Here is a 56,060-nt window from a genome sequence, read left to right on the forward strand (position 1 = left end):
GTCGACGCTGGCGTGGCCACCGCCGCGCCTTCGACCGTAGCCTTGCCCAATGTCGCCAACTTTGCAGCGCTGTAATCCGGAATCAACGTCGACAGCGGCAGGTTCGCCGCCTTCACCGTGGCACTGCCCAGTGCGAGCGTATAAGGCCCCGCTCCGCGCGCCAGGAACACCAATTGAATGGAGCGCACGGCGAACCGCACAGTCGGCGCCTCGGCCCCCAGACCGCCGCCGCGCTCGTCCACCGTCAACTTCAACTGCTGCACGGTTTGCCCCGACAGCTGCAATTCGTTCTGCACCACGTCCTGGCCACTCTGGGTCAGGCGATAGAGCAAACCGCTGCCCAGCGGCTGCCACGGCAGGCTGCTTTCCCGACGACCGGACAAGGTCACGGGCGCCAAACTGTTGGGCTGACTCAACTCGACCTGCAAGCGCTCGACATTCAGCCCCATGGGTAATTGCCAGGTGTATTCACCGGCCTTTACGCTGCTGCCCGCCAGCGGTTGCGACCAGACAAGCGGTAGCGGCAAGCTGCGGGTCTTGGCGCTTTGCAGTTGCGCCGAGGTCAATGTCGGTGCCGATTGCGGCGTGTTCCATAGCAATCGCAGATAACGGGCCGACTGCCCCGGCAAGGCGACTTCATGTTGTTCGACCCGCTCGTCGGCAAACGTCAGGCGCGCCACCTGCCCTTCGCCCCACGACTGCCAATGCTGCAAGTCGTCGCTGGCCTCGATGGTGAAACGCTGGAAGCCATCGCGCTCGCTGGTCCAGTCGAGGACCAACTGCTGCAAGGGTGCTTTGATGCTGCTGGCGTCGAGCAACCAGCCGCGCAGCATTTCTTCGCCCGCCTCCAGCTGACTGGACGGCTGCACTTCGACCAGCGTGCCATTGGCGCTCGATTGCACCCGCACGCTCGGTGCGTGCTCGGTGGAATCCGCCGAGTTGTACAGCGGGAACCATTTCACGTCAGTCAGGGTGCGGTTTTCGCTGGTCTGCGCCGGCGCCCGAGCCAAGGAATACGCCTGAGCCTCACCGGCGGCGTTGAACACGCGCACATCGCTGAGATCGGTTTGCCGCGCATTCAGTTGCACGCTCAACGGCAATTCGAGGCGATACCACGGACCTTCGCCGCTGACCGACAACGGCACTTGCGTGGCAAAGTCCGCCAATTTTTCCTGAGCACTGGCCGACAGCGCCACACCCAGCGCAACAGCGCCCAACCAGACAAGGTTCAGCTTCTGACTCAAGACGACACTCCTTCGGTTTGCGGGGCCGGTTTTTCAGCCTCCGGCACAGCTTCGACGCGCTTGGGCGGTAAAGGGGCGAAATAGCCCACCACCAACAGCAATACGCCAACGCCGATAAACGAGACGATCCGGGCGAGTCCGCCGCGGTTACTCAATTCGACAAAGAACAGTTTGGCCACCACCACACCAATCAGCGCCGCACCGATCAGCCAGACTTCACGGCGATGACGCAGATGGCCACCGATCATCAGACTCAGGGCCATCAAGGTCCAGACGATGGACAGACCGGCCTGCACCAGCATCGATTCAAGCAACGCATCCAGCTCGAACGGCACACCGCCCCAATGATGGGCAGTGCGCATCACCAGGGCCGTGAAGAACACAAACAGCGAGGCGCCAGCGATCAGTTGCGTGGCGTGTTCGGCATAGTCCTTGCGAATCGCCAGTTGCGCCACAGCGCTGCGGGACCACACGTAGACCCCGAACAGCGCAAACAGCAGACCCAACTCCAGCGGGTTGATCAGCGGCACGTATGGCAACGGCTCGGCGGTGCCATCGCTGACGACGTTCGCCAGCCAGAACCAGCCGAGCATCAGCAACGCCAGCGGTGCCGCCGCGTACACACGGTATTCGCGCGAATACGTCGACACCGGCCATGGCCAGGCGCGGGGTGCCGCCATCAGCACCAGATACAGGCTCGGCAAAATAGCCCAACCCAACCAGCGCCAGGCGTTGTACTGCTCGGACAACAGCAACAGACCGTAACGCAGCTCCAGGGCCAACACACCGATCAACAGCCAGCAGCCGAGCACGTGCGCGGTACTGAGGGCGCGCGCCGGCAACATCGGCGCCAGACGCCGCAGGGAGATGAAATGCACAACAAACACGGCCGCCCATACCAGCCAACCAAAATTGGCCGCCGGGTGATAACGCGAGTGCCACGCAGCCAGCAACACCAAACCGGCCGCAGGCATCAGCAAGGTGCAGAGCAAGCCCAGCGACGACCATTTCAGGCGCAGCGCCAACACTGTCCACAGCGTCACGCTCACTGCCGCGACCGCCAGCAACAACGTCGCTTGCAGACTCGAGGGTGCAAAACGCAGGACTTCGCTAACCCACGCCAGCGCCCACCAAGCCGCGCCCCACACCAACAGCACTTCGGACAAACGCTGCAAGCTCAGCACATCGAAGGCCGAAGCATGATTGCCGAGCTGCAAGCGCCAGGCGCCAACCATCGCGGCCAGACCCAACACCAGCGGCGTCCAGAAACCGCTATGCGCCAGAGGTTTCAATCCTTCGCTCGCAAGCGGTCCGAGCAACTCAGGCCCGGCTATCAGGAACGCCGCGCCGCCAATCACCTGCAACAGCAAACCGAAGACAAAACTCACGCGCTGCTTCAGGTACAGACTCAGCCAGATGATGAACAACCCGCTGGCCGCCCAAACGGCACTCGCCGTTTGCCAAGGCAGGACGAACAGCACCGCCAGATTGATCAACACCAGACCGGCCAGCAGCACCACCGACAAGCCGCGCAGCAATCGCACGTCGCTGCGGACCATCTCATCGCGCGCCGCCAGCAACATCCCGGCGATCAGCGCCAGGCCGATCAACGACGCGCTCAGCAGACCACTCCAACCCGCGTTGAACACAGCGGCGGACTCACCGCTCGCCCCTTGCAGCCGCAGCAGGAACAACGCACCGCCGAGCAACTGCACGGCGAACGCGGTGAACAGGAACGTGCGCGATTGCAGACGCAAGCCAACAAACAAGGTCGCCAACCCCGCCAGCGCCCAACTGATCGCCGTGCCGTGAGTGAAGAAAAACAACGGCGCCAGCAGATAGAGAAAGGTCAGACCGAGGCAGGCCAGTACCGGCAGCCCTTTGCGTTCCCATTCCGACGTCTGCTCGGGCAAGGCTTTGCGCAACTGGTAGAAGCTGAACAACAACGCCACGCCGAGCATCAACGCGCCCAACGGAGCCCCTTCCAGCAGGCTGCTTTCGCCGATTCGCAGTTCACTGAGGAAGGCCAACGCCGAGCCCAGTTGCAGCAGCAAGGCAAAGGCTCGGGCCAGCGGTCGTTGCTGACGCAGGCCGAGCCAGAAGATGCCGGCGCCTTCGACAGCCCAAGCGGCGGCGGTCCAGCGCGCATCGAGCCCCAACGGAATCGCCAGGCTGGCGAAGATCACCCCCAGCGCCAGACAGGTTTCCGCCAGCAGCAACGCTCGTCCGCCCATCAACAGCCGCGCCAGGCCCATGTAAATCATGCCCAATGCCAATGCGCTGAAGGCTGCAGCGAACTCCAAGTGCTGGACCAATGCGAACTGTAAGCCGAAGCCCACCAATGGAGGACCGAACAGCATCGTGCCGTCGACGTAATCGCCCTTGCGCGCCGACCAGTGCAGCAGCGCTTCACGACTGCCGTCCTCGGGTGCGTCGCTCATTTCCAGCAACTTGCGCCGGGCGAACAGCAGACCGATGACCAGGTACATCAGGAAGAACACAATCAGGAACGGCTCGGTGCTCCACAGCAGTTCCGGGGTGTAGGAACGCAGGTCCCAGGCGAAACCGATGCCGAAGGTGCCGACGAAACCGATCAGGTTAAGCAGCCGCCAGGCCTTGAACCAGGCGATGGCGAGGATGCCGGCGTTGAGCAAGGCGAAGTAACTGAACAGCGCGACATGGTTGCCGGCACCGGTGGAGGTCAGGATTGGCGCAGCAAAACCACCGAGTGCCGCAGCGGCAGCCAGGCCCAACGCATCCTGGGTGATGGCGAGGATCGCCGAGAACACCGTCACCGCGACCAGCAGGCCTAACGCCGCCGTAGGATCGAGCAGCGGATGCAGGCGCATCGCAGCAAACACGGTCAGGTACAACACCGCGATCCCGGTGCCTTGCAGCATCAGCGCGTAATGGCTGTTGCGTGTTCTAAGCCACCAACCCAGCCCCAGAAGCCCCAATGCCGCCGCCGCAACACCGGCATAACGCAATTCGATCGGCACCACCATGCCTTCGGTGGCGTAACGCAGCAGGAAGGCCAAGCCGAGAAACAACAGCACCACACCGACCCGCAGCACGGTGTTGCCACCGAACAGCCAGTTGCGGGCGCCACTGATGGCGCGATCAATGAAGTTCGGGCCGCGAGGGATAGCGGGTTGTTGCGGCTCGCGGGCGACCGGTTCGGGTTTCCAGGCATCGACGGGCACTGGACGGCTGCTTTCGGCGGCGGCCGCGGTGATCGGTTCGAGTTCGAGAGGGAGTTCCCAGATCAGCTCCGGGGCTTCGACAGGGATTTCGTCGAGAGTGAATTCAGGAGACGGCTCGGGTTCGTGGGATTCCGGCGTCTTGACGCCTGACACTTCCAGCAATGACAGCCGTTGCTGCACCGCATTCAACGCGATCTGAGCCTGATCAAGTCGCTTACGTTGCTCGGCGGCCTGTGAATCCAGGCGGCCAATGCGAATGGCCTGGCCAATACCCAACCCGAGCAGCGCGCCCAACAGCGCATCGCTGAACGACTCGTCGAGTACCCAGCCCAGCACCAGCCCAATCAGCATGAACATCCATTGCATGGTCGATATCCCTAAGCGGCCCCGCTGCGGGGCGAATCCGGGTAAAGCAGCATCTGGCTGAGTTTAGTGTGAAACCACACAAACCTGTGGGAGCGAGCCTGCTCGCGATGAGGCCTTAACATTCAGCATTAATGTTGAATGTCAGACCGCTTTCGCGAGCAGGCTCGCTCCCACAATGGATCGCCCTGCATACCGCCCGGTGTAACCGGCGCTTAGTATATCGATCAGGCCCAACAACCGTCGGGCCTTGCTCGCAATTATTGCTAAAAGTTACTCCAAAGCTTTCCAGATATCCGTGGCGTACTCGCGAATGGTCCGGTCGGACGAGAACCAGCCCATCCGGGAAGTGCTCAACACCGCCGAACGCCACCATGCTTGAGAATCGTGCCAATGGGCTTCTACCCGCATCTGCGCGTCCCAGTAAGAGTCAAAATCGGCGCAGACCAGGAAGCGATCGTAATCGATCAGCGAATCGATCAATCCTGTGTAACGGGAAGGATCATCCGGCGAGAACACCCCGCCGCGTATCGCTTGCAGCACGTCATTCAGCCGATGGGATGCCGCAATATCAGGGGTCGCATTGAACTCATGGTTCTGCTTGCGCGCTTCAACCTGCTGAGCGCTGAGGCCGAAGATGAACATGTGTTCGGCACCGATGCGTTCGCACATTTCGACGTTGGCGCCATCGAGGGTGCCGATGGTCAGCGCGCCGTTGAGGCCGAACTTCATGTTGCTGGTGCCCGAGGCTTCGAAGCCTGCGGTGGAAATCTGCTCCGACAAATCCGCTGCCGGAATGATGCTCTCCGCCAGACTGACGTTGTAATTGGGCAAGAACACCACTTTCAGCAAACCGCGCACCGTCGGGTCGTTGTTCACCACCCGGGCGATGTCGTTGGTCAGTTTGATGATCAACTTGGCCTGGTGATAACTGGCCGCCGCCTTGCCGGCGAAGATCTTCACCCGCGGCACCCAGTCGATTTCCGGCTCGGCGCGAATCGCCTGATACAGCGCAACGGTGTGCAACAGGTTGAGCAACTGACGTTTGTATTCGTGGATCCGCTTGACCTGCACGTCGAACATCGCCGCCGGGTTGACCGCAATGCCAAGCCGCTCGTGAATGATGTACGCCAAGGCTTTCTTGCTATGCAGCCGCTGATCGGCGAACGCCTTGCGGAACGCGGCTTTCTCGGCGAACGGTTCCAGTTCGAGCAAACGCTCTTCGGCGTTGTCCAGCAGATCCGGGCCGAGGGCATCGACCATCATCGAGGTCAGTTCGGGGTTGGCCTGGTAGAGCCAGCGGCGGAAGGTAATGCCGTTGGTCTTGTTGTTGATCCGGTCCGGGTAGAGTTTGTGCAGTTCGGAGAACACCGTTTTGCGCATCAGCTGCGTGTGCAGCCCGGACACGCCGTTGACGCTGTGAGAGCCAAGGAACGCCAGGTTGCCCATGCGCACGCGGCGGCCGTTGTCTTCCTCGATCAGCGACACCGCACGCAGCACCTCGAAGTCATGGATACCCTTGGCCCGCAGCGAATCGATGTGCTGGGCGTTGATCAAGTAAATGATCTGCATGTGCCGCGGCAGCATCCGCTCCATCAAACCGACCGGCCAGGTTTCCAGCGCTTCCGGCAGCAGCGTGTGGTTGGTGTAGGACAGCGTGTCGACGGTGACTTGCCATGCCGCATCCCACGCGACGTCGTAAACGTCGACCAGCTGGCGCATCAGTTCGGCCACGGCAATCGAAGGGTGGGTGTCGTTGAGCTGGATCGCGGCATGATCGCCCAGGGTCAGGACCGAGGTGTGCATGTTGCGATGACGACGCAGCAAGTCCTGCAAGGACGCGGCGACGAAGAAATACTCCTGACGCAGGCGCAGTTCCTGGCCGGCTTCGGTGCTGTCCGCCGGGTAGAGCACCCGGGAAATACTTTCGGCCCGGGCGACTTCTGCCACGGCGCCCAAGTGGTCGCCGGCATTGAAGCGTTCCAGGTGCAAATCTTCCATGGCCCGGGCGCGCCACAGGCGCAGCGTATTGACGCTTGCCCCGCGCCAGCCGACGACTGGCGTGTCGTAAGCAATCGCGCGAACGGTTTCTGCCGGCGTCCAGACTTGCTTGGACTTGCCGGTTTCGTCGGTGACGGTTTCGACACTGCCACCGAAGCCGATCGGGTAAACAACCTCTGGTCGTTCGAACTCCCAAGGGTTACCGAAATCCAGCCAGTGTTCGGTCTGTTCCTGCTGCCAGCCGTCGACAATGGCTTGGCGGAACAAGCCGTGTTCGTAACGAATACCGTAACCGTGGCCGGCAATGCCGAGGGTCGACATGCTTTCCATGAAGCACGCGGCCAGACGACCGAGGCCGCCGTTGCCCAACGCTGCGTCGGGCTCCAGCAGGCGGATGCGTTCAATATCGACGCCGAGTTCTGTCATGGCTTCGCGGGCGACGTCCAGCAGGCCAAGGTTGCTCAGGCTGTCGTAGAGCAGACGGCCGATCAGAAATTCGAGGGAGAGGTAATAAACCCGCTTTTGACCTTTGCGGTAAATCTGCCGGGTGTGATCCATCCAGTGCTCGACCATGTGATCGCGCGCCGCCAGTGCAATGGCTTCGAACCAGTCGTGGTCGAAGGCGTGATCCGGGTCTTTGCCCACCGCGTAGGTGAGTTTGGTCAAGACGGCGTCGCGGAATGCGGCCACCTCTGCTTCGCGAACAAGTGGTTCTTGAGTCATTGATAGGACCTCGAGCGAGCGTGGAGTTGTTGAGCCTAGACGGTCTGACAGGTCGTTGGAACTCTGGTTCGGCAGTTTTTCCTGATAGTGCGAGATAGGTCGACATTACAACGTCATGTGCCGGAAAGAATGCAGGGCCCGTGCCGGAATACAGGTGTTATTGGGCGGAATACGAAAAAATCTGGCGAAAGGTTGTTCAAAAATCCACCAGTCCCGGTATGATCGCGCGCCCTGATGCACGCTGGTAACAACCGATGATGAAGTCCAACCTGATCGCCGCCGCGGAGATCGATCGCCTCGATACCTGGGCCAAGTACTCCGCCCCGATGTGTGGTTCGTGCGTTTCCAGCTGCTGCACCCTGCCGGTCGAGGTCAAGATCAAGGATCTGATCCGTATCGGCATCGTCGATGAATTCGAGCGCGGCGAGCCGCCGAAGAACATTGCCAAGCGTTTGCAGAAGGAAGGGATCGTCGAGCGTTACAACCAGAAGTCCGAGATCTTCACCCTTCAGCGCATGAGCAACAACGATTGCCTGTACCTGGATCGTAAGAGCCGTCTGTGCACTATTTATGAAAAGCGCCCGGATACTTGCCGCAACCACCCGAAAATCGGGCCGCGGCCGGGGTATTGCGCGTATAAGCCCAAAGAAGTGGCGCGCGAGACCAGCGAGAGCCGTCGGACCCTCGAGAAGTTCTGATCCAGAATCTCGCTGCCTGACCGGGCCTCATCGCGAGCAAGCTCGCTCCCACATTTGATGTGTGTACGCCATATCCCCCTGTGGGAGCGAGCCTGCTCGCGAAGGGGCAGGCACAAACACCGCACAAACCCCAGACAAACAAAAACGCCCCCGACCTTGCGGTCGGGGGCGTTTTTTTAACTGCTAACTAAGTCGAAACTCAGTTACCGGCTTTCTTGGCAGCGCGGGTACGCTCGCTTTCGCCCAGGATCTTCTTACGAAGACGGATGGACTTAGGAGTGACTTCGCACAGTTCGTCTTCTTGCACGAACTCAAGAGCTTGTTCCAGGGTGAAACGGATAGGCGGAACCAGAGCGATGGTTTCGTCTTTACCCGAGGCACGCATGTTGTCGAGCTTCTTGCCTTTGGTTGGGTTAACGCCCAGGTCGTTGTCGCGGCTGTTGATGCCGACGATTTGACCTTCGTACACGTCTTCACCGTGACCCAGGAACAGTTTGCCGCGAGCTTGCAGGGTTTCCAGCGAGTAAGTCAGAGCCTTACCGGTAGCAACCGAAACCAGCACGCCGTTCTGACGGCCGGACATGTCGCCGGACTTCATCACGTCGTAACGGTCGAAGATCGAGGTCAGGATGCCTGCACCGGAGGTCAGGGTCAGGAACTCGTTACGGAAACCGATCAAGCCACGAGCCGGGATGTTGTACTCAAGGCGCACACGGCCCTTGCCATCCGGAACCATGTTGGTCAGGTCGCCTTTACGGATACCGATCTGTTCCATGATCGAACCTTGCGATTCTTCTGGCAGGTCGATGGTCACGTTTTCGTACGGTTCGTGCTTGACGCCGTCAACCAGGCGGATAATCACTTCCGGACGACCAACACCCATTTCGAAGCCTTCGCGACGCATGGTTTCGATCAGTACCGAGAGGTGCAGCTCACCACGGCCGGAGACTTTGAACTTGTCGGCGGAGTCGCCTTCTTCAACGCGCAGGGCAACGTTGTAGAGCAGTTCTTTGTCCAGACGCTCTTTGATGTTACGGCTGGTGACGAACTTGCCTTCACGACCGCAGAACGGCGAGTCGTTAACCTGGAAGGTCATGGAAACGGTTGGTTCGTCAACGGTCAGCGGCTTCATCGCTTCGACGTTCAGTGGGTCGCACAGAGTGTCGGAGATGAACAGCTGGTCGAAGCCGCTGATGCAGACGATGTCGCCGGCAGCTGCTTCGTCAACGTCGATACGGTGCAGACCGTGGTGACCCATCAGCTTCAGGATACGACCGTTACGGCGCTTGCCGTCAGCGTCGATAGCCACAACTTGAGTGTTCGGCTTGACGCGACCACGGGCGATACGGCCAACGCCGATAACACCCAGGAAGCTGTTGTAGTCCAGTGCCGAGATTTGCATCTGGAACGGACCGTCACGGTCAACTTGTGGAGCCGGTACGTGGTCAATGATCGCCTGGTACAGCGGAGTCATGTCTTCAGCCATGTCGGTGTGTTCCAGACCGGCAATGCCGTTCAGGGCCGAGGCGTAGACGACTTTGAAGTCCAGCTGTTCTTCGGTAGCACCGAGGTTGTCGAACAGGTCGAAGATCTGGTCCAGAACCCAGTCCGGACGCGCGCCTGGACGGTCAACCTTGTTGATGACCACGATTGGACGCAGGCCGGCTTCGAAAGCCTTCTTGGTCACGAAACGGGTTTGCGGCATAGGGCCGTCTTGAGCGTCAACCAGCAGCAGAACGGAGTCAACCATCGACATTACGCGTTCAACTTCGCCGCCGAAGTCGGCGTGGCCCGGGGTGTCCACGATGTTGATGTGGTGGCCGTTCCAGTTGATGGCGGTGTTTTTCGCCAGAATGGTAATACCGCGTTCTTTCTCCTGGTCGTTGGAGTCCATCACGCGCTCGTCGTTGAGCTCGTTGCGCTCCAGGGTGCCGGATTGACGCAAGAGTTTGTCTACCAGGGTGGTTTTACCATGGTCAACGTGAGCAATGATGGCGATGTTGCGTAGATTTTCGATCACTTGTGTATCTCGATCAGAGGATTCGGTGTGCTGACAAGTCTTGGCAGCGATTTACAGTAGAGTCAGGCCTTGCCGTTACAGCTTGACGGCAGAGTCGGGGGGCCGGTGACGCAGGCCACAGGCATACAGCCCCGGGCTCTTAGCTCGGTCGATAAACGCGCACATTGGCATGCCCCTCACTGAGCAAATGGTGGGCATGCAGGCGACTCATCACGCCTTTGTCGCAATACAGCAGGTACTGGCGAGTAGGGTCCAGTTCCTTGAAACGAGCGTTCAATGCATAAAACGGCATCGTTTGTACCTCAATGCCAACGAGCCCCAGCGGGTCGTCTTCAGCGGCATCCGGATGACGGATATCGATGACGATCTGACCAGCCAGCGCTTCGCTGACTTCTTCGATCTGCAAGTCCTGGCCCAATTCGTCGATCACGCGATCGATCGGCACCAGTTTGGCGTTCTCGAGCGCACGCTCAAGTACTGCCATGTCGAACTGTTGTTCTTCGTACTCCACGCGTGGACGCTTGGCGTGGGTCTTGGGGTTCACCGAGATGACCCCGCAGTATTCCGGCATGTGCTTGGCGAAGTCGGCAGTACCGATTTCGTTGGCCAGGTCGATGATGTCCTGCTTGTGACTGGCGATCAGCGGACGCAAGACCAGCTTGTCGGTCACGCAGTCGATCACGGACAGGTTCGGCAACGTCTGGCTCGACACCTGGGAAATCGCTTCACCGGTGACCAGCGCATCGATCTCCAGCCGATCGGCAATACGGGAAGCAGCGCGCAACATCATACGCTTCAAAACTACGCCCATATGACTGTTATCGACTTTCCCGAGAATTTCTCCCAGTACTTCCTCGAAAGGCACACTCACAAATAACACGCGTTGGGAGCTGCCGTACTTCTTCCAGATGAAGTGCGCGACTTCCATAACGCCCAGTTCATGGGCTCGTCCGCCCAGATTGAAGAAGCAGAAATGGCTCATCAGCCCGCGGCGCATGATCTGGTAAGCAGCAACAGTGGAATCGAAGCCGCCGGACATCAGCACAAGTGTCTGTTCCAGGGCACCCAGCGGATAACCGCCGATGCTGTTGTGCTGGCTGTGGATCACGAACAACCGTTTGTCGCGAATTTCGAGGCGAACTTCGATTTCCGGCTCTTTCAGCGAGATTCCGGCGGCGCCGCACTGACGACGCAGTTGGCTGCCGACATATTTCTCGACGTCCATCGAACTGAATTCGTGCTTGCCGGCACGCTTGCAGCGCACCGAAAAAATCTTCCCGGCCAACGCGTCACCGAAGTGCTGTTTGCACTTGGCGACGATGTCGTCGAAGTCACCCAACGGGTATTCGTCGACTTGCAGGAAATGCGCGATGCCCGGCATGCAGCTCAGGCGCTCGGTCATCTCCTTCAGGGCTTTGGGCTCGCTGACGCGGGTTTCCAGCTCGAGATTGTCCCACACACCGTTCACCACCACAGCCGGGTCCAAGTCGCGGAGCACGGTACGGATGTTTTTGGCCAACTGGCGGATGAAACGCATCCGTACCGGGCGGCTCTTGATGGTGATCTCGGGAAAGACTTTTACGATTAGTTTCATGAAAACAGCGCGCGCTGGGCCAGCCGAAAAAGGGGGGCGCGGATTATAGCGGAAATTGCTCAAGGTTTAACCAGTTAATGTGCAGAAGGTTTTGCGCGCACCAAAACAGGTCATTTGTTGAATCTGACGCCACATTACAGGGCGCTATTTCCTGCTTTGCTCCGCTTTGCACCTTTATAAGCGTGAAATTGGGGCAAAAAACCCATGGTGGGGCACTGGCATGCAATTTGCTCCCTTGTGAGGCAGGTTGCCTTGGCAGAGTATTCGCGCCGGCATCACCCACATTCTAAGGGCATCCACTACTAAGCCCGAAGCCACCCGGAGGACACTATGTCGAAGTCGGTTCAACTCATCAAAGATCATGACGTCAAGTGGATTGATCTGCGCTTCACTGACACCAAAGGCACTCAGCACCACGTGACCATGCCGGCTCGCGACGCGCTGGATGAAGCTTTCTTCGAAGAAGGCAAAATGTTCGACGGTTCCTCCATCGCTGGCTGGAAAGGCATCGAAGCCTCCGACATGATCCTGATGCCGGACGACAGCACTGCCGTTCTCGACCCGTTCACCGAAGAGCCGACCCTGATCCTGGTTTGCGACGTGATCGAGCCTTCGACCATGCAAGGCTACGACCGTGACCCACGTGCGATCGCCAAGCGTGCCGAGGAATACCTGAAGTCGACCGGTATCGGCGACACCGTATTTGTTGGCCCAGAGCCAGAGTTCTTCATCTTCGACCAAGTGAAGTTCAAGTCCGACATCTCCGGCTCGATGTTCAAGATCTACTCCGAACAAGGTTCGTGGATGTCCGACCAGGACGTGGAAGGCGGCAACAAAGGCCACCGTCCAGGCGTCAAAGGCGGCTACTTCCCGGTTCCGCCGTTCGACCACGACCACGAAATCCGTACCTCCATGTGCAACGCCATGGAAGAAATGGGCCTGGTCATCGAAGTTCACCACCACGAAGTGGCAACTGCCGGCCAGAACGAAATCGGCGTGAAGTTCAACACCCTGGTTGCCAAGGCTGACGAAGTTCAAACCCTGAAGTACTGCGTACACAACGTTGCTGATGCATACGGCCGCACCGCGACCTTCATGCCTAAGCCTCTGTACGGCGACAACGGTTCGGGTATGCACGTTCACCTGTCCATCGCCAAAGATGGCAAGAACACCTTCGCTGGCGAAGGCTATGCCGGCCTGTCCGACACCGCTCTGTACTTCATCGGCGGCATCATCAAGCACGGTAAGGCGCTGAACGGCTTCACCAACCCGTCGACCAACTCCTACAAGCGTCTGGTCCCAGGTTTCGAAGCCCCAGTAATGCTGGCCTACTCGGCTCGTAACCGTTCCGCTTCGATCCGTATTCCTTACGTGTCCAGCCCTCGCGCTCGCCGTATCGAAGCTCGCTTCCCGGATCCGGCAGCCAACCCGTACCTGGCCTTCGCAGCCCTGGTAATGGCCGGCCTGGACGGTATCCAGAACAAGATCCACCCTGGCGACGCTGCTGACAAAAACCTGTACGACCTGCCGCCTGAAGAGGCGAAAGAGATCCCACAGGTTTGCGGCAGCCTGAAAGAAGCCCTGGAAGAGCTGGACAAAGGTCGTGCGTTCCTGACCAAAGGCGGCGTTTTCAGCGACGACTTCATCGACGCTTACATCGCCCTGAAAAGCGAAGAAGAAATCAAAGTACGTACCTTCGTACACCCACTGGAATACGAGCTGTACTACAGCTGCTGATCCGGTAGCGCCTGCGCAAGCGGCGTGACAAAAATGAGGCCTCCTTCGGGAGGCCTTTTTTGTGGGCGCTCGTTTCCCCCGGACACACATCCATGGATAATCCGCCGCTCTCGCGCCCTGCCCGGCGCCTTGACGAAAGGATTCGTATGAAGTGGTTGTGGTTACTCGCCCTGATGGCTGGCTTTGGCTGCACAGCCGTCAACGCGGCGCCGTTTTACGACGGCAAGTCATTGGCTCATCCGCTGATCCAGGGTCTTCAGGAAAGCTCGGCCACCCTCGCATTCATCAAGAAGGCGGGTGGCGTTAAAGGTTATTACTGCATTTGCGATAGCGACGATGAACAACCGCAACTGCTGGATGATTTCGGCGCAGCGTCGATCGAGTCGGTATTCCTGATGCCACTGGACAGCGAAGCCCCGACCCGGTTTGTGCTGTTCAGGCAACAGGCGCAGTACAAGGTCCACGCCTACAAGTACGACGCCAACGATCATCTCTACCGTCGAGTCAACGGCCTGCAAAAGGCCCTCGACCGCATGACTTCAGGACAGAAAAACCTCGATGCCCTGGCGATCAAGAAGGCACTGGCCAAGCTCACGCCACTTAATTACCGCTTCTACTATGAAGAATCAGGCATACCTGAGTTCGACCAACTCGACCTCACCCAGGGAACGCTGGTTGGCTACTTCGATGAGCGCACCAAGCCTCTGAGCACCGCTTCACCGGGTCCCGGGCAGCACTACTACAAAAAGACCTTTCAAGAAAAAGATGGGCGCTTTTTGACCGTCACCTTCTGGCGTGGCATCGACACCACAATCAACGATGGCAGCCGCACGCTGTACAACTATCAGGTCAGTCGCATGGCCTGGGAAACCGACCCGGCGACCTTCAGCGGCAGCGAGGACGGCCCTTCCGTCAGTTACAACTTCGGCACCATTGCTGGCCAGGGCACCTACAGTCAAGGCGCACGTACGGGCAACTGGTCGTTCACCAAAGGTCTTCAGTATTCGCTCAGCGGAGCTTATGTCGATGGCAAACGCCAAGGGCAATGGACCGAGACGTATGACGGGCAAACCCACACGGGCGAATTTCAGAACGACTTGCGCGAAGGTCGCTGGGTGCTGTCGAGCGAGGCCGGTGAATCGGATGTCAGCGGTTTTTCTACCTACCTCCATGGCCAACTCAATGGCCCGAGTGAGCAGCACATTGACGACGTCACTGAAAGTGGGGCTTACCGCGACGACAAACGAGAAGGCCCGTGGGTGACTGAAGCCGGCAGCGGCCACTTCGAGGATGACCTGAAAACCGGCCCATGGACGCTGAAGGCTGACAATGGGCATACCCAGCACGTGAATTTCGTTGCCGGAAAAATGCAGGGTGAACTGCGTGAAACAGACACCAACGGCACCCTGACGCTGATCGAACATTACGAAGCCGGCGTGCGCTCGGGTGCCCGGGAAGGTTATGCTAGCAACGGCAAGATGACCTTCCAGCAACACTACGAAAACGGCAAATTGAACGGGCGGGCGCAGGAACTCAGCGCCGACGGCAGCCGCCTTACAAAGGAGATGACCTTACGCGACGGCGTGTTCGACGGCCCTTATCGCGACTACCTCGACGACGGCACACTCGCCTCCAACGGCACCTACGTCGATGGGAAATTTGTCGGCACCTGGATAGATCGTGATCGCAAGGGAGCGGTGGCGCTGGAAACGACCTCGTGCAGCTTCGACGAGAACGGGCCGAAGGTCGGTCTTTGCGGGAAGTTCCGTGTTTTCAAAGAAGGGAAGCTGCAGAGCGAAAGCGAATACCTCTACGGGCACAAACAAAACTACGTCGAATACAACGTTGAAACCGGGAAAAAGACCCAGGAAATGATCATCGGCACTGACGATCAGGTCACGGTTAGTAGCTATGGCTCCGACGGCGGGTGGTGCACGCTGGCCAAAAAAGGCTTCAGGCTGATGACCATCAACCAGCAACCGGTCAAAGACTATGACGGTGCCGAACTGTACGGCGAACAGCTGTGTTTCCACCCAAACGGCGTAGTCAGCAGCCGTTATTTTTTCGACCGTGGCTTTCTGGGCTGCACGGTGAACTACGACGAAACAGGCAAGGAAATACCGGAACGCTGCGCCCCGCGGACACCAGAAATGGAACGACGCATGCAGAAATTCATTCACTGATTTTGCGACCAGCGACACCCCGATGTGGGAGCGAGCAAGCCCGCTCCCACAAGGGTTTTGGGGCGCCGGACAGGCCTCGATAAATCATGGCCAAATGTTAACGACTTGGGCTAACCGCTGCCTCTGACCTATGCTGCAACCCAACGCCTTCGCTTCCGGTCGATTTTATGGGTCGTGGTTTTCTACTGATGTTGCTGCTGATCGCCCTGCCCGCCGCCGCGCAGATCTATAAGTACACCGACGCCGACGGCAACACCGCCTACAGCAATCAACCGCCCGATGGCGTGAAGGCTCAGCCGGTCGAGTTGCCACCGCTTAACAGGGTTGACCCCCAAACCCCTTCTGCGCCACCTGTCGAAGCCACCCGCCGCGAACAGCCGCGCAGCGCTTACGAGGTGCTGGAGCTGACTAACTTACCCACCACCGAAGCGCTGCGTGCCAACAACGGCACCTTCACCGTCAACGTGCTGATCAAACCCCGCCTGCAAGGCCCTCATCTGTTCAGGCTGTTGCTGGACGATCAGCCCTACGGCCAACCGAGCAACGTGCCGATCCTGCAACTGGTCAATATTGATCGCGGCACACACAGCCTCGCGGTACAGGTTATCGATGGAGAGAACATCGTCCAGCAAAGCCCCACCGTGACATTCACCGTGCAACGGGTGCATAAGCCGTGAGGCTGTGGCTGCTGATCACCTGCTTGATCGCCCTGCCGGTGACGGCCGAGGTGTTCACCTACATCGACGCTCAGGGCAATCGGGTCTACACCGACCGGCCAGGCTCCGGCAACGCCAAGCGCGTGCCGCTGGCGCCGAGTAACCGCATGTCCGCCAACCCTGGCGGCGCAGCACCGGTGATGACTGGAAAGAAGACCGAAACAAAACCACTGTTCCACTACGACATGCTGAGAGTCCTGGTGCCGGAGCCAGACGCCACGGTGCGCAGCAGTGCTGGCGAGATTATCGTCAGCGTCACCAGCGAACCCGGCCTGCAACGCGGCCACCACTACCGATTGCTACTGGACGGCCAACCCACCGCAGCGCCCGGCCTGAGCCCGGTGTTCGCCCTGAGCAACATCGATCGCGGCAGTCATAACCTCTCCGTGGAAATCCTCGACGAGCAGGGCCGCACGGTCGAGCGCACCGCCAATCAGCCGTTCCACATGCTGCGCATCTCCCTCGCGCAGAAGCGTCAGGTCAAACCTTGCGCCCTCCCCGATTACGGCCAACGGCCGGAATGTCCGCTCAAAGACAAACCCGTAGAAGAAAAAAATCCCTTCCTGCGTTTCTTCTAACGCCGTTCAGCTTTGCGCACTATATTGGTGCAATATACTGCACCGTACCCACATCCCATCCCATTTTGGTTCGAAAGTACCCGTCAAAGCTGGCGGAACGCCACGCAAACGAGCGTCAAACGCCCGTTTCAGGCCTTAAACGCTTCTTTTCGGAGCCTTGGTTTGGTTTTTGCATTTTCCTCGTATCAGCGCTTTATTCATGCGCGCGCCCTGCTCCAAAAGAGGTCCTGATGACCATTAGCGACGCACTGCATCGATTGCTACTCGACAACCTGACCACCGCCACCATTCTGCTCGACGCCGAACTGCGCCTCGAGTACATGAACCCGGCAGCGGAGATGCTCCTGGCCATCAGCGGTCAGCGTAGCCATGGGCAGTTCATCAGCGAGTTGTTCACCGAATCCACCGAGGCGCTGAACTCCCTGCGTCAGGCGGTCCAGCAGGCGCACCCGTTCACCAAGCGTGAAGCGATGCTCACCGCCCTCACCGGCCAGACGCTGACCGTCGACTACGCAGTAACACCGATCCTCGCCAACGGCGCCACGATGCTGCTGCTGGAAGTCCACCCGCGTGACCGCTTGCTGCGGATCACCAAGGAAGAGGCGCAACTGTCGAAGCAGGAAACCAGCAAGATGCTGGTGCGCGGCCTCGCTCACGAAATCAAGAATCCACTCGGTGGGATTCGCGGCGCGGCACAATTGCTTGCCCGCGAGCTGCCGGAAGAAAGCCTGCGCGACTACACCAACGTGATCATTGAAGAGGCCGACCGCCTGCGCAATCTGGTCGATCGCATGCTCGGCTCCAATAAGCTGCCGTCATTGGCGATGTGCAACGTCCACGAAGTTCTGGAACGCGTTTGTCACCTGGTGGAGGCCGAAAGCCAGGGCTGCATCACTTTGGTGCGCGACTACGACCCAAGCATTCCCGACGTGTTGATCGACCGCGAACAGATGATTCAGGCCGTGCTGAACATCGTGCGCAATGCGATGCAGGCCATCAGCAGCCAGAACGAGCTGCGCCTTGGCCGCATCAGCCTGCGCACCCGCGCCATGCGCCAGTTCACCATCGGCCACGTGCGCCATCGTCTGGTGACCAAAATCGAAATCATCGACAACGGCCCGGGCATTCCCGCGGAGTTGCAGGAAACCATCTTCTTCCCCATGGTCAGCGGTCGCCCGGACGGTACCGGGCTGGGCCTGGCCATAACCCAGAACATCATCAGCCAGCACCAGGGCCTGATCGAATGTGACAGCCATCCAGGCCACACCACCTTCTCGATCTTTCTGCCACTGGAACAAGGAGCCACATCGACATGAGCCGTAGTGAAACCGTGTGGATCGTCGATGACGACCGTTCTATCCGTTGGGTCCTGGAAAAAGCCTTGCAGCAAGAAGGCATGACCACGCAAAGCTTCGACAGCGCCGATGGCGTGATGAGCCGCCTGGCGCGCCAGCAGCCGGACGTGATCATCTCCGACATTCGCATGCCGGGTGCCAGTGGCCTGGACCTTCTGGCGCGGATTCGCGAACAACACCCACGGCTGCCGGTCATCATCATGACCGCTCACTCCGATCTGGACAGCGCTGTCGCGTCCTACCAGGGCGGCGCGTTTGAATACCTGCCAAAACCGTTCGACGTCGACGAAGCGGTGTCGCTGGTCAAGCGCGCTAACCAGCACGCTCAGGAACAGCAAGGCCTGGAAGTCCCGGTCGCCTTGACCCGCACCCCGGAAATCATCGGTGAAGCACCGGCGATGCAGGAAGTGTTTCGCGCCATCGGGCGCTTGAGCCACTCCAACATCACTGTGCTGATCAACGGCGAATCCGGTACCGGTAAAGAGCTGGTGGCGCACGCGCTGCACCGTCACAGCCCTCGCGCGGCTTCGCCGTTCATTGCGCTGAACATGGCGGCGATCCCGAAAGACCTGATGGAATCCGAGCTGTTCGGCCATGAGAAAGGCGCGTTCACCGGCGCGGCCAACCTGCGTCGCGGGCGCTTTGAACAGGCGGACGGCGGCACGCTGTTCCTCGATGAAATCGGCGACATGCCGGCAGACACCCAGACTCGTTTGCTGCGGGTGTTGGCGGACGGCGAGTTCTACCGCGTCGGCGGCCATGTGCCGGTGAAGGTCGATGTGCGAATCATCGCCGCGACTCACCAGAATCTGGAAACCCTGGTGCACGCCGGGAAATTCCGTGAGGACTTGTTCCACCGCCTCAACGTGATTCGCATCCACATTCCACGGTTGTCGGACCGCCGCGAAGACATCCCGACCCTGGCCAAGCACTTCCTCAGCCGCGCCGCACAAGAACTGGCGGTGGAGCCGAAGCTGCTGAAAAGCGAAACCGAGGAATACCTGAAGAACCTGCCGTGGGGCGGCAACGTGCGTCAGCTGGAGAACACCTGCCGCTGGATCACGGTGATGGCTTCGGGTCGCGAAGTGCACATCAGCGACCTGCCGCCGGAGCTGCTGAACCTGCCGCAGGATTCGGCGCCGGTGACCAACTGGGAGCAAGCGCTGCGCCAGTGGGCTGATCAGGCGTTGGCTCGCGGCCAGTCGAGCCTGCTCGACAGCGCCGTCCCGGCCTTCGAGCGGATCATGATCGAAACCGCCCTCAAGCACACCGCCGGCCGCCGCCGCGATGCTGCGGTTTTGCTGGGTTGGGGGCGTAATACCCTGACGCGCAAGATCAAGGAATTGGGGATGAAGGTTGATGGTGGGGATGATGATGAAGGGGATGAGGGCTAAGCAGCCTTTAAATCGTCGCTGACCGTTAAATCCAATCGCGAGCAAGCTCGCTCCCACAGTGGATTTTGGGTGCTTCACAATTTTGTGATCACCACTGAACCCTGTGGGAGCGAGCTTGCTCGCGATGCTTTGGGGGCCATCGTGCACCGCAGCAATGCACCGTGAACCGCAATCGCGCACGGCAACAGATCCAAAACCCCGCCTGCGTTCGCAATCGAACCCCTATCAAAAAAACACGAAAGCCCCGGAATACGGGGCTTTCGACGTTTCAGCGCGACTTTCTGTTTCAACTTGTTAAAACCTGGCACGCCCCCTGCAATAGTCCATTCAGTGATTCAGTTCACTACCCGGTTTCGGGGACCTTGGTACAGGCAGGCCGGGGATTCCCCTCTTTACACCGGGCTCACACCGCACAAGCGACGAGCCCAAGCAGTTTTGGGGCCCTTGATACAGGCAGGTCAGGGGTTCCTTCTTTACACCGGGCTCACGTCGCAATGCGCGAGCCCTGCCGTTTTGGGGACCTTGGTACAGGCAGGCCGGGGATTCCCTCTTTTATTGCTCTCGGAGATGGATCTCCATCCGCCAGCGGTCATCGACCTCGCTACCGGCCCACTCGCCCTGCAGCGGCCGGGCCGCCACCACCGTCAGCAACAACCCACCATCACTCAAACGCACTCGCCAGTTCACGTTCTTGTCGTTGAGCTTGAGCTGGCCTTTCTGTGCCTTGCCTTCAGCCTCGAACAGCAGCGCGAGGCTACCGTCGACGAACTCGCCATGGGCCTTGGGTTCGTTGTTGAACCACACCACCAACCCATCGTTCGTCACCTCGACCTGCTGCAATTCGCTGGGGTCGGGAGTGGTCAGGCGACCGATCATCAGCCCCACCATCACCCCGACAATCGCCAGTGAAGCCATCACTCGCGGGAATAGTTTCGAACGGTTGTCCACGGGCGGCGTAGAATGCCGCTCATCTTTACCTTCGGAGCCGTGCATGTTTCACGTCATCCTTTTCCAACCAGAAATTCCGCCGAATACCGGCAACGTTATCAGGCTGTGCGCCAACAGTGGCTGCCACCTGCATTTGATCGAACCGCTGGGCTTCGAGATGGACGACAAGCGTCTGCGCCGGGCCGGCCTCGATTACCACGAGTATGCCACCCTGCAACGCCACGCAGACCTCGCCAGCTGTCTGGAAAGCCTCGGTCATCCTCGGCTGTTCGCCTTCACCACCAAGGGCTCGCGGCCGTTCCACGATGCCAGCTTCGCCGAGGGCGATGCGTTCCTGTTCGGCCCGGAAAGCCGTGGTTTGCCGGCGGAAGTACTCGATGCCCTGCCCGGCGAACAGCGCCTGCGCCTGCCGATGCGCGAAGGTTGCCGCAGCCTGAACCTGTCGAACACCGTAGCGGTCGCCGTGTACGAAGGCTGGCGCCAGCTCGGGTTCAAGTAACAGCACATAACAAATGTGGGAGCGGGCTTGCTCGCGAAGGGGTCATAACATTCAACATCATCGTTGTCTGTTACACCGCTTTCGCGAGCAAGCCCGCTCCCACATTGAAATTGCTTTGGCGCTTAAAACCGCTTACTGAACGGTCGGGGTTTCGCCCGCGGCCTGCATGCGTTGCAGCTCTTGTGCGTACAGCGCGTCGAAGTTCACCGGGGCCAGCATCAGCGCCGGGAACGAACCACGGGTGACCAGGCTGTCCAGGGTTTCGCGAGCATACGGGAACAGGATGTTCGGACAGAACGCGCCGAGGGTGTGGCTCATCGAAGCGTCATCGAGGTTCTTGATCAGGAAGATCCCGGCCTGTTGCACTTCAGCAATGAACGCCACTTCGTCGCCATTCTTCACGGTAACGGACAGGGTCAGTACGACTTCGTGGAAGTCGCCTTCCAGAGCCTTTTGACGGGTGTTCAGATCCAGACCGACGCTCGGTTCCCACTGCTGGCGGAAGATGGCCGGGCTTTTCGGGGCTTCGAAGGACAAGTCACGTACGTAGATGCGCTGCAAGGAGAATTGCGGTGCGGTTTCTTCTTCGCTAGCTGCAGTGTTCTGTTGGTCAGTCATCTCAGATCCTTTCTGATCTTGGGGTCTTATAGGGAAGGCATTCAGGCCTTGAGCATCGCGTCGAGCTTGCCGGCGCGCTCAAGGGCGAACAAATCATCACAACCACCCACGTGGGTGCTGCCGATCCAGATCTGCGGCACGGACGTACGTCCGGCCTTCTGAGCCATGGCGGCACGCACCTGCGGCTTGCCATCGACCTTGATCTCTTCGAAGGCCACGCCTTTGTTCTCGAGCAGGTACTTGGCTCGCGAACAGTAAGGGCAGTAATCGCTGGAATAGACGACGACGTTGCTCATCTCACTTCACCAGCGGCAGGTTGTCGCCTTTCCAGCTGGAAATACCGCCGGAGAGCTTGGCGGCGGTGAAGCCGGACTTCATCAGTTCGCGAGCATGCGTGCCGGCGGTCTGGCCCATGGCGTCGACCAGGATGATGGTCTTAGCCTTGTGCTTTTCCAGTTCGCCGACGCGAGCGGTCAGTTTGTCGTGAGGAATGTTCAGCGCGCCAACAATGTGACCGGCGGCGAAGTCCTTGTTCGAACGAATGTCGATCACAACGCCCGCGTCCTTGTTGACCAGCCCGGTCAGTTCACCGGTGCTCAGGCTGCGGCCGCCGCCTTGCATCTGATAAGCGATCAGCAACGCCAGCAGTACGACGAAGATACCGACGAGCAGATAGTGGTTAGTGGCAAATTCAATCAGGTGAGCAACCATCGAAGGAGGTTCCAGGGCGTTAAAATGTCGGCCAGTATACACAGCCACTATGGTGGGCCAAACCCCGTCCGGCGGTGACGCCGTCGGAACTTAGCTTTAAACTGCCACTCCCTTTTCCATCGCCCTCTTTTAACTCAGCCACGAGTGGAATCCATGACTACCACGCCTAAACCTTTGGTCCTGATTATTCTCGACGGCTTCGGTCACAGTGAGAGCCCTGAATCCAACGCCATCTTTGCGGCGAAGAAGCCCGTACTGGACCGCTTGTGGGCCACCGTGCCGAACGGCCTGATCTCGGGCAGCGGAATGGACGTTGGCCTGCCGGATGGCCAGATGGGCAACTCCGAAGTCGGCCACATGAACCTCGGCGCCGGCCGCGTGGTGTATCAGGACTTCACACGCGTGACCAAATCGATCCGCGACGGCGAGTTCTTCGAGAACCCGACCATCTGCGCTGCTGTCGATAAAGCCGTCGCTGCCGGCAAAGCCGTGCACTTCATGGGCCTGCTGTCCGACGGCGGCGTTCACAGCCACCAGGATCACCTGGTTGCCATGGCCGAACTGGCGTTCAAGCGCGGCGCTGAAAAAATCTATCTGCACGCCTTCCTCGACGGCCGCGACACGCCGCCGAAAAGCGCTCAGTCGTCCATCGAACTGCTGGATGCGGCCTTCCAGGCCCTCGGCAAAGGCCGGATCGCCAGCATTGTTGGCCGTTACTTCGCCATGGACCGCGACAACCGTTGGGACCGCGTGTCCCAGGCTTACAACCTGATTGTCGATGGCAACGGCGAATTCAACGCCGCCACCGCTCAGGAAGGCCTGCAAGCGGCGTACGAACGTGGCGAAAGCGACGAATTCGTCAAAGCCACCTCCATCGGCGAGCCGGTGAAAGTCGAAGACGGCGACGCTGTGGTGTTCATGAACTTCCGCGCCGACCGCGCCCGTGAACTGACCCGCGTATTCGTCGAAGACGACTTCAAGGAATTCGAACGTGCCCGCCAGCCGAAGCTGGCCGGCTTCGTCATGCTGACCCAGTACGCCGCCAGCATTCCCGCCCCATCGGCCTTCGCCGCCGGCAGCCTGGACAACGTGCTGGGCGACTACCTGGCGAAAAACGGCAAGACCCAGCTGCGCATCGCCGAAACCGAGAAGTATGCCCACGTGACCTTCTTCTTCTCCGGCGGCCGTGAAGAACCGTTCCCGGGCGAAGAACGCATCCTGATCCCGTCTCCAAAAGTCGCCACTTATGACTTGCAGCCCGAGATGAGCGCCCCGGAAGTCACCGACCGCATCGTCGATGCCATCGAAAACCAGCGTTACGACGTGATCGTGGTCAACTACGCCAACGGCGACATGGTCGGCCACAGCGGCGTGTTTGACGCAGCCGTCAAAGCCGTTGAATGCCTCGACCTGTGTGTCGGCCGCATCGTCGATGCCCTGGAAAAAGTCGGCGGTGAAGCCCTGATCACTGCCGACCACGGCAACGTCGAGCAGATGGCCGACGAATCCACCGGCCAGGCGCATACCGCGCACACCACCGAACCGGTGCCGTTCATCTATGTCGGCAAGCGCAACTTCAAGGTTCGCGACGGCGGCGTGCTGGCGGATGTGGCACCGACCATGCTGATGTTGATGGACCTGGAAAAACCTGCGGAAATGACCGGGACCTCGATTCTGGTGTAATCCGCCCCATCAAACACCGCCAAAACCCTGTGGGAGCGAGCAAGCCCGCTCCCACATTGGTTTTGGGGTGTTTTGAGAGGTAACTCTGCTCCAGTTATCACACAGCCCGAATTGGGCATTTTTTTTGCCACGCTTGGCGGGCATACTAGGACGTCCCTTTCCCTGGTGTCGCCCGCCTCTATGCTTCGCGTCCTGATAGCCCTTGCTCTGACATGCCTGCTCCAACCGGCCTTTGCTGACGAGCGCGCGCAAACCCAACAACAGTTGGACGCCACGCGTCAGGACATTGCCGAGCTGAAAAAACTGTTGGGCAAGCTCCAGGAAGAAAAATCCGGTGTGCAAAAAGACCTCAAGGGCACCGAGACCGAGATGGGCAAGCTCGAGAAGCAGGTCGACGCCCTGCAAAAAGAGCTGAAGAAAAGCGAATCCGAGCTGCAGCGACTCGATACCGAGAAAAAAAAACTCCAGAGCGCGCGGATTGAACAGCAACGACTGATCGCCATTCAGGCCCGCGCGGCCTATCAGAACGGCCGTCAGGAGTACTTGAAGCTGCTGCTCAACCAGCAGAACCCGGAAAAATTCGCCCGCACCCTCACCTATTACGACTACCTGAGCCAGGCCCGCCTGGAGCAGCTGAAGAATTTCAACGAAACCCTGCGCCAACTGGCCAATGTCGAAAAAGACATCGCCATGCAACAGGCGCAATTGCTGGTGCAGAAAAGCAGCCTCGACAGCCAGCGTGACGAACTCGACAAAGTCCGCAAGGAGCGCCAGCAAGTCCTGGCCAAGCTCAGCGACGACGTGAAGGCCCGCGATCAGAAACTGGCAGCCCGCGAGCAGGATCAGGCAGACCTGTCTAAAGTCCTTAAAACCATTGAAGAAACCCTGGCCCGTCAGGCCCGTGAGGCAGAAGAAGCGCGGCAAAAAGCGCTGATCGCCCAGCAGGAAGCCGAAAAAAAGCGTTTACGTGAGGCCCAGGCGGCTGCAGACGCAGAGACCACCGACGCCCCACGCAAACCGGTTAAATCGACACCCGGCGCTCTGGTTTCAAGTTCAGGCGAGACCTTTGGCGGCCCCTTTGCTTCAAGCCGGGGAAAACTTCCGTGGCCCGTTGATGGTCGACTGCTGGCACGCTTTGGCGAAACCCGTGGCGACGACGCCCGCACCAAGTGGGACGGCGTGATGATCAGCGCCTCCGCCGGCAGCCAGGTGCACGCCGTGCATGGCGGTCGCGTGGTGTTTGCCGACTGGTTGCGAGGCGCCGGACTGCTGGTGATTCTCGACCACGGCAACGGTTTTTTGAGTCTTTATGGTCACAACCAGACGCTGCTCAAGTCTGCGGGTGACGTGGTTAAAGCCGGTGAGTCCATCTCCACTGTCGGTAACAGTGGCGGGCAGGACACACCAGCGCTGTATTTCGCTATTCGTCAGCAGGGTCACCCGAGTGATCCGGCGCAATGGTGTCGTGCGCAAGGATAAGTACGCCATCTACTTCAGGAGTTCGTTCGACATGCTGCATTTGTCCCGCCTTACCTCGCTGGCCCTGACGATCGCCCTGGTGATTGGCGCGCCTCTGGCGTTCGCCGCTCAACCTGCTCCGGCAGTCGCGCCTGCGGGCACTGCTGCGACCACCAAGGCGCCATTGCCTCTGGAAGAGTTGCGCACCTTTGCCGAGGTCATGGATCGGATCAAGGCTGCTTATGTCGAACCGGTGGACGACAAGACCCTGCTGGAAAACGCGATCAAGGGCATGCTCAGCAACCTCGACCCGCACTCCGCCTACCTGGGCCCGGAAGACTTCGCTGAATTGCAGGAAAGCACCAGCGGCGAATTCGGCGGCCTGGGCATCGAAGTGGGCGCCGAAGACGGTTTCATCAAGGTGGTTTCACCGATCGATGACACCCCGGCTTCCAAGGCTGGCATTCAGGCCGGCGACTTCATCGTCAAGATCAACGGCCAGCCGACCCGCGGCCAGAGCATGACCGAAGCCGTGGACAAGATGCGCGGCAAGATCGGCCAGAAAATCACCCTGACCCTGGTGCGCGACGGCGGTACGCCGTTCGACGTGACCCTGTCCCGCGCCATCATTCAAGTGAAGAGCGTGAAGAGCCAGTTGCTGGAGTCCGGCTACGGCTACATCCGCATCACCCAGTTCCAGGTCAAGACCGGCGACGAAGTCTCCAAGGCTCTGGCCAAGCTGCGCAAGGACAACGGCAAGAAGCTCAAAGGCATCATCCTCGACCTGCGTAACAACCCGGGCGGCGTGCTGCAAGCGGCGGTGGAAGTGGTCGACCACTTCATCACCAAAGGCCTGATCGTTTACACCAAGGGCCGTATCGCCAACTCCGAGCTGCGCTTCTCCGCCACCGGCAAGGACGAGAGCGAAGCCGTGCCAATGGTCGCGCTGATCAACGGAGGCAGCGCCTCGGCATCGGAAATTGTCGCCGGCGCCTTGCAGGATCAGAAACGCGCAGTGGTCATGGGTACCACCAGTTTCGGCAAAGGCTCGGTACAAACCGTGCTGCCGTTGAACAACGAACGCGCACTGAAGATCACCACGGCGCTGTATTACACGCCGAACGGTCGCTCGATCCAGGCTCAGGGCATTGTTCCGGACATCGAAGTGCGCAAGGCCAAGATCACCAACGAGCAGGACGGCGAATACTTCAAGGAAGCCGATCTGCAAGGTCACCTGGGCAATGGCAACGGCGGCGCCGACAAACCGACCAGTTCCAGCGGCAAAGCCAAGGCGATGCCGCAGGATGACGACTACCAATTGGCCCAGGCCCTGAGCCTGCTCAAAGGGTTGAGCATCACCTCCGGCCGCTGAGATGCGCCTGCGGTTATTCCTCGGACTGCTGTGTTGTCTGGCGGGTGTTGCTCACGCAGCGCCCGCCCCTCAAAAGGCCTACATCACTCTGATCATCGATGACCTGGGGCAGAACCTGCCCCGGGATCGTCGCGTGCTCGCCCTGCCCGGCCCGGTCACCACGGCGATCATGCCTGACACACCCCACGCCACCGAATTCGCCCGCGAAGCCCATCGCGCCGGCAAGATCGTCATCCTGCACATGCCCATGGACCCGGCCACCGGTCCGTTTGCCTGGCATCCCGACTTGCCCATCGAAGAGCTTGAGAAACGGCTGAACGCAGCGTTCAAAAGGGTGCCGTACACCGCTGGCATCAATAACCACATGGGCAGCCGCATGACTTCTCAGCCGGTCGCCATGGCCTGGCTGATGGCGGACTTGCAGCGTCGGCACAAGTTCTTCGTCGACAGCCGCACCAGTGCGCAAACCGTTGCCGCTCAACAGGCGCAGAAAATCGATCTGGCGAGCGTTTCGCGGGATGTGTTCCTGGATGACGAGCCCACTGAGGCCGCGATCTTTACTCAGCTACAGACGGCTATCAGCCTGGCGCGCAAACAAGGTTCTGCGGTGATGATCGGGCATCCGTATCCGCAGACATTAGCGGTGCTTGAACGTGAACTGCCCAAGCTCAAGACTCAGGGCATTGAGTGGATCGATATCAAACAGATGATCAGCGTGCGCGGCAATCGTGCAACGGCAGCGCACGGCAAGGATGGCCAGTACCGCCTCCCGACCGCCCGATAATTCCTAGCAGCCCACTCCATTTTCGCGATAACTATTTATACCTGCCGGTACACCGACCCGTGCCACGATAGCGCTTACCCTGAATTTCATCACCAAGGAATGGACATGAAATACTTCAGTTTCTTTTGCTTCCCCGGCCTGATTGGCCTGCTGGCCATTTCCGCCGTGCAGGCCCGCGATCTGGGCGAAGGCGCCGTCAACGACTCACCGTCAAGGGCACTGCAAAACAGCGAACATTTTTATGAAATCTGGAGCGGCGTGGGACGACTCAGTCTCCAATCAGGCAAGACCTGCAGCGCCGTTCTACTGGATACGCGAAACAGGCAAGGCCGAGCCACCGGCCCTGCTTACCTGCTCACCAGCGGTCATTGCGTGTTGTTTCAGTACGGTTCGGCGCGGACCCATCGGCCTTTGAAAGCCAGCGTCACTTTCCACTACTTTCATGACATGCCACAGCGTAAGCGCCGATATGCCATCAGGACTGCCCGATGGAGCAGTCTGGTCGGGACCGATCTTGCAGTACTGGAGGTCGACGCAACATTAGCGTCGCTGATACAGGCCGGGGTCAACCCGCTCAAGCTGGCGTCCCATCAAACCAACGAGAGTCATGATGCGCTTAACATTGGCGCGCCGAGCGGCTTTACCGAACAAGGGCTTCGATTGAGTGCCTGCGCTGAACAAACCGCCGGAACGTTCATCGATCACCCCGGGGTGTTCCCGCTGGCCATGAAAAACAGCTGCGACCTTCACCCTGGCAGCTCCGGTAGCCCGATGCTGAACCGCCGCACCAATGAAATCACCGGCATCGTCAGTAAAGTCGTGAGCTCGCGCAATACACCAACGCCGCCTGGCTGTGAACACTCGACGTCCTGTACAGCTGCCCGTTTCAACTACAGCTACTCGGCCAACTTTCTGCACAAGTGCTTTATTGACGGTGTCTTCACCAGCGATGGGGTGGACTGTTCGTTGGAGCCGGTCGAGCTGACTGTCACGGAGCCCTGGAAGCTCAAGTCATACGTTCATAGAACGCAAAACGTGGATGAGCAGATTGTATTGCCTACGTGGGACTTCAGGTTCTCCCTCGAGGCGCCCTTCTATCGCTACAAAACGGTCCATAACGCCAGGGATTGCAAAGCTTCCGACAATTACAGCGCCGCCATCAGCGCTGAAGATGCTTACATCAATACTGAAATCGGGCCACAAAGCGGCGCACATGCACTGTGCATTATCGGCGTCGCCTCAGGGGAGCATCTGCTGACAAGGGCGATGTTGAACAACGTGTTTACAAGTGCCGTGTACTTGAGCGCAACGCCGGCCGCTCCGTCTCAGGTTGTATCGAGGTGATGGTTACAGATACTTCGCCATGATGTCGTCCACCACGCCTTCCTTGCGTAGCTGATCCAGCGCCGCTTGCAGCTTGGCCACGACGTCATCCGACACGTCCTTGTTCAACGCCAGGTATAACTCGGCGCTGTTGAAGCGCAGCACGGTCTTGAGCCCGGTTACCCCGTCCTGGCGCGCCAGATAGCGTCCGGCGGGGTCGCCGGTAGCCCACAGGTCGATCTGACCGCTGACCAGCTTCTTCGCGTTGTCCTGATCACGCAGCACAACAATCGGCTTCAGCCCTTGCTTGGCCAATGTCTCGGCAATCGCATCGCCCTTGTAGGCGCCGATCTTGTATTTGCGCGCCTGCTCCAGCGACTCAAGGCTGATCTTGCTATCGGCCTTGGCCAGCATGATCCAGTCATCCGGTCCGATCGGGCCAACCCACTTGAACAGGTTCTCGCGATCCGGCAACCGCGCCATCACAAATACGCCGTAACCGGGCTTCTCCAGGGCGAGCTTGTAGATTCGCTCCCAAGGGAAACGCAGCGTCAGGCTGTAGGTGACTTCGGCGCGTTTGAACATCTCGCGGACGATGTCCACGGCGATGCCATTGATGTTCTCGTCCTGAGCGAAGTTCTTGCCGTTCTTCGCCATGTTGTAAGGGGGGAAATTTTCAGTCAGCAACACTAGACCGGTGTCGGGATTTTCTGCGGCATGCGCTCCATTGACGAGCAATAGAGAAGCGCTGGCGAGGGCAAGAAGAAGGCGTCTAAGCATGTCTGGCTACCGAGATCCATGGCGTACCCAAGAGTGCCCTGAGCCCGCCATGATGTCCACTGGCCTGTACCGGATTGTTTAGCGCATCACGATGCCGCGATGTGCCATGTAGGCCTTGGCTTCCTGCACGGTGTATTCGCCGAAGTGGAAAATACTCGCCGCCAATACGGCGCTGGCGTGACCTTCGATAATGCCATCGGCCAAATGCTGCAGGTTGCCGACACCGCCGGAAGCGATCACCGGAATCCCCAGCGCATCGCTGATGGCGCGGGTAACGCCCAGGTCGAAGCCGTTTTTCATGCCGTCCTGGTCCATGCTGGTCAGCAGGATCTCACCGGCGCCCAAGCCTTCCATCTTCTTCGCCCATTCAACGGCGTCGAGACCGGTTGGCTTGCGACCGCCGTGGGTGAAGATTTCCCAGCGCGGGGTCTCGCCCGGGCCGGAGACCTTCTTGGCGTCGATGGCAACGACGATGCACTGCGAACCGAAATGCTGAGCCGCTTCACCAACAAACTCAGGATTGAATACCGCAGCCGTGTTGATCGAAACCTTGTCCGCCCCAGCATTCAGCAGGTTGCGAATGTCCTGCACGGTACGCACACCGCCGCCCACAGTCAGTGGGATGAACACCTGGCTGGCCATGCGTTCGACGGTATGCAGCGTGGTGTCGCGACCGTCAACGCTAGCGGTGATGTCGAGAAAGGTAATCTCATCGGCACCCTGCTCATCGTAACGACGGGCGATTTCCACCGGGTCGCCGGCGTCGCGGATGTTCTCGAACTTGACGCCCTTGACCACTCGGCCGTTATCCACGTCCAGGCAAGGGATGATGCGTTTGGCCAGCGCCATGGTCAGTCCTCAGCCTTTGTACGAATCGCAGAAAGCTTGCGCTTCAGCGACATCGAGAGTGCCTTCGTAGATCGCCCGGCCGGTGATCGCGCCAATGATGCCAGGCGCCTTGGCGTCGAGCAGCGACTTGATATCACCGAGGTTGTGGATGCCACCGGACGCGATGACCGGGATCTTCGTCGCGGCGGCCAGGGCGGCGGTGTACGAAACGTTGCAGCCCTGCATCATGCCGTCTTTGGCGATGTCGGTATAAACGATCGCGGACACGCCGTCGGCTTCGAACTGCTTGGCCAGGTCGATCACCTGAATGGTGCTGATTTCAGCCCAGCCGTCAGTGGCGACAAAACCGTCTTTGGCATCCAGACCGACAATCACTTTGCCCGGGAACGCGCGGCAGGCTTCGGCGACGAAGGCCGGATCTTTCACGGCTTTGGTGCCGATGATCACGTAGCTCACGCCAGCTTTGACGTAGTGTTCGATGGTTTCCAGGGAACGGATACCGCCGCCGATCTGGATCGGCAGGTTCGGGTAGCGCTTGGCGATGGCGGTGACCACTTCGCCGTTGACCGGCTGGCCTTCGAAGGCGCCGTTCAGGTCGACCAGATGCAGACGACGGCAACCGCCTTCCACCCACTTGGCAGCCATGCTCACCGGGTCATCGGAAAACACCGTGGAATCTTCCATGCGGCCCTGGCGCAGACGAACACAGGCACCGTCTTTAAGATCGATAGCGGGAATAATCAGCATCTGGCAAACCTTCAAATTCGATTGTTCAGCTTCGCTCGAAAATCAGTTTTTCTCGAGCGCCCACAAGTCGCTTTCGATGCTTTCGAACCTCTCTTTGAGGTGCGTCTGCACATCGAAAATCGCCCTGTTGTAATAGTGCGGCGCAATTTCACGGGTAAACAGCTCAAGGATTTCGGCCGCTTCGAACGAACCCAGGTCCAGTTCGAAGCGGTCCTCCATGAAACGCTTGATCTTGTGATTGGCCTCGTTCTCCTGTTCGGGAGTGAGGGTCAGGATCGGTGGCTTCTTCTTGACGGCCATTTACCAGCGACCATCCCACGCGGCGAAGTTCTGCAGCAATTGCAGGCCATGGGTATGGCTCTTCTCCGGGTGGAACTGAACGGCGAAACGCGAGCCATCGGCCAGCGCGGCGGCGAAATCGACACCGTAGTGACCGCCACCCACCACTTGCCGCGGGTTGCCGGCAGCGATGTAGTAGCTGTGCACGAAGTAGAAACGCGCCAGGTCAGGAATGTCGTGCCACAGCGGGTGACTCACCTTCTGCTGCACTTCGTTCCAGCCCATGTGCGGGACTTTCAGGTGTTCGCCATCTTCGTGCAGGTCTTTGCCGAAGAACTTCACCGCGCCCGGGAACAGGCCGATGCAGTCAACGCCGTCGTTCTCTTCACTGCTGTCGAGCAAGGCTTGCATGCCGACACAGATGCCGAGGAACGGGCGGTCCTGGCTGACTTCACGCACCAGCGAATCGAAGCCCAGGCGACGGATCTCCGCCATGCAGTCGCGAATCGCGCCGACGCCGGGGAAAACCACCCGGTCGGCTTCGCGAATCACATCGGCATCGCTGGTGATCAAGACCTTGCCGGCACCGACGTGCTCGAGGGCCTTGGCCACCGAGTGCAGGTTGCCCATGCCGTAATCGATAACCGCGACCGTCTGCATTACAGAACGCCTTTGGTCGATGGCATCTGACCGGCCATGCGGTCATCCAGCTCTACCGCCATGCGCAGGGCGCGGCCGAAAGCCTTGAACACGGTTTCGATCTGGTGGTGAGTGTTGGTGCCGCGCAGGTTGTCGATGTGCAGGCTGACGAGCGCGTGGTTGACGAAGCCCTGGAAGAATTCCTGGAACAGGTCAACGTCGAAGCCGCCAACGGTGGCACGGGTGTAGGGAACGTGCATCTGCAGGCCTGGGCGGCCGGAGAAGTCGATCACCACGCGCGACAGCGCTTCATCGAGCGGCACGTAGGCGTGGCCGTAGCGACGGATGCCTTTCTTGTCGCCGATGGCTTTGGCGAAGGCCTGACCCAGGGTGATACCGACGTCTTCCACCGTGTGGTGATCGTCGATATGCAGGTCGCCCTTGCTGACAATATCCAGGTCGATCAGCCCGTGACGGGCGATCTGGTCCAGCATGTGCTCAAGAAAAGGAACACCGATATCAAATCGGGCCTTTCCGGTGCCATCCAGGTTGATCGAGGCTTTGATCTGGGTTTCCAGAGTGTCGCGCTCGACTGACGCCTTACGTTCGGCCATCACCAGCTCCGCAAAATCATTGGGCGAAAAAGGCAACCATTATAGGGGCGCGGGCGCCAAACAGAAACACGGGAGGTGATATGACTGACGGAGTGAATTCCGTCTTGTCGGGGATAGACATGTCCATACAAGCCATTCGAATGGAACACAAAACAAATGTGGGAGCGGGGCTTGCTCGCGAAGAGGGAGTGTCAGTCGACATTAACGCCGCCTGACACACCGCCTTCGCGAACAAGCCCGCTCCCACAGGGGTGATGCGTTTACTTAACTTAGTGGAACAACACTGCGGTTTTTTGCAGGGTCACCCAAACACCCCACGCCAACGGAATCCCCACCACCAGCCACGCAGCAATCGCCAGCGGACGTGTGCCCGGTGCCGCTTTCCACTCCAGCGAAGTGCTGGCATCAGCGCCCTTGTCGTGGCCCAGCGCCTGTTCGGCGGCCAGTTCAGCGTCGGTCATGAAGTACTTGTCAGCCACCGGACGCACCAGCAGGTTGCAGATGAAACCCAGCACCAGCAGGCCTGCAAGGATGTACAGGGTGATGTCGTAAGCCGCGGCGCGTTCAACGCCGATGCTCAGCTGATACTCACGCAGGTAGTTCACCAACACCGGCCCCAACACGCCCGCCGCCGCCCACGCTGTCAGCAGACGACCGTGGATCGCGCCGACCATTTGCGTACCGAACAAGTCCGCAAGATACGCAGGGACAGTCGCAAAACCACCGCCGTACATCGACAGGATGATGCAGAACGCAGCCACGAACAGCGCAACATTGCCCAGGTGACCGAGGTTCGGGATCAACGCGTACAGCGCAAAACCGAGCGCGAAGAACACGAAATAAGTGTTTTTGCGGCCCAGGTAATCCGAGAACGAGGCCCAGAAGAACCGGCCACCGATGTTGAACAGGCTCAGCAAACCGGTGAAGCCGGCAGCAATTGCCGCGATCGAGGCCAGTTGCCCAGCGTCCAGTTGACCAAACGTCTGGTCAGTGCCCAGCAATTTACCGGCGAATACTTCCTGCAACAGCGGCGAAGCCATGCCGAGGATGCCGATACCCGCCGAAACGTTCAGGCACAGCACCAGCCACACCAGACGGAATTGCGGGGTTTTCCACGCCACGTTCACGTGGACGTGACGGTGGGTGATCATCGCGTTGGAAGCTTTCTTCGCCGGAGCGGTCCAGCCTTCAGGCTTCCAGCCGGTTGGCGGAACGCGGTAGGACAATGCGCCACCGATCATGAACACGAAGTAGATCGCGGCCATCACCAGGAAGCTCTGCCACACGCCGACGCTGGTTGGCGAAGCGAAGTGGCCCATCAAGGCTGCGGCCAGCGGAGCACCGACCATCGCGCCACCACCAAAACCCATGATCGCCATGCCTGTGGCCATGCCGCGCTTGTCCGGGAACCACTTGATCAGGGTCGAGACCGGCGAGATGTAACCCAAGCCCAGGCCGATACCGCCAATGACCCCGGAGCCGATCCACATCAACCATATCTGGTGGGTATAGACCCCCAGCGCTGAAATCAGCAGACCGCCACACCAGCACAGCGCCGATACAACGCCAGCCTTGCGTGGCCCGGCATGTTCCAGCCAGCCGCCCCAAATGGCGGCCGAGCAACCAAGGAAGATAAAGAACAGGGTGTAGATCCAGCCGAGCATCGAGATTGGCCAGTCACATTGGGACGAGAAGACTTGCGAGATGAAGCTCATGTCCGGGGCACAGGTCACTGCCTTGGTCACGCCCAACGCTTTGGACAGTGGCAACCAGAACACCGAAAAGCCGTAGGCCATGCCGATGCAAAGGTGAATGGCCAGGGCGGCCGGTGGTACCAGCCAGCGGTTGAAACCGGGCTTGGCGATGATGCGTTCCTTGGACAGGAACGCGGGCTGGTCGGCTTTTAGGCCGTCCGCCGTGATGCTCGTGGTCATGGTGTATCCCCCAATTATTAGAATGGTTCGTCAGCGCTCCTCACCCCCAGCCTTTATGCGCACGCATGACTGTTTTTGAGGTGAAGCTCCATTTTGGCGCGACATCACGTCGCAGAAGGACGGACGAACCGGCAGAGGTTACCATCTGTACGTGACAGAAAAATCAAAGTGATATCACCTTTTGTACGTCAACAGTTCTCGTACCACTGCAGGAGCCCTCATGCCGATCATTGTCGAGCCGCTGATCGAAGCCACTTATCAGGATCAGCAAGATCTGCAGAAGATCTACCGCGACGCTCCGCACGGGCTGTTTGCCCCGTTTTCCGGGGATTTGCAGCTGATCGAAGCCTGCCTGGGCGATGGTTCGCTGATCGCTGGACGCTTCAATGACCGGTTGCTTGGAGCGGCTCGTTTGCAGCGGCAGACTGATGTTTGGCACTTGTCCCAAATATGCGTACGAAAAATTACCCGTCGTCGTGGCGTAGCCGAGCGCCTGGTGAACGAAGCGCGGAAAATGGCGTCGCAAGCGGGTGTGACATTGCATCTGTTGGCGCCTGCCGGGCATCTGGAGGCGCAAGCGCTGGCGGCCAAACTGAAAATACCGCTGGATGGGTTGCCGACGTGATCGCTGACCGGTCGTCCGCTGCGGAGCGCTATACTCCCCGGCTAAATTTCGAATTCGACTAACTACAAGGACTCGCCCATGAAAGCGTTCGGCAAAATCCTGGGTCTGGTACTTCTCGGGCTGTTGCTGATCATTGTGGCGCTGGGCTTTGCCCTGACCCACCTCTTTGATCCCAACGACTATAAAGACGAGATTCGCCAGATAGCCCGCGACAAGGCCCACATCGAGCTGACGCTCAATGGCGATATCGGTTGGAGCCTGTTCCCGTGGCTGGGCCTGGAATTGCACGAAGCCAGCGTCGCAACCCTGGCCAAGCCCACCGAGCCGTTCGCTGACTTGCAGATGCTCGGCCTGTCGGTTCGCGTGTTGCCGCTGCTGCGCCGTGAAGTGCAGATGAGCGATGTACGCGTCGAAGGCTTGAACCTGCGCCTGACCCGCGACAAGGACGGCCACGGCAACTGGCAAGACATCGGCAAGGCACCGGCCCCGGCCACGCCGCCCGCGACCACTGGCGAACCAGCACCCGAGACCACCGCCCAAGCGGAAAAACCGGCCCAGCCGATTCGCCTGGACATCGACAGCCTGACCGTCAACAACGCCCGCGTTGAGTACAGCGACGAGAAAACCGGCAAGCAATTCAGCGCAGAAAGCATCCAGCTGAGTACCGGCCCGGTGCATGACTCCACGAACATCCCGGTCAAACTCACCGCGTTCCTGGGCACCAACCAGCCGGTTTTGCGTGTCCGCACCGAGCTCAACGGCGAGCTGCGTTTCGAGCGTGCCCTGCAGCGCTACAAATTCGAAGACATGAAACTCTCCGGCGAAGTGGCTGGCGATCCGCTGCAAGGCAAAACCATGACCTTCGCCGCCCAGGGCCAGTTACTGCTCGATAAAGCCGCGAACGTCGCCGAATGGACTGGCATCAAGATCTCCGCCAACCAACTGCGCGCATTGGGTGAACTGAAGGTCAACGACCTCGACAAAACCCCGCAAATCAGCGGCGGCCTGTCGATCGCCCAGTTCGATCTGGCGAAATTCGTCGACAGCATCGGCCAGAAGCTTCCGGCGATGGCTGAAGGCAGCCTGAGCAAAGTCGAGTTAGTCAGCCGTCTGGCTGGCACGCCGACCAGCGTGGTGCTCGACAACATCAACCTGAAAGTCGACGACAGCACCTTCAGTGGCCGCATCGCCGTCGAGGACTTCGCCAAACAATCGCTGCGGGCGAACCTCAAGGCCGACACCTTCAACGTCGACCGTTATCTGCCACCAAAATCCGCCGAAGCCAGTAGCGCGACGCAGGTGCGTAAGGCCGAAGTGGCCAACACCGAGGCCGAGGCCATGGCTGGCGCGGGCAGCACACCGCTGCCGCAAGCACCGACCAAAGACGCGTGGAGCAACGAGCGCCTGTTGCCGGTGGAGCGCCTGGCCAAACTCGACGTGGACGCTGACCTCACCTTCGGTCAGTTGACCCTCGATAAATTGCCGATCCAGAACGCTGCGCTCAAAGCCACAGGCCAGGGCGGCCTGCTGACACTGGAAAGCCTTCGCGGCGACCTGTACGACGGCAACTTCGACGCCAAAGGTACGCTCGACGTGCGCCAACAGGTGCCAGCGCTGAACATGCAGACGAGCATCAGTAGAGTACCGGTGGAAAAAATCCTCGAAAGCCAGGGTAAAAATCCACCGGTCAAAGGTCTGGTGACGCTCAACAGCAGCCTGACCGGCAGCGGCAACAGCCAGAAAGCGCTGATCGAAACCCTCAACGGCAACGCCAGTTTCATCATCAACAACGGCGTGCTGCTCAATGCCAACCTCGAACAGCAGCTGTGCAAAGGCATCGCCACCCTGAACCGTAAATCCCTCAGCGGCGAGCCAAGGGGCAAGGACACACCGTTCCAGGAGCTCAAGGGCAACCTGACCTTCCGTAACGGCGTGGCCAGCAACCCGGACCTGAAAGTGCGCATCCCGGGCATGACCGTCAACGGCGACGGCGATGTCGATCTTCGGGTGTTGGGCATGGATTATCGCGTGGGCGTTATCGTCGAAGGCGACAAGAGCGACATGCCAGACCCGGCTTGCCAGGTCGGCGAGAAGTTCGTCGGCATCGAGTGGCCGCTGCGCTGCCGTGGCCCGCTGGAACTGGGCGCCAAGGCTTGCCGCCTGGATAACGAACGCATGGGCCAGGTCGCAAGCAAACTGGCTGGCGAAAAAATCAGCGAAAAAATCGACGAGAAGCTTGGCGACAAAGTCAGCCCTGAACTGAAAAACGCGTTGAAGGGGCTGTTCAAGCGATGAGAGCCGAGCAGTTTTCATCGGCGGTGCTGGACTGGTACGACCGCCACGGCCGCCACGATTTGCCCTGGCAACAAGGCATCACCCCGTATCGGGTGTGGGTCTCGGAAATCATGCTGCAGCAGACCCAGGTCAGCACCGTGCTGAACTACTTCGACCGCTTCATGGCTTCGTTGCCGACGGTCGAGGCCCTGGCCGCCGCGCCGGAAGATGAAGTCCTGCACCTGTGGACCGGCCTTGGTTACTACACCCGTGCACGCAATCTGCAGAAGACCGCGAAGATCGTCGTCGAGCAGTACGGCGGCGAGTTTCCCCGCGATGTGGAAAAGCTGGTTGATCTACCGGGCATCGGCCTGTCCACAGCCGGCGCCATCGCCAGCCTGAGCATGGGCCTGCGGGCGCCGATCCTCGACGGCAACGTCAAACGGGTGCTGGCGCGCTTTACCGCGCAAGAGGGTTATCCGGGCGAGCCAAAGGTCGCCAAACAGCTGTGGGCGAACGCTGAGCGCTTTACGCCGCATGATCGGGTTAACGCCTACACCCAGGCGATGATGGATCTGGGCGCCACGCTTTGCACCCGTAGCAAGCCGAGTTGCCTGCTCTGCCCGCTCGAAAAAGGCTGCGAAGCGCACATGCTTGGCCTGGAGACGCGCTACCCGATCCCCAAACCGCGCAAAGCCGTGCCACAGAAGCGCACGCTGATGCCGATGCTCGCCAACGGCGAAGGCGCGATTCTGCTTTACCGTCGCCCTTCCACGGGCTTGTGGGGCGGTCTATGGAGCCTGCCGGAACTCGACGACCTCGACGACCTGCAACATCTGGCTTCGCAGCATTCGCTGGAACTTGGCAGCCAACAGGCGCTGCCGAGCCTGGTACACACCTTCAGTCATTTTCAGTTATCCATCGAACCCTGGCTGGTTCAGGTCCAGGAGGCCGGCCATCACGTGGCCGAGGCCGACTGGCTCTGGTATAACCTCGCCACCCCGCCGCGCCTGGGCCTTGCCGCCCCGGTCAAAACCTTGCTCGAACGCGCGGCCGCCGTATTGAACGCAGGAGAGTCGTCATGACCCGCACCATCATGTGCCGCAAGTACAAAGAAGAATTGCCCGCCCTGGAGCGCGCTCCATTTCCTGGCGCAAAAGGTCAGGACATTTTTGACCACGTCTCGGCCAAAGCCTGGGCAGACTGGCAAAAGCACCAGACCCTGCTGATCAACGAAAAACGCCTGAACATGATGAACGCCGAAGACCGCAAATATCTTCAGGGCGAGATGGACAAGTTCTTTTCCGGCGAGGAATACGCCAAGGCTGACGGCTACGTTCCGCCGGCTGAATAATCCCGCATTTTCGAGGGTCGGAACGTAAGCGACGGTAATAATTAAAATTTTTTTGAAAACTTTCTTGACGACCCCCCGAAAAACCAGTTTAATGCGCCCCGTTGCCCAGATAGCTCAGTCGGTAGAGCAGGGGATTGAAAATCCCCGTGTCGGCGGTTCGATTCCGTCTCTGGGCACCAAATACCGAAAACCCTGAATCGCAAGATTCAGGGTTTTTTTATGCCTGGGATTTGATCAGGCGCGGTTCGACTGATGAACCCACGGTTATGCCGTCATCCGCACATCGTTAACCCGACTGCCAGCCTGAGGCATCACAAGATGCTTCAGGCTGAAGCAAACGTCATAGCGTGTTGACGTAATCCACTGGCAACAACACGGTGTCCAGCGCTGCATCCACCGGCAGCGACACCACCGTGATCAGCGGGCAGACGATCATGAAGTAACACATGACAGCCGCCGGCATACCGCTACTGCCGCCACCCCTCGCGCCAAGCAAATGCAGGTCGCCATCAACACCCTTGTAGTAATTCTCTTCGGACGCGCCATTCAGTCGGCCGATCATTGTTCCGCAACCCGCGAGCATCAATACAAGGCTCACGACAGAACCCACACGCAAAATCCCTTTCAAGTTCAGCATCCCTTCCAACGCGTTTTATGAGGCGCGGGAGTGTAATGGCAAAGGAAGGCTGATCACCGTAAAAACCTCATCCATTTATTCTTCACCACTCCAGTGGAAAACCAGATTACGGGCCGTGCCGCTTCCTACATCCGCAGTGTCATGCTTCGCCTCGCCATTACGCGTCGCCACCACGGTGTACTTGCCGGGAGGTAGCTGAACGTACACCAGCGGGCCAGCCTGACTCAGCGTCAGTACCGGCTGCCCTGGTTCTTTCTGAATGATCACATCCACATCGGGAACATATTTGTTCTCCACCCCGATGGAGAAGGTCATGTGCAGGTTATAGCCGGTGGCTTGCTGGATAGCCTTCGACTCATCTTCTCCAATCCCCCCGGACAGATAAGTGATCCCGCTTTGCTGTTGCGGCTGGACCTGTACGCCTGAGTTGTCTATGGGCTCGAGGCTGGCAGCGCTCAGCATTACAGGGAACATCAACACGCCGACTGCGGCGATGGGCAACATGAGTGAATGGACGTACTTCATGATGGCGACTCCCGGGCTCCACAGAGCCCTACCGTTACTCCTTTTAGATTTCTCGCTGAATGCTCAAGTTTTAGATTGATTAGTACTTGGGTTCACTACGAATCGGACTACACGTTGTATTCCCCAAGCGCGGATTGCCGTAGGCGTGATCCCGCAAAACCAGTCGGACTTTCCTTCCGATTTACCAGCCGCGCCCGGCATCGCGGGCTATCACTCTCTTGCCATCCTCTTCCGCCTGTTTCCTTCAGCTGCGGAAAATGTCATGAGCCCCCTCAAATCCGGTAACACTCAAGATCCACAGATCACTTCACTGCTCGGCAATCTTGGCGAATTGATCCGCGAAGCGCGTCAGAAGGTGCTGCGAGCGGTCGATACCGTCCAAGTGCAAACCTGCTGGCAGATCGGACGGCATATTGTGGAGTTCGAGCAGGAGGGGGCCCGGCGGGCGGGTTATGGCAAGCAGCTGCTATCGACACTGGCGAAAGTACTGACGGAGCAGTTTGGGAAAGGTTTTGACGAACGCAACCTGCGATACATGCGGGATTTTTATCAGACCTTTCCAATTTGGAACGCAGTGCGTTCCGAATTGAGCTGGACCCACTACCGCAGACTGCTACGAGTCGACAACGACAACGCTCGCCACTGGTACATGAACGAATCAGCCCTGCAGAACTAGTCAAGTCGCGCCCTCGAGCGCCAGATCAATACCCTCTATTACGAACGCCTGCTGGCGAGCCGCGACCGGGATGCCGCCAAACAGGAAGCCGCCACCAACATCCAGCAAATGAACGTCAGCCCTCGGGATTTCATCCGGGACCCAGTGCTACTGGAGTTTCTCGGCCTGCCCAATGCGGGGTTGATCCAGGAAAGCGAACTTGAACAAGCATTGATCAATCAACTCCTGGGCTTCCTGCTCGAACTGGGCAAAGGCTTCGCCTTCATCGCTCGCCAGCAACGCATCAGTACCGAGAGCAAAGACTTCTACATCGACCTGGTGTTCTACAACTACCTGCTCAAGTGCTTCGTCATCTTCGACCTCAAGCGCGGCGTACTGACCCACCAGGATGTCGGTCAGATGGACATGTACGTGCGCATGTACGACGACCTCAAGCGCGGACCGGAGGACGGCCCCACCGTCGGGCTCATTCTCTGCGCGCAAAAAGATGAATCGGTGGTGCGCTATTCAGTGCTGCAAGGCAACGAACAACTGTTCGCCAGTACCTACAGACTGGTGCTGCCGAGCGAGGAGGAACTTCGCACAGAACTGGATCGGGAATGGGCGGTGCTTGAGGAGCGGTTACTCAAGCAGAGGCTCCGATAAGCACGGGTGGATTGTTCATAAACGGCGTGAAGACTATGGTGACTGGCTAACCGCAAAGGTTCAAAGCCGATGAATTTTCAGGACATGCCCTCACTGGCCCCGACGCAACTTGAAATGCCGTTACCCGCCGGCACACCTGGTGACTCTTTCAAGGAACCCGCAGCCGACGGTTTCATCCTTGGCGGCTTCACCTGGCGGCACCCCCGTCAGGACGTTACCCGCCCGGTCGTCATCATCAACGCCGCCACCTCCGTCCGCTGCCGCCACTACTCGCGCTTCGCCGACTACCTGTTCGCCAACGACTTCGACGTGATCACTTACGACTACCGTGGCATCGGTGAATCGCGACCCGCGTCGCTGAAAGGGCTTCGGGCTTCATGGTCAGATTGGGGCGCGCTGGACTTTGAGGCGATGCTCAAGCGCGCTCAGCGTGAATTTCCCGGGCAACCCATCGATGTTGTAGGCCACAGCTTTGGAGGCTGTGCAGCGGGCCTGGGAGCCTCCGGGCATATGATTCGACGCCTGGTGACCGTCGGTGCGCAATTCGCTTACTGGCGCGATTACGCGCCCGCCCATCGCTGGCGGATGTTCGGCAAATGGCATCTGGTGATGCCGTTGATGACATTGCTTTGCGGCTACTTCCCCGGCAAACGTCTGGGCTGGCTAGAGGACACCCCCGCCGGCGTGGTTCACGACTGGAGCATGCCCACCGCGCACTACGAGAAACGCCCCAGCGGTCGCGTCCTTCACGCAAAATCCGGGCGACTGCCCTTCTCATCCGTCACCGCACAAAACCTGGCCATCAGCATCAGCGACGATCCTTACGGCACGATTCCAGCTATCGAACGCCTGCTCGGTTACTTCACCAGAGCAACGAACAGCCACCTGCGAATCGCCCCCGAAGACATCGGCGAACAAGAAGTCGGACATTTCGCCTTTTTTCGTAGCGCATACCAAGCCACACTATGGCCCATTGCACTGTCCTGGCTGCAGACCGGCGAACTGGCCCCCGATACACCTGGGCGGCTAGTGCCACGCAACTGACTGATGCGCCCACTCAACGGAATACGGAACGACGCCCATGGCATCCGCCAACAAGCAGAACAAACGCGCCACACGCGCCAAAGCCAAGGCCAAGCAGAACCGCACTCAACGGGCCGCCGCGCCGGTCGAACTGGATCCGAACGACGATCGCATCGACTTCGAATCGGTTGACTTGACCGAGCTGTTCAAGAAAATGATCGACGCTGAAAAAACCAGTCAGCAAGCCATGTGCGCAGCCTTCCTCGAAGACCCGCTGCTGGAGCTGGTGTACGAGCAGGAAGGCGAAGAAGGCGCGACAGACTTCATCCTCGCGGCGTTGATCGAGTATCGCCAATGGTCCACCGAAGTCGACGAAGCCGGCGCACTGGCGTGGATCGAATCCCCGGCCTTCCAGGCTGACTACGTGGCGGCGTCCGACGCCATCGCGGCCCAAACACAACCGAAAGCGAACTGAATTTAATGGCCTCCCTGAACAAGCAACAGAAACGCGCCAAACGCGCCAAGATCAAAGCCAAGCAAATCAATATCCACGGCAGAAAACCCGCCGCGCTGGACGATGATCTGGGGGAAATCGGCGAGCCGATCCCGGAATACACCCTGGCAATGTTCAGCAAAATGCATGACGCGGAAGCCACCAGCCGCAACGACATGCTGCTGACCCTGCTGTCGAACCTCGCCGGGATCATCAGCGACCATCCAGAACTGCTGGACATGGAAAACGCCGACAACGAAGCCATGGCCGCCACTCACCTGGCTGCCGACATGCTGATCGATTACCGCATGTGGGCCGACGGCATGGACCGCGACACCGCCCAGGCCTGGCTGACAGATCCGCAGTTCATCACTGACTTCGGCACGGCGCTCGACAGCTATCGCGAGTCGCTGGATGCGCAGGAAGAAAAGGCTGAATAAGCGCCTTCGAGTAGAAAAAAACGGCCGCTAGTCATCAGTGACAGCGGCCGTTTTCATTGAAAATCGCAGGAGACCTCGATGGAGAAGACCACCCTACTCATCAGCAATGGAAGCCAGATCATCTATCTGCCCAAGGCCGTAGTAATGCCGAACAATGTGAAACAAGTCGATGTTGTCTCCATCGGTAGGTCTCGCATCATCACGCCCGCAGGAGAAGATTGGGACAATTGGTTCGACGGCGATGACGTCAGTGATGACTTCATGACAAACCGGGAACAACCCTGATTAACGACCAAGCTTAGAAGAACCGGTCAACCGAATTGAACTGTGCGTAGCCTAAACAAAAACGGCCGCTTGTCATCACTGACAGCGGCCGTTTTGCGTTATGCGGTACGAATCAGTTCAACACCACCGCACCGATCTTCTGCAGCTTGCGACGACGAGCCACAAACAAACCGGCAGCCACCACCAGCAAACTCAGCAGACCGGTCGCGAGGATCTCCACGCGATGCGCTTCCTGGAAAAGCATGATCGTCAGGGCCGCAACGATGAAGATGATCACCGCGTAGGTCAGGGCCGGGAACAGCCACATGCTGAAAGCGATTTTTTCACCGCGCGCCATGCGCTGCTTGCGCATACGCAATTGCGAGATGGCGATCACCAGATACACCAGCAGCGCGATAGCGCCGGAGCTGGCCAGCAGGAATTCGAACACGGCGGCCGGGGCCACGTAGTTGGCGAAAACCGCGATAAACGCAGCACCGGTGGACAACATGACGGCCCAGTACGGCGTGCCGCTCTTGTTGGTGCGCTGGGAAACGGCCGGTGCATCACCGCGTTTGCCCAAGGAGAACATCATGCGTGAGGCGGTATACAGCGCCGAGTTCAGGCAGCTGGTCACAGCAACCAGCACCACGATGTCGACGATCAACTTGGCATTCGGGATGCCCATGCGCTCAAGCACGGTCTGGTAGGAGCCGACGGCTGCCAGTACCGGGTCGTTCCATGGCACCAGAGCCACAACGATGAAGATCGATACGAGGTAGAACAAGCCAATCCGCCAGATCACCGAGTTGGTGGCCTTGGAGATTTGCTGGCCAGGGTTCTTCGATTCTGCGGCCGCGATGGTCACGATCTCGGTGCCCATGAAGGAAAACATGGTGGTCAGAATGGCGCCCAGTACCGCGCCCATGCCGTTTGGCAGGAAGCCCTGGGTGTCGAACAGGTGCGAAACGCCGCTGACTTGGCTGGTCGGCAGGAAGCCGAAGATCGCCAGAACGCCGAGACCGATGAAGCCGATGATCGCCACGACTTTGACCAAGGCGAACCAGAATTCGAATTCACCGTAGTTCTTCACGCTGAACAGGTTCGTCACCGTCAGCAGCAAAGTAATGATCAAGGTGAAAGCCCAGATCGCCACATTCGGGAACCAGGCGTGCAGGATGGTCGCGGCGGCGTTGGCTTCCAGCGGAATCACCAACACCCAGAACCACCAGTAGAGCCAGCCAATGGTGAAACCGGCCCAGTGACCGATCGCGCGATCGGCATACGTCGAGAAGGAGCCTGTGTCCGGCGAAGCCACGGCCATTTCGCCGAGCATGCGCATCACCAGCACCACCAGCATACCGGCGGCAGCGTAGGCCAACAGCACGGCTGGGCCTGCGGCGGCGATGGCGTGGCCGGAGCCGACGAACAGGCCGGCGCCGATAACCCCGGCGATCGACAGCATGGTCACATGACGCGGTTTGAGCCCCTGTTCGAGGCCATTGGAGCTTGGGGTACTGCTCATTGAAACTACCTTTGTAAGGAAAAGCGATTACGTCCACCCGGCGTGGCGTTCCTTCTCGTAAAAAGAAACCAACGGGGCGTTCCGTATTCTGCACGCAATAATTGCGCCAAAATGTTACAAACTCCTCAGGCTCGGGGCCTGTAGCGCGACCGGACAGTCATCGCAAGTCATTGAGATTAATGGCAATTCGCCAGAGCGTTACCCTGCGACCCACTTTAAGACTGAAACGGCGCACCAGAAACACACCCAAAAATATAGCGACGCACAATAAAAGTGCAGCTCAGGAACGTTTGGCCGGTTAGCGCTTCCAACACCCCGCCAAAGCTGGCAACATCGCGCCCTTTTTTACGGGACAGCCGCTGGGCGTCTGGTTCAAACGGCTGTTCGGTTGATAGCAGCGCGACAGTCTGCTGTACCGATGCGACAACCTGCCACAGGCCACCCGTTTACCGCCCGTAGCGCTGTTGGCTGCCATTCAGACGCTATGCTAGCTTGGCCGCCTCGCCAGGAAGGCCGCCAACAGCAGGAGCGAAATACTTATGAGGAACGCACATGGCTGAGGCCACGCCCGCGCTTGAAATCCGCAACTTGCACAAACGCTACGGACAGCTTGAGGTGCTCAAAGGCATCTCGCTGACCGCCCGCGACGGCGACGTGATCTCGATCCTGGGTTCTTCCGGTTCCGGCAAGTCCACCTTCCTTCGTTGCATCAACCTGTTGGAAAACCCGCATCAGGGCCAGATCCTGGTGGCCGGCGAAGAACTCAAGCTCAAAGCCGCCAAGAACGGCGAATTGGTTGCTGCCGACGGCAAGCAGATCAATCGCCTGCGCAGCGAGATCGGTTTTGTGTTTCAAAACTTTAATCTCTGGCCGCACATGAGCGTGCTCGACAACATCATCGAAGCCCCGCGCCGGGTGCTTGGCCAGAGCAAAGCCGAGGCCATCGAAGTCGCCGAAGCCTTGCTGGCCAAGGTCGGCATTGCTGACAAGCGCCACGCCTACCCGGCGCAACTCTCCGGCGGTCAGCAACAACGCGCGGCCATTGCCCGCACGTTGGCGATGCAGCCCAAGGTGATCCTGTTCGACGAGCCCACTTCCGCCCTTGACCCGGAAATGGTCCAGGAAGTACTTAATGTCATCCGCGCATTGGCCGAAGAAGGCCGCACCATGCTGCTGGTCACCCATGAAATGGGCTTCGCCCGTCAGGTGTCCAGCGAGGTGGTGTTCCTCCACCAGGGCCTGGTAGAAGAGCAAGGATCGCCACAGCAGGTGTTCGAAAACCCGCTTTCGGCGCGCTGCAAACAATTCATGTCCAGCAACCGCTAACGGAGCTACCCGCATGCAGAACTACAAAAAAATCTTCCTGGCTGCTGCCGTCACCCTGGCCTTCAGCGCCGGTGCCGCCGCCGAGACCTTGAAGATGGGCATCGAAGCGGCCTACCCGCCGTTCAACAACAAAGATGCCAGTGGCAATGTCGTCGGCTTCGACAAAGAAATCGGCGATGCCCTGTGCGCCAAGATGAAAGTCGAATGCACCGTGGTCACGTCCGACTGGGACGGCATCATTCCGGCCCTGAACGCCAAGAAATTCGACTTCCTGATCTCCTCGATGTCGATCACCGACGAGCGCAAGCAAGCGGTGGACTTCACCGACCCGTACTACTCCAACAAGCTGCAATTCATCGCCAAGAAAGACGTCGACTTCAAAACCGACAAGGATTCCCTGCAAGGCAAAGTGATCGGCGCACAACGTGCGACCCTCGCTGGCACCTGGCTGGAAGACAACATGGAAGGCGTTGAAGTCAAACTCTACGACACCCAGGAAAACGCCTACCTCGACCTGACCTCCGGTCGTCTGGACGGCATCCTGGCCGACAAGTACGTCAACTACGAGTGGCTGAAAAGCGACGCCGGCCGTTCTTATGAGTTCAAAGGCGACCCGGTGGAAGAAAGCGACAAGATCGGTATCGCTGTGCGTAAAGGCGATGAGATTCGTACGAAGCTGAACACCGCACTGAAAGAAATCGTCGCTGATGGCACCTACAAAAAGATCAACGACAAGTACTTCCCGTTCAGCATCTATTGATTCTGACCTGCCTGACTGGCGCCGTTCGCTGACGGCGCCAGTCCCTGGCATTGCCTGCCGCGATTTGAAAAGAAATCCATGACTATCGATCTCTACGGATTCGGCCCGGCGCTCGCCGCTGGTGCGCTGATGACTGTGAAACTGGCACTCTCGGCCTTGTGCCTGGGGCTGGTGCTCGGTCTGCTCGGCGCCTTGGCCAAGACTTCCCCGTACAAGCCGCTGCAATGGCTTGGCGGCACTTATTCGACACTGGTTCGCGGCATCCCGGAATTGCTCTGGGTGCTGTTGATCTACTTCGGCACGGTCAACTTGATGCGTGCCCTGGGCGAGTTCTTCGGCAACCCCGACCTCGAACTCAATGCCTTCGCCGCTGGTGTGATTGCACTGGGGCTGTGCTTCGGCGCCTACGCCACGGAAGTGTTTCGTGGTGCAATTTTGGCTATCCCCAAAGGTCACCGCGAAGCGGGTGTGGCGTTGGGCCTGTCGAAATTCCGTATCTTCACCAAACTGATCATGCCGCAGATGTGGCGCATCGCCCTGCCCGGGCTGGGCAACCTGTTCATGATCTTGATGAAAGACACCGCGCTGGTATCGGTCATCGGCCTGGAAGAAATCATGCGTCACGCGCAAATCGGCGTGACCGTGTCCAAGCAGCCGTTCACCTTTTATATGGTGGCCGCGTTCATGTACCTGGGCCTGACGGTTCTCGCCATGACCGGCATGCACTTCATGGAAAAACGCGCCGCTCGCGGCTTCGCGAGGAGCACCCAATGAACTGGGAAGTCATCATCAAGTGGCTGCCGAAACTGGCTCAGGGCGCGACACTGACCCTGGAACTGGTGGCCATCGCCGTAATTGCCGGGTTGCTGCTGGCGATTCCGCTGGGCATCGCGCGCTCGTCGCGACTCTGGTACGTGCGGGCATTCCCCTACGGCTACATCTTCTTTTTCCGTGGCACGCCGTTGCTGGTTCAGCTGTTCCTGGTCTACTACGGCCTGGCGCAGTTCGACGCGGTGCGTAACAGCTCGATGTGGCCGTATCTGCGCAGTCCGTTCTGGTGCGCCACCGTGACCATGACCCTGCACACCGCGGCCTACATCGCCGAGATCCTGCGCGGCTCGATTCAGGCGATTCCAAAGGGCGAGATTGAAGCGGCCCGGGCGCTGGGCATGTCCCGAGCCAAAGCGATGTTCTACATAATCCTGCCCCGCGCAGCACGCATCGGTCTGCCGGCCTACAGCAACGAAGTCATCCTGATGCTCAAGGCCAGCGCCCTGGCCAGCACCGTGACCCTGCTGGAACTGACCGGCATGGCCCGCACCATCATTGCCCGGACCTACCTGCCGGTGGAGATCTTCTTCGCGGCGGGCATGTTCTATCTGCTGATGGCTTATGTGCTGGTTCGCGGCTTCAAGCTGCTGGAGCGCTGGCTGCGCGTCGATGCCTGCCAAGGGCGTTGATGCCTGCGTGCTGACGGGTGAGGCCTTACTCACCCGTTTCGCCGCACTGGATGCTTTTCTGATCGAGCACCAAGCGCTGTGGAAGCCTCGGCCGTTTACTCATCTGCAGCTTCCCTGGGAAGCGTCCTACCCCGAGTTGTCCGTATGGCTACGCAGCAGGTCATTGGACGATGCGGAAAATGCTCATAAACAACCTGCTCTTCTGGAGGCGCCGGAGCCATTCGCTTCACTGGCGGCGTTGTCCCTTGAGCTGAGCGCTGTAGGTAAATTGCCGGCTTATGCACTCGAAGCAGCTGGCCATCGGCTGAATGTCGATGTGCCGGGGCGCAAGTGGCAGCAGATCGAAGCCTTCGCCAGTCGGCTGGCGTTTGCCTCTACACCGAAGCATTGGCTGGATTGGTGTTCGGGCAAAGGACATTTGGGGCGACGCCTGTTACAAACCAGTCAGCAGCTCACTTGCCTGGAATATGACCCGGCGCTGGTCGCCAGCGGCCAGGCACTCAGTCAACGTCATCATTTGCATGCGCTTCACGTCGAGCAAGACGTGCTCGCGCCCGGTGCTGCCTCTTTATTGAATGCTGACCACACGCCAGTAGCGCTGCATGCCTGCGGTGATCTGCATGTGCGGCTGATCCAACTCGCCAGCGCGGCAGGCTGCAAACAACTGGCCATCGCGCCTTGCTGCTACAACCGGATCAGTGTGAGCGAATATCAGACGCTTTCCTCGTCGGCCAAGCGCTCTGACCTACAGCTGTCCCTCGAAGATCTTTCGCTACCGATGAGCGAAACCGTCACCGCTGGCGCTCGCGTCCGACGTCAGCGTGACACCTCCATGGCCCGACGCCTGGCCTTCGACCTGCTGCAGCGACAGCTGCGCGGCATTAACGAATACCTGCCCACCCCTTCCCTCCCCAGCGCCTGGCTGGACAACTCTTTCGCCGATTACTGCCACCATTTGGCCGCACTCAAAGAGTTATCCACAATCGGCCCGCAAGATTGGTCAGCACTAGAAGCCACCGGTTGGCAGCGATTGGCCGAAGTACGCAATCTGGAGCTGCTGCGCGGACTTTTCCGACGCCCATTGGAGCTGTGGCTGGTACTCGATCGAGCACTTTTCCTCTCCGAACAGGGTTATGCGGTTCGCCTCGGCACCTTCTGCGAAACCCCGCTTACACCGCGTAATTTCCTGATCCTGGCCGAGCGCCCTTAAAACGCTTCAGCCTGTGGATAACTCTGGGGATGAAATTATCGTGGATCCAATATATACGGCTGTTTCGGGGCTGAAACACAACTGTTCAATTTTCGTACACCTGTAAAAAAATTGGAAAAACAGGCATTTGCGAACAAATGAGAACGGGTCCGCAAATTTGCCTCTAAGCAGGTGCGGTACAAATCCCGTTGTGCATAAGCGTTCAGCCAAAACAACATAAACGACCTGCGAAACCTCAACTATCTTTGCCAAACGCCAGATTTTCCTGGCGTTCAAACAGCAAGGAGCTGGGAAAATCATGAGCACATTGAACAGTGCACAGGAAGCCGTCGATACCGTCGCCAACCAAGCCATTGATGCTGCACTGCAGCAAACCTTCGCGGTGGGCGGCGCAATCATCAACAACGCAACGGGCGAAGTCATCGCCGCGCTGCACAACAACGTGCTGATGCCTTTCCCCGGCAGTGGCACCACGTACTTTCTACCTCATGACCCGACCGCCCACGGCGAGCGGCAATTGGTGGACTGGTACTACGAAAACGTCGCGCCATTGAACCTGCCACCGCCCAATCAGTTGACCGTCGTCACCACCCTGGACCCGTGCGCCATGTGCGCTGGTTCGCTGCTGACTGCAGGATTTAACGTCGCCGTCAGTGCGATCGATGACTACGCAGGCATCAACTACAACAGCCAGTTCACCTTTCCGTCACTGCCGCCGCAGATCCGCCAACAAGCGCAGGATACCTGGGGTTATTACGCCATCGCGGCGCCGGTCAGTCGGGCCTATCAGGGTTCGACCAGCCCGGTGTTCGGTGGCCAGACCATCGACTCGGCGGCTTACTTCCTCACCAGCTCGATCTTCTCCGCCAGCGTCAACACCGTACGCGAGGCCAGCAACAACAGCGGTCTGCCGCCGGATCAACTGCAAAACCCGGCCAACCTGCCGGCCAACAGCAAAGTCCGCCAGGCACTGACTGCGCTCAGCCCGTTTGCGCTGACCGTGCAATCGGCGAACCCGCGTGACCCCGGCGCAGAACTCGCCCCGCCACTGTTACAAACTGCACAGCACAGCCCGGTGTTCAACTCGGTAGCCCTCATCGATCCATTCGGCAACCTGCTGGTGTGCTTGGGAGGCGTCGAGAACCAGTCGCCAATTCGTACAGCGTTCATGGAAACCACCCGCAACTACGCGGTCATGCGCTGGACCCTGATGAACGACCCCGACCCGGCGGTTCGCGCCCAGGCCGAGCAATACCTGACGCATCCAAAGTACGGCACCTTCGTCTTCCTCTACGCCCCCGACCCCACCACCCCGCAGGCCGTGATGACCTTCGGCGCGTACGGTTCGACCATGGAAGGCCCCGTGCCGCAGAGCTATCCGTCCAACCTGCAATATGTGTTGTTGCCGGGCAACACCACCGCCCAAGCGTTATCGACACTGGCCCAAAACCTGCCGCCGTTCTACACGCAAAGCGTGCAAGTAGCGCCCGCGCAGGTGCTGAGTCAGGACTTGATTCAAGCGGTTAAAAACGGCGTGTAACGCTTTACTGACCAGCCCCGCAGAAACCTCCGCGAGGCTGGTCTGACACCCGCGCAAAAATAGTCTGAATTCAGGGGTTTACAGAACCAACCCAATCGCTATAATCGTCGCCCTAACACGCCGGTATAGCTCAGTTGGTAGAGCAACTGACTTGTAATCAGTAGGTCCCGGGTTCGACTCCTGGTGCCGGCACCATACAAAACAAAGCCCTCGTAGAAATACGAGGGCTTTGTTGTTTCTGGCGTTTGGAAAAGCAGCTCTTAGTGACCCGCGCTCTGCCCTCCATCAACGTGCAGGATCTCGCCAGTGACAAAGTTGGCGCTGTCCAGGTACACGACCGCCTGAGCAATGTCGCTGATCTCGCCCATGTGCCCGACCGGGTGCAGATTGCCCAGCGCTTCATGAGTTTCCTCGCCATGCATCGGGGTCTTGATGATGCCAGGGCTGACCGCATTCACCCGAATCCCGCGCTTGGCGTATTCGATAGCCAAAGATTTTGTTGCCGCGTTCAACCCACCTTTGGTCAACGACGCCAGTACCGATGGCACGCCGTCGATGGCGTGGTCCACCAGGCTGGTGGTGATGTTGACGACGTGACCTTTGCCTTGTTTTTCCATCTCGTTGATCGCGAGTTGGGTGATGTAGAAGAAGCCGTTCAGGTTCACCGACAGCACGTTGGCGTAGTCTTCCGCGGTGTACGCGGTGAACGGCTTGGCGATGAAGATACCGGCGTTGTTGACCAGAGTGTCGATGCGACCAAAACGCTCGATGGCTTCACGGATGACTTGCTGGGCGACTTCCGGGTTGCCGATGTCGCCCGCCACGGTGAGGATGTCCGGGTCGGTGGACGGTTTGATCGAACGCGAAGTGGCGACAACGTTGTAATCCAGATCACGGAACGCCTTGACCATGCCTGCGCCGAGACCTTGGGAAGCGCCAGTGATAACGATGACTTTTTTCGAATTGCTCATGATGAACCTCAACTAATAAATGATGGTTTGAAAAAGTAAGCAATCAGGCTTCGGCGGGGGCCTTCGCCATTTGTCTCAACATCTGTTCGTAGTACTCGACCGACTGCGAACCGGACACCAGGTGACGACCGTTCAGCACCATGGCCGGAACCGAATTGATGCCGCGCTGGCGGTAAAACTCTTCAAGCTCACGCACTTCTTTGGCGAACGCTCCGGACGCCAACACCTCTTGAGCCGCCGCCGCATCCAGTCCCGCTTCAGCAGCCAGACCCACCAGCGTCTCGCGATCGCTCGGGTTCCGGCCGTCGGTGAAGTAAGCGCGCAGCAGGATCTTCTTCAGTGCGACCTGCCGCCCTTCCTGCAACGCCCACATCAACAACCGGTGAGCATCAAATGTGTTGTAGAAGTGGCTGCGCTTCTCCAGATCGAACTTGAAGCCAATGGCCGCGCCACGTTCGATCTGCATCGCTTTGCCGGCGGCGACGTCTTCGGCGGTTCGTCCATACTTGCGCATCAAATGCTCGACCGCTTTTTCGCCGACTGCCGGCATGTCCGGGTTCAACTCGAAGGGCTTGTAGGTCAGCTCCACCGAGACTTCCCCGGCCACGTTCTCGATCGCCTGCTCCAGCGCCGTCGCACCCAACGCGCACCACGGGCACACCACGTCGGAGATGAAATTGATGGAGACGGTCGCGGTCATGACTTGTCCTCCGCCTCTGCCAACTGCCTGCGGTACTGGGTGGTGGTGATGCCGGCGTAACCCCAGTTATCGGTGTCGACTTCTTCGATCACGATGTGGGTCAGGTGCGGATCCTTCTTCAGGACGCGTTGCAGGGTTTCAGTGATTTCGGCGATCACCTGAGCTTTCTGCTCAGAGGTAACGCCATCGCGGGTGATGCGTACGCTTACGAAAGGCATGAGGAATCTCCAAGTGACCTTCCCTTCGGAATGAATGGGTCGGCGTTGGAGTTCAATGTAGGGAGTTAGCTGGAGGGGATAAAGGTGGGGACGGGAACATCATTAGTTACGCGGTGTAATGAGTTATGTCTCGCAGACACAATACGTTTGCATCAAAAACGATCAATCGACTAGCCTGCGCTTATCGCAAATTTTAGATAACTCAAAGGAGGGAGGCGTTCATGGCAGTTCAATTTTTCGACGGCCCATTCCATGCCACGCATGACAGCGAAGTCGCTAGCAAAAAAGCGTTGAAGATGGAGCTATCGATATTCATCACTGACTACATCAAAACCCTGGGCCTCAGACAAAGTGAGGCTGCAGCCAGGTTGAACGTGACCCAGTCGCGCGTTTCAGAACTCACCACTGGCAAGATCGAGAAATTTACGATCGATGCAATGATGGACATGCTGGATAAACTCGGCTTTCGAACGACGGTTACGTTGCCATCCAACGATGCCGGAGCTTTGCCTCAGATCGTAATTTCACAAGCTAACGCCAGCTAGACGTTGTGTGATTTTGCAGTAGGACTCAGCCCCTTCTGATGTAGTCCGTCTTGTTACGTGTCGCTTTTTTTCACTTTCAGCGACACGTTATTAGAACGTGTCGCCGGAGACGACATACGCGAGTCGATGCGTTCCTTCGTTAACGGCCTTCCCTCAGCGATTCGAAGCGCTTGGCTCTCATTCATTTCGCGTACAGATTCCAGCAAATCCTTTTGAAACTGATCCAATTCAATGTCCATTCCTGATATCTCCTTCAGCAAGTCGGCAAGGCCATCAGCACGCCTTCTTCAAATTATGAAAATTATGGCTGACCAATAATTATTGCCCAGCCATAAAAATCACTAAAACCTTCAACCCACGCCACCACATAGCCACGATTGCGCATCCACCTCCCTCAAGCTACCTTCAACCCGTCGCTGCCAATTCAGCGACCGGGCCTGAGAACCCAAGTAAGATACAGGCGCACAAGCGCCCAAATCACGATTGCCGGCGCTTTTTTGTGCCTGCATTCCCGTGTAATGGCGGCTGTGCGTGGGAGACCTTCGGGTCTGCCGGGTTCCTGTATCTCCGGTTTCTCAGCCCGCGCATAGCTGCCACCCATTCGCCTGAGAACGAACGTGGTAGCTCTAACTTTGATTCAGGAGTTTTTGCTAATGCCCGCTATCGATCCGTCCAAAATTTGCATTCCCGTTTCATTGGTTATCACCCACCACCGCCCAAAAACCGGAGGTGCCCAATGACCAACCCCCAAGACCTGAAAACCATCGGCCTCACCCCTTTCTCCTTCCACGGCAACCAACCACTGTTCCGCATCAACGCCGGTGTCCCGGTCATCCAGGCCCTCTCCCACGCCTCCGACCTGCTCCACATCGCCAAACATCTCGCATCTGACGCCGCCATGGTTCGTGACACCGACCGACATGCCTGGGCGTCGCATTTTTTGCAGGATATGAGTAAGGCGATCATCGATGACGTAGCGAAGGTGCTCGATGCACCGGGTAACAACCGAACCAGTAACGTCGCGTCATAAACAAATCGCAATCAAGAAAAGCCCCGAATCAATCGGGGCTTTTCAGTTTCCGGCTCACACCTCGCTGACTTCAAACACAAACGAAATCTTCCGACTGCTCGCACTCCACACATATCGAATGTGCTTGCCTTGCTTCGGAATAGACACGGCCGGCGGACGAAACGCAGCAACACATTCATGCCCAGGCAGCCGAACGCTGTTGTAAAGCAGCCCCCACGACAAGGTTTCACGCAGCTGCCGGGCAAACGCCTGTGACGGCCCGTAAGCGTCAGGGTCCGGGTTGTGCAGTTCGGGGTGGTGTTGGCGAACGTCGTGCATTGGTTTAACGACTTTGTTGACGTAGGTGCGCAGGGTCAACTCGATGTCGGGCTCGTTGGTCGCGGCCAGGAAGCGTTCCTGGTGATAGCTCGTTTCGGCGATGGCGGCGGCCTGGCTGCTGGCGGCGTAGTAGACGCCGTAGGTGCCGTCGGTGAAGCGGCTGGTTTTGCCGATGTGGGTGAACGCGGCCATGACCGGTGATGAGCCGGGGCCGGAGATTCGGTCTTCGGGCAGCACGCGGGAGAGCACGCCGGCTTCTTGCGCCAACCGGTCGTTGGTCAGGGCTTCCAGGGCGTAGGCGGTTTGCAGGTCTTCGGGGTCGAGCACGTCTTCAAACAGAGTGATCGGGGGGAACGCGCTGTTGATCATCCGGTAAGCACGGTTCCACTCGGGGAGCACCACTTCCGGAGCCATCAGCCGCGGACGCCATCGAGGTAGCGACGCACGTCAGCGA

Annotated in this window: 54 protein-coding genes, 2 tRNA genes and 1 pseudogene (2 of these 57 cut by a window edge); 32 read left to right on the plus strand and 25 right to left on the minus strand. The window is 59.0% G+C overall.

Going from position 1 to position 56,060, the window contains the following annotated elements; all coding sequences use genetic code 11:
* The 3 genes from ACMXYJ_RS31750 to ACMXYJ_RS31760 form a co-directional block, all read right to left on the minus strand.
* Positions 1 to 1,244, minus strand: partial view of a DUF3999 domain-containing protein gene (locus ACMXYJ_RS31750; RefSeq protein WP_415758297.1) — the 5' portion only. It extends 130 nt beyond the left edge of the window; the window shows 1,244 of its 1,374 coding nt (coding positions 1-1,244); it begins with the start codon at positions 1,242 to 1,244; its stop codon lies off the left edge, out of view.
* Positions 1,241 to 4,813 (minus strand): DUF2339 domain-containing protein, encoded by a 3,573-nt coding sequence (locus ACMXYJ_RS31755; RefSeq protein WP_415758298.1) that lies wholly within the window; start codon positions 4,811 to 4,813, stop codon positions 1,241 to 1,243. Before ACMXYJ_RS31755 ends, ACMXYJ_RS31750 begins: the two co-directional genes overlap by 4 nt.
* Before the next feature lie 270 nt (positions 4,814 to 5,083).
* Complete coding sequence (locus ACMXYJ_RS31760; RefSeq protein WP_415758299.1) at positions 5,084 to 7,534, minus strand: glycogen/starch/alpha-glucan phosphorylase; 2,451 nt, start codon at positions 7,532 to 7,534, stop codon at positions 5,084 to 5,086.
* Between the two features lie 254 nt (positions 7,535 to 7,788).
* On the opposite strand from ACMXYJ_RS31760, the gene ACMXYJ_RS31765 reads away from it, so the two are divergent.
* Positions 7,789 to 8,232, plus strand: a complete 444-nt coding sequence (locus tag ACMXYJ_RS31765) for a YkgJ family cysteine cluster protein (protein ID WP_008149447.1) — start codon at positions 7,789 to 7,791, stop codon at positions 8,230 to 8,232.
* A 199-nt stretch (positions 8,233 to 8,431) separates the two neighbouring features.
* On the opposite strand, the gene typA is transcribed toward ACMXYJ_RS31765, so the two are convergent.
* Entirely contained in the window at positions 8,432 to 10,252 is a 1,821-nt protein-coding gene (gene typA / locus ACMXYJ_RS31770; protein WP_415758300.1) for a translational GTPase TypA, read from the minus strand.
* 139 nt (positions 10,253 to 10,391) lie between these two features.
* A complete protein-coding gene (gene thiI, locus ACMXYJ_RS31775; protein WP_134419610.1) occupies positions 10,392 to 11,846 on the minus strand; it encodes a tRNA uracil 4-sulfurtransferase ThiI in 1,455 nt (484 codons plus the stop codon).
* 330 nt (positions 11,847 to 12,176) lie between these two features.
* Between thiI and glnA the strand changes: the two genes are divergently transcribed.
* From glnA to ntrC, 6 genes are all read left to right on the plus strand, one after another.
* Complete coding sequence (glnA, locus tag ACMXYJ_RS31780; protein WP_008149440.1) at positions 12,177 to 13,583, plus strand: glutamate--ammonia ligase; 1,407 nt, start codon at positions 12,177 to 12,179, stop codon at positions 13,581 to 13,583.
* Positions 13,584 to 13,729: 146 nt separating this feature from the next.
* Positions 13,730 to 15,766: a toxin-antitoxin system YwqK family antitoxin gene (locus ACMXYJ_RS31785; RefSeq protein WP_415758301.1), complete on the plus strand. Its 2,037-nt coding sequence runs from the start codon at positions 13,730 to 13,732 to the stop codon at positions 15,764 to 15,766.
* 167 nt (positions 15,767 to 15,933) lie between these two features.
* A complete protein-coding gene (locus ACMXYJ_RS31790) occupies positions 15,934 to 16,443 on the plus strand; it encodes a DUF4124 domain-containing protein (RefSeq protein WP_415758302.1) in 510 nt (169 codons plus the stop codon).
* Entirely contained in the window at positions 16,440 to 17,060 is a 621-nt protein-coding gene (locus ACMXYJ_RS31795) for a DUF4124 domain-containing protein (RefSeq protein WP_415758303.1), read from the plus strand. The genes ACMXYJ_RS31790 and ACMXYJ_RS31795 overlap by 4 nt, the downstream gene beginning before the upstream one ends.
* A gap of 230 nt (positions 17,061 to 17,290) precedes the next feature.
* Positions 17,291 to 18,376, plus strand: a complete 1,086-nt coding sequence (glnL, locus tag ACMXYJ_RS31800; protein ID WP_008149435.1) for a nitrogen regulation protein NR(II) — start codon at positions 17,291 to 17,293, stop codon at positions 18,374 to 18,376.
* Positions 18,373 to 19,809: a nitrogen regulation protein NR(I) gene (gene ntrC / locus ACMXYJ_RS31805; protein WP_008149434.1), complete on the plus strand. Its 1,437-nt coding sequence runs from the start codon at positions 18,373 to 18,375 to the stop codon at positions 19,807 to 19,809. Before glnL ends, ntrC begins: the two co-directional genes overlap by 4 nt.
* A 552-nt stretch (positions 19,810 to 20,361) precedes the next feature.
* Here the strand turns inward: ntrC and ACMXYJ_RS31810 are convergent.
* The gene (locus tag ACMXYJ_RS31810; RefSeq protein WP_415758304.1) at positions 20,362 to 20,802 is read right to left on the minus strand and encodes a hypothetical protein; all 441 of its coding nucleotides are present in this window, start codon (positions 20,800 to 20,802) and stop codon (positions 20,362 to 20,364) included.
* Between ACMXYJ_RS31810 and ACMXYJ_RS31815 the strand changes: the two genes are divergently transcribed.
* Positions 20,801 to 21,256 carry a tRNA (cytidine(34)-2'-O)-methyltransferase gene (locus ACMXYJ_RS31815; protein WP_007949025.1) on the plus strand — a complete coding sequence of 152 codons (456 nt, stop codon included), beginning with the start codon at positions 20,801 to 20,803 and terminating at the stop codon, positions 21,254 to 21,256. The genes ACMXYJ_RS31810 and ACMXYJ_RS31815 overlap by 2 nt on opposite strands.
* Positions 21,257 to 21,388: 132 nt before the next feature.
* Here the strand turns inward: ACMXYJ_RS31815 and secB are convergent, their stop codons facing one another.
* From secB to ACMXYJ_RS31830, 3 genes are read right to left on the minus strand one after another with little or no spacing between them, the layout of a single operon-like run.
* A complete protein-coding gene (secB, locus tag ACMXYJ_RS31820) occupies positions 21,389 to 21,874 on the minus strand; it encodes a protein-export chaperone SecB (protein ID WP_007949026.1) in 486 nt (161 codons plus the stop codon).
* Positions 21,875 to 21,915: 41 nt separating this feature from the next.
* On the minus strand, positions 21,916 to 22,170 hold the full coding sequence (grxC, locus tag ACMXYJ_RS31825; RefSeq protein ID WP_008149430.1) for a glutaredoxin 3: 255 nt from the start codon (positions 22,168 to 22,170) through the stop codon (positions 21,916 to 21,918).
* Between the two features lies 1 nt (position 22,171).
* Positions 22,172 to 22,585, minus strand: a complete 414-nt coding sequence (locus tag ACMXYJ_RS31830; RefSeq protein WP_415758305.1) for a rhodanese-like domain-containing protein — start codon at positions 22,583 to 22,585, stop codon at positions 22,172 to 22,174.
* Positions 22,586 to 22,738: 153 nt separating this feature from the next.
* On the opposite strand from ACMXYJ_RS31830, the gene gpmI reads away from it, so the two are divergent.
* The 5 genes from gpmI to ACMXYJ_RS31855 all read left to right on the plus strand — a co-directional run bounded on the left by gpmI (position 22,739) and on the right by ACMXYJ_RS31855 (position 29,226).
* Positions 22,739 to 24,268, plus strand: a complete 1,530-nt coding sequence (gene gpmI / locus ACMXYJ_RS31835) for a 2,3-bisphosphoglycerate-independent phosphoglycerate mutase (protein ID WP_415758306.1) — start codon at positions 22,739 to 22,741, stop codon at positions 24,266 to 24,268.
* Between the two features lie 180 nt (positions 24,269 to 24,448).
* Positions 24,449 to 25,747: a murein hydrolase activator EnvC family protein gene (locus ACMXYJ_RS31840; protein ID WP_415758307.1), complete on the plus strand. Its 1,299-nt coding sequence runs from the start codon at positions 24,449 to 24,451 to the stop codon at positions 25,745 to 25,747.
* 31 nt (positions 25,748 to 25,778) lie between these two features.
* Complete coding sequence (locus ACMXYJ_RS31845) at positions 25,779 to 27,098, plus strand: S41 family peptidase (protein WP_415758308.1); 1,320 nt, start codon at positions 25,779 to 25,781, stop codon at positions 27,096 to 27,098.
* 1 nt (position 27,099) lies between these two features.
* Positions 27,100 to 27,882 carry a divergent polysaccharide deacetylase family protein gene (locus ACMXYJ_RS31850; RefSeq protein WP_415758309.1) on the plus strand — a complete coding sequence of 261 codons (783 nt, stop codon included), beginning with the start codon at positions 27,100 to 27,102 and terminating at the stop codon, positions 27,880 to 27,882.
* A gap of 105 nt (positions 27,883 to 27,987) precedes the next feature.
* A complete protein-coding gene (locus tag ACMXYJ_RS31855; RefSeq protein ID WP_415758310.1) occupies positions 27,988 to 29,226 on the plus strand; it encodes a trypsin-like serine peptidase in 1,239 nt (412 codons plus the stop codon).
* A gap of 3 nt (positions 29,227 to 29,229) precedes the next feature.
* On the opposite strand, the gene ACMXYJ_RS31860 is transcribed toward ACMXYJ_RS31855, so the two are convergent.
* From ACMXYJ_RS31860 to ACMXYJ_RS31890, 7 genes are all read right to left on the minus strand, one after another.
* Entirely contained in the window at positions 29,230 to 29,985 is a 756-nt protein-coding gene (locus tag ACMXYJ_RS31860) for a substrate-binding periplasmic protein (protein WP_415758311.1), read from the minus strand.
* 78 nt (positions 29,986 to 30,063) lie between these two features.
* A complete protein-coding gene (gene hisF / locus ACMXYJ_RS31865; RefSeq protein ID WP_007972752.1) occupies positions 30,064 to 30,834 on the minus strand; it encodes an imidazole glycerol phosphate synthase subunit HisF in 771 nt (256 codons plus the stop codon).
* A 9-nt stretch (positions 30,835 to 30,843) separates the two neighbouring features.
* Complete coding sequence (hisA, locus tag ACMXYJ_RS31870) at positions 30,844 to 31,581, minus strand: 1-(5-phosphoribosyl)-5-[(5-phosphoribosylamino)methylideneamino]imidazole-4-carboxamide isomerase (RefSeq protein WP_007897434.1); 738 nt, start codon at positions 31,579 to 31,581, stop codon at positions 30,844 to 30,846.
* Positions 31,582 to 31,623: 42 nt separating this feature from the next.
* Positions 31,624 to 31,881: a DUF2164 domain-containing protein gene (locus ACMXYJ_RS31875; RefSeq protein WP_008024930.1), complete on the minus strand. Its 258-nt coding sequence runs from the start codon at positions 31,879 to 31,881 to the stop codon at positions 31,624 to 31,626.
* Positions 31,882 to 32,520, minus strand: a complete 639-nt coding sequence (gene hisH / locus ACMXYJ_RS31880) for an imidazole glycerol phosphate synthase subunit HisH (RefSeq protein WP_415758312.1) — start codon at positions 32,518 to 32,520, stop codon at positions 31,882 to 31,884.
* On the minus strand, positions 32,520 to 33,113 hold the full coding sequence (gene hisB / locus ACMXYJ_RS31885) for an imidazoleglycerol-phosphate dehydratase HisB (RefSeq protein WP_003218037.1): 594 nt from the start codon (positions 33,111 to 33,113) through the stop codon (positions 32,520 to 32,522). Before hisB ends, hisH begins: the two co-directional genes overlap by 1 nt.
* Positions 33,114 to 33,382: 269 nt before the next feature.
* Positions 33,383 to 35,047, minus strand: coding sequence for an OFA family MFS transporter (locus tag ACMXYJ_RS31890; RefSeq protein ID WP_415758313.1), 1,665 nt, complete (start codon positions 35,045 to 35,047; stop codon positions 33,383 to 33,385).
* Between the two features lie 220 nt (positions 35,048 to 35,267).
* Between ACMXYJ_RS31890 and ACMXYJ_RS31895 the strand changes: the two genes are divergently transcribed.
* The 5 genes from ACMXYJ_RS31895 (at position 35,268) to ACMXYJ_RS31915 (ending at position 39,479) form a co-directional block, all read left to right on the plus strand.
* Positions 35,268 to 35,672, plus strand: coding sequence for an acetyl-CoA sensor PanZ family protein (locus tag ACMXYJ_RS31895; protein WP_415758314.1), 405 nt, complete (start codon positions 35,268 to 35,270; stop codon positions 35,670 to 35,672).
* A gap of 78 nt (positions 35,673 to 35,750) precedes the next feature.
* Positions 35,751 to 37,967, plus strand: coding sequence for an AsmA family protein (locus ACMXYJ_RS31900; RefSeq protein ID WP_415758315.1), 2,217 nt, complete (start codon positions 35,751 to 35,753; stop codon positions 37,965 to 37,967).
* On the plus strand, positions 37,964 to 39,031 hold the full coding sequence (mutY, locus tag ACMXYJ_RS31905) for an A/G-specific adenine glycosylase (RefSeq protein WP_415758316.1): 1,068 nt from the start codon (positions 37,964 to 37,966) through the stop codon (positions 39,029 to 39,031). Before ACMXYJ_RS31900 ends, mutY begins: the two co-directional genes overlap by 4 nt.
* Positions 39,028 to 39,300, plus strand: a complete 273-nt coding sequence (locus ACMXYJ_RS31910; protein ID WP_008149405.1) for an oxidative damage protection protein — start codon at positions 39,028 to 39,030, stop codon at positions 39,298 to 39,300. The genes mutY and ACMXYJ_RS31910 overlap by 4 nt, the downstream gene beginning before the upstream one ends.
* A 103-nt stretch (positions 39,301 to 39,403) precedes the next feature.
* Positions 39,404 to 39,479, plus strand: a tRNA-Phe gene (locus tag ACMXYJ_RS31915).
* 161 nt (positions 39,480 to 39,640) lie between these two features.
* Here the strand turns inward: ACMXYJ_RS31915 and ACMXYJ_RS31920 are convergent.
* Positions 39,641 to 39,910: a YceK/YidQ family lipoprotein gene (locus ACMXYJ_RS31920; protein WP_415758317.1), complete on the minus strand. Its 270-nt coding sequence runs from the start codon at positions 39,908 to 39,910 to the stop codon at positions 39,641 to 39,643.
* A gap of 102 nt (positions 39,911 to 40,012) precedes the next feature.
* On the minus strand, positions 40,013 to 40,462 hold the full coding sequence (locus ACMXYJ_RS31925) for a carboxypeptidase regulatory-like domain-containing protein (RefSeq protein ID WP_415758318.1): 450 nt from the start codon (positions 40,460 to 40,462) through the stop codon (positions 40,013 to 40,015).
* A 262-nt stretch (positions 40,463 to 40,724) separates the two neighbouring features.
* On the opposite strand from ACMXYJ_RS31925, the pseudogene ACMXYJ_RS31930 reads away from it, so the two are divergent.
* The 5 genes and pseudogenes from ACMXYJ_RS31930 (at position 40,725) to vapB (ending at position 44,024) form a co-directional block, all read left to right on the plus strand.
* Positions 40,725 to 41,783, plus strand: a pseudogene (locus ACMXYJ_RS31930) (PDDEXK nuclease domain-containing protein).
* Between the two features lie 69 nt (positions 41,784 to 41,852).
* A complete protein-coding gene (locus ACMXYJ_RS31935) occupies positions 41,853 to 42,827 on the plus strand; it encodes an alpha/beta hydrolase family protein (RefSeq protein WP_415758319.1) in 975 nt (324 codons plus the stop codon).
* Between the two features lie 37 nt (positions 42,828 to 42,864).
* Positions 42,865 to 43,281: a hypothetical protein gene (locus ACMXYJ_RS31940; RefSeq protein WP_150656786.1), complete on the plus strand. Its 417-nt coding sequence runs from the start codon at positions 42,865 to 42,867 to the stop codon at positions 43,279 to 43,281.
* Between the two features lie 5 nt (positions 43,282 to 43,286).
* The gene (locus ACMXYJ_RS31945; protein WP_111449435.1) at positions 43,287 to 43,739 is read left to right on the plus strand and encodes a hypothetical protein; all 453 of its coding nucleotides are present in this window, start codon (positions 43,287 to 43,289) and stop codon (positions 43,737 to 43,739) included.
* A gap of 78 nt (positions 43,740 to 43,817) precedes the next feature.
* On the plus strand, positions 43,818 to 44,024 hold the full coding sequence (gene vapB / locus ACMXYJ_RS31950) for a type II toxin-antitoxin system VapB family antitoxin (RefSeq protein WP_095127572.1): 207 nt from the start codon (positions 43,818 to 43,820) through the stop codon (positions 44,022 to 44,024).
* Positions 44,025 to 44,136: 112 nt separating this feature from the next.
* Here vapB and gabP read toward each other — a convergent pair whose 3' ends face one another.
* Positions 44,137 to 45,528, minus strand: coding sequence for a GABA permease (gabP, locus tag ACMXYJ_RS31955; RefSeq protein WP_415758320.1), 1,392 nt, complete (start codon positions 45,526 to 45,528; stop codon positions 44,137 to 44,139).
* A 552-nt stretch (positions 45,529 to 46,080) separates the two neighbouring features.
* Here gabP and ACMXYJ_RS31960 point away from each other — a divergent pair.
* From ACMXYJ_RS31960 to ACMXYJ_RS31990, 7 genes are all read left to right on the plus strand, one after another.
* A complete protein-coding gene (locus ACMXYJ_RS31960; protein WP_007897462.1) occupies positions 46,081 to 46,854 on the plus strand; it encodes an ABC transporter ATP-binding protein in 774 nt (257 codons plus the stop codon).
* Between the two features lie 13 nt (positions 46,855 to 46,867).
* Positions 46,868 to 47,614 (plus strand): ABC transporter substrate-binding protein, encoded by a 747-nt coding sequence (locus tag ACMXYJ_RS31965; protein ID WP_056745507.1) that lies wholly within the window; start codon positions 46,868 to 46,870, stop codon positions 47,612 to 47,614.
* 78 nt (positions 47,615 to 47,692) lie between these two features.
* On the plus strand, positions 47,693 to 48,388 hold the full coding sequence (locus ACMXYJ_RS31970) for an ABC transporter permease (protein WP_008149380.1): 696 nt from the start codon (positions 47,693 to 47,695) through the stop codon (positions 48,386 to 48,388).
* Positions 48,385 to 49,074: an ABC transporter permease gene (locus tag ACMXYJ_RS31975; protein WP_415758321.1), complete on the plus strand. Its 690-nt coding sequence runs from the start codon at positions 48,385 to 48,387 to the stop codon at positions 49,072 to 49,074. The genes ACMXYJ_RS31970 and ACMXYJ_RS31975 overlap by 4 nt, the downstream gene beginning before the upstream one ends.
* Complete coding sequence (locus ACMXYJ_RS31980) at positions 49,055 to 50,284, plus strand: methyltransferase (protein ID WP_415758322.1); 1,230 nt, start codon at positions 49,055 to 49,057, stop codon at positions 50,282 to 50,284. The genes ACMXYJ_RS31975 and ACMXYJ_RS31980 overlap by 20 nt, the downstream gene beginning before the upstream one ends.
* A 298-nt stretch (positions 50,285 to 50,582) precedes the next feature.
* The gene (locus tag ACMXYJ_RS31985; RefSeq protein ID WP_415758323.1) at positions 50,583 to 51,824 is read left to right on the plus strand and encodes a nucleoside deaminase; all 1,242 of its coding nucleotides are present in this window, start codon (positions 50,583 to 50,585) and stop codon (positions 51,822 to 51,824) included.
* A 119-nt stretch (positions 51,825 to 51,943) separates the two neighbouring features.
* A tRNA-Thr gene (locus ACMXYJ_RS31990) sits at positions 51,944 to 52,019 on the plus strand.
* A 65-nt stretch (positions 52,020 to 52,084) separates the two neighbouring features.
* On the opposite strand, the gene ACMXYJ_RS31995 is transcribed toward ACMXYJ_RS31990, so the two are convergent.
* The 3 genes from ACMXYJ_RS31995 to ACMXYJ_RS32005 are packed head-to-tail and all read right to left on the minus strand — an operon-like array spanning position 52,085 to position 53,713.
* Entirely contained in the window at positions 52,085 to 52,795 is a 711-nt protein-coding gene (locus ACMXYJ_RS31995) for an SDR family NAD(P)-dependent oxidoreductase (RefSeq protein WP_415758324.1), read from the minus strand.
* A 43-nt stretch (positions 52,796 to 52,838) separates the two neighbouring features.
* Positions 52,839 to 53,495 (minus strand): DsbA family oxidoreductase, encoded by a 657-nt coding sequence (locus ACMXYJ_RS32000; protein ID WP_415758325.1) that lies wholly within the window; start codon positions 53,493 to 53,495, stop codon positions 52,839 to 52,841.
* Positions 53,492 to 53,713 (minus strand): tautomerase family protein, encoded by a 222-nt coding sequence (locus tag ACMXYJ_RS32005; protein WP_415758326.1) that lies wholly within the window; start codon positions 53,711 to 53,713, stop codon positions 53,492 to 53,494. The genes ACMXYJ_RS32000 and ACMXYJ_RS32005 overlap by 4 nt, the downstream gene beginning before the upstream one ends.
* Positions 53,714 to 53,934: 221 nt before the next feature.
* Here ACMXYJ_RS32005 and ACMXYJ_RS32010 point away from each other — a divergent pair, with 221 nt between their 5' ends.
* Complete coding sequence (locus ACMXYJ_RS32010; RefSeq protein WP_415758327.1) at positions 53,935 to 54,258, plus strand: helix-turn-helix domain-containing protein; 324 nt, start codon at positions 53,935 to 53,937, stop codon at positions 54,256 to 54,258.
* 53 nt (positions 54,259 to 54,311) lie between these two features.
* On the opposite strand, the gene ACMXYJ_RS32015 is transcribed toward ACMXYJ_RS32010, so the two are convergent.
* On the minus strand, positions 54,312 to 54,497 hold the full coding sequence (locus tag ACMXYJ_RS32015) for a hypothetical protein (protein WP_415758328.1): 186 nt from the start codon (positions 54,495 to 54,497) through the stop codon (positions 54,312 to 54,314).
* A gap of 497 nt (positions 54,498 to 54,994) precedes the next feature.
* Here ACMXYJ_RS32015 and ACMXYJ_RS32020 point away from each other — a divergent pair, with 497 nt between their 5' ends.
* The gene (locus ACMXYJ_RS32020) at positions 54,995 to 55,288 is read left to right on the plus strand and encodes a DUF3077 domain-containing protein (protein ID WP_415758329.1); all 294 of its coding nucleotides are present in this window, start codon (positions 54,995 to 54,997) and stop codon (positions 55,286 to 55,288) included.
* 54 nt (positions 55,289 to 55,342) lie between these two features.
* Here the strand turns inward: ACMXYJ_RS32020 and ACMXYJ_RS32025 are convergent, their stop codons facing one another.
* Positions 55,343 to 56,020 carry an RES family NAD+ phosphorylase gene (locus ACMXYJ_RS32025; protein WP_415758330.1) on the minus strand — a complete coding sequence of 226 codons (678 nt, stop codon included), beginning with the start codon at positions 56,018 to 56,020 and terminating at the stop codon, positions 55,343 to 55,345.
* Positions 56,020 to 56,060: the 3' end of an MbcA/ParS/Xre antitoxin family protein gene (locus ACMXYJ_RS32030; protein ID WP_415758331.1), read on the minus strand. 370 nt of this gene lie beyond the right edge of the window; the window shows 41 of its 411 coding nt (coding positions 371-411); its start codon lies off the right edge, out of view — the gene reads right to left on this strand; it ends in the stop codon at positions 56,020 to 56,022. The genes ACMXYJ_RS32025 and ACMXYJ_RS32030 overlap by 1 nt, the downstream gene beginning before the upstream one ends.

The organism is Pseudomonas arabinosi, assembly GCF_047758675.1.
Classification (GTDB): domain Bacteria; phylum Pseudomonadota; class Gammaproteobacteria; order Pseudomonadales; family Pseudomonadaceae; genus Aquipseudomonas; species Aquipseudomonas arabinosi.

Bases quoted from the DNA above. Each gene is read 5' to 3' on its own strand.
- ACMXYJ_RS31755 (WP_415758298.1), bottom strand. From the start codon at position 4,813: ATGCAATGGATGTTCATGCTGATTGGGCTGGTGCTGGGCTGGGTACTC.
- ACMXYJ_RS31760 (WP_415758299.1), bottom strand. From the start codon at position 7,534: ATGACTCAAGAACCACTTGTTCGCGAAGCAGAGGTGGCCGCATTCCGC.
- ACMXYJ_RS31765 (WP_008149447.1), top strand. From the start codon at position 7,789: ATGATGAAGTCCAACCTGATCGCCGCCGCGGAGATCGATCGCCTCGAT.
- thiI (WP_134419610.1), bottom strand. From the start codon at position 11,846: ATGAAACTAATCGTAAAAGTCTTTCCCGAGATCACCATCAAGAGCCGC.
- glnA (WP_008149440.1), top strand. From the start codon at position 12,177: ATGTCGAAGTCGGTTCAACTCATCAAAGATCATGACGTCAAGTGGATT.
- ACMXYJ_RS31785 (WP_415758301.1), top strand. From the start codon at position 13,730: ATGAAGTGGTTGTGGTTACTCGCCCTGATGGCTGGCTTTGGCTGCACA.
- ACMXYJ_RS31790 (WP_415758302.1), top strand. From the start codon at position 15,934: ATGGGTCGTGGTTTTCTACTGATGTTGCTGCTGATCGCCCTGCCCGCC.
- glnL (WP_008149435.1), top strand. From the start codon at position 17,291: ATGACCATTAGCGACGCACTGCATCGATTGCTACTCGACAACCTGACC.
- ntrC (WP_008149434.1), top strand. From the start codon at position 18,373: ATGAGCCGTAGTGAAACCGTGTGGATCGTCGATGACGACCGTTCTATC.
- ACMXYJ_RS31815 (WP_007949025.1), top strand. From the start codon at position 20,801: ATGTTTCACGTCATCCTTTTCCAACCAGAAATTCCGCCGAATACCGGC.
- ACMXYJ_RS31810 (WP_415758304.1), bottom strand. From the start codon at position 20,802: ATGCACGGCTCCGAAGGTAAAGATGAGCGGCATTCTACGCCGCCCGTG.
- secB (WP_007949026.1), bottom strand. From the start codon at position 21,874: ATGACTGACCAACAGAACACTGCAGCTAGCGAAGAAGAAACCGCACCG.
- grxC (WP_008149430.1), bottom strand. From the start codon at position 22,170: ATGAGCAACGTCGTCGTCTATTCCAGCGATTACTGCCCTTACTGTTCG.
- ACMXYJ_RS31830 (WP_415758305.1), bottom strand. From the start codon at position 22,585: ATGGTTGCTCACCTGATTGAATTTGCCACTAACCACTATCTGCTCGTC.
- gpmI (WP_415758306.1), top strand. From the start codon at position 22,739: ATGACTACCACGCCTAAACCTTTGGTCCTGATTATTCTCGACGGCTTC.
- ACMXYJ_RS31840 (WP_415758307.1), top strand. From the start codon at position 24,449: ATGCTTCGCGTCCTGATAGCCCTTGCTCTGACATGCCTGCTCCAACCG.
- ACMXYJ_RS31845 (WP_415758308.1), top strand. From the start codon at position 25,779: ATGCTGCATTTGTCCCGCCTTACCTCGCTGGCCCTGACGATCGCCCTG.
- ACMXYJ_RS31850 (WP_415758309.1), top strand. From the start codon at position 27,100: ATGCGCCTGCGGTTATTCCTCGGACTGCTGTGTTGTCTGGCGGGTGTT.
- ACMXYJ_RS31855 (WP_415758310.1), top strand. From the start codon at position 27,988: ATGAAATACTTCAGTTTCTTTTGCTTCCCCGGCCTGATTGGCCTGCTG.
- ACMXYJ_RS31860 (WP_415758311.1), bottom strand. From the start codon at position 29,985: ATGCTTAGACGCCTTCTTCTTGCCCTCGCCAGCGCTTCTCTATTGCTC.
- hisF (WP_007972752.1), bottom strand. From the start codon at position 30,834: ATGGCGCTGGCCAAACGCATCATCCCTTGCCTGGACGTGGATAACGGC.
- hisA (WP_007897434.1), bottom strand. From the start codon at position 31,581: ATGCTGATTATTCCCGCTATCGATCTTAAAGACGGTGCCTGTGTTCGT.
- ACMXYJ_RS31875 (WP_008024930.1), bottom strand. From the start codon at position 31,881: ATGGCCGTCAAGAAGAAGCCACCGATCCTGACCCTCACTCCCGAACAG.
- hisH (WP_415758312.1), bottom strand. From the start codon at position 32,520: ATGCAGACGGTCGCGGTTATCGATTACGGCATGGGCAACCTGCACTCG.
- hisB (WP_003218037.1), bottom strand. From the start codon at position 33,113: ATGGCCGAACGTAAGGCGTCAGTCGAGCGCGACACTCTGGAAACCCAG.
- ACMXYJ_RS31890 (WP_415758313.1), bottom strand. From the start codon at position 35,047: ATGACCACGAGCATCACGGCGGACGGCCTAAAAGCCGACCAGCCCGCG.
- ACMXYJ_RS31895 (WP_415758314.1), top strand. From the start codon at position 35,268: ATGCCGATCATTGTCGAGCCGCTGATCGAAGCCACTTATCAGGATCAG.
- ACMXYJ_RS31900 (WP_415758315.1), top strand. From the start codon at position 35,751: ATGAAAGCGTTCGGCAAAATCCTGGGTCTGGTACTTCTCGGGCTGTTG.
- mutY (WP_415758316.1), top strand. From the start codon at position 37,964: ATGAGAGCCGAGCAGTTTTCATCGGCGGTGCTGGACTGGTACGACCGC.
- ACMXYJ_RS31910 (WP_008149405.1), top strand. From the start codon at position 39,028: ATGACCCGCACCATCATGTGCCGCAAGTACAAAGAAGAATTGCCCGCC.
- ACMXYJ_RS31925 (WP_415758318.1), bottom strand. From the start codon at position 40,462: ATGAAGTACGTCCATTCACTCATGTTGCCCATCGCCGCAGTCGGCGTG.
- ACMXYJ_RS31935 (WP_415758319.1), top strand. From the start codon at position 41,853: ATGAATTTTCAGGACATGCCCTCACTGGCCCCGACGCAACTTGAAATG.
- ACMXYJ_RS31940 (WP_150656786.1), top strand. From the start codon at position 42,865: ATGGCATCCGCCAACAAGCAGAACAAACGCGCCACACGCGCCAAAGCC.
- ACMXYJ_RS31945 (WP_111449435.1), top strand. From the start codon at position 43,287: ATGGCCTCCCTGAACAAGCAACAGAAACGCGCCAAACGCGCCAAGATC.
- vapB (WP_095127572.1), top strand. From the start codon at position 43,818: ATGGAGAAGACCACCCTACTCATCAGCAATGGAAGCCAGATCATCTAT.
- gabP (WP_415758320.1), bottom strand. From the start codon at position 45,528: ATGAGCAGTACCCCAAGCTCCAATGGCCTCGAACAGGGGCTCAAACCG.
- ACMXYJ_RS31960 (WP_007897462.1), top strand. From the start codon at position 46,081: ATGGCTGAGGCCACGCCCGCGCTTGAAATCCGCAACTTGCACAAACGC.
- ACMXYJ_RS31965 (WP_056745507.1), top strand. From the start codon at position 46,868: ATGCAGAACTACAAAAAAATCTTCCTGGCTGCTGCCGTCACCCTGGCC.
- ACMXYJ_RS31970 (WP_008149380.1), top strand. From the start codon at position 47,693: ATGACTATCGATCTCTACGGATTCGGCCCGGCGCTCGCCGCTGGTGCG.
- ACMXYJ_RS31975 (WP_415758321.1), top strand. From the start codon at position 48,385: ATGAACTGGGAAGTCATCATCAAGTGGCTGCCGAAACTGGCTCAGGGC.
- ACMXYJ_RS31980 (WP_415758322.1), top strand. From the start codon at position 49,055: ATGCCTGCCAAGGGCGTTGATGCCTGCGTGCTGACGGGTGAGGCCTTA.
- ACMXYJ_RS31985 (WP_415758323.1), top strand. From the start codon at position 50,583: ATGAGCACATTGAACAGTGCACAGGAAGCCGTCGATACCGTCGCCAAC.
- ACMXYJ_RS31995 (WP_415758324.1), bottom strand. From the start codon at position 52,795: ATGAGCAATTCGAAAAAAGTCATCGTTATCACTGGCGCTTCCCAAGGT.
- ACMXYJ_RS32000 (WP_415758325.1), bottom strand. From the start codon at position 53,495: ATGACCGCGACCGTCTCCATCAATTTCATCTCCGACGTGGTGTGCCCG.
- ACMXYJ_RS32005 (WP_415758326.1), bottom strand. From the start codon at position 53,713: ATGCCTTTCGTAAGCGTACGCATCACCCGCGATGGCGTTACCTCTGAG.
- ACMXYJ_RS32010 (WP_415758327.1), top strand. From the start codon at position 53,935: ATGGCAGTTCAATTTTTCGACGGCCCATTCCATGCCACGCATGACAGC.
- ACMXYJ_RS32015 (WP_415758328.1), bottom strand. From the start codon at position 54,497: ATGGACATTGAATTGGATCAGTTTCAAAAGGATTTGCTGGAATCTGTA.
- ACMXYJ_RS32020 (WP_415758329.1), top strand. From the start codon at position 54,995: ATGACCAACCCCCAAGACCTGAAAACCATCGGCCTCACCCCTTTCTCC.
- ACMXYJ_RS32025 (WP_415758330.1), bottom strand. From the start codon at position 56,020: ATGGCTCCGGAAGTGGTGCTCCCCGAGTGGAACCGTGCTTACCGGATG.